Here is a 42,437-nt window from a genome sequence, read left to right as displayed (position 1 = left end):
ACGGGCGTGCCTTCCCGACCCGCGCGGCAACGCGGGCCTACTCGATACCAGTCAATCGATCACTCGGGAAGGTACGCCCTCCGCGTGTGCCCTCCCGAGCCGATCCACAGGTAATGAGCATTGCTCCCGATGCCGTCGCCGGGTGCGACTTCGTGCTGCATGTGGCCTCTCCCGTGCACGTGGAGCACGTCGACAACGAGGACGACGTCATCGTGCCCGCGCGGGAAGGCACCCTGCGCGTGCTGCGCGCGGCACGGGACGCCGGCGTCGAACGGGTCGTCCTCACCTCCGCGTTCCATGCGGTCGCCTACGGCTACCGACCCACCGACCACCGGTTCACCGAGGAGGACTGGAGCGTCCTCGACGGACCCGGCGCCACCGCGTACACCAGGAGCAAGACGCTCTCCGAGCGCGCCGCGTGGGACTTCGTCGACGCCGAGGGCGGTTCGACGGAACTCGTCACGATCCTTCCCGTCGCCGTCATGGGCCCCGTGCTGGGCAGGACGATCTCCGGATCGAACCACCTCGTCCGGCGCATCCTCGACGGGGCGATGCCCGGCTATCCCGATCTGTGGATCCCCATCGTCGACGTACGCGATGTGGCACGCGCGCACGTGCTGGCCATGACCACCCCTGAGGCCGCCGGTCAGCGCTTCCTCGTCACCGGTGGACCGGCGATGCCCATGAAGCAGATCGGCGCCGTCCTCAGGGCCGACCTCCACGACGCGGCCAGGCACGTGCCGGTCCGTTCCCTCCCCAGTGCGGTGGTGCGGCTCGTCTCCCTCTTCGACAAGGAGCTCCGCACGCTCGTCCCCGACCTCGGCTTCGCCCGGAGGACGACCAGCGCGAAAGCCCGCCGCGTATTGGGGTGGCAGCCCCGCAGCAGTCCCGAGGCCGCCATCCTCGCCACCGCCGAGAGCCTCATCAGGAAGGAACTCGTGAAAGCCTGACCCGGTGACCCGGAGCCGGGCGGGGGCGCGCATGCCGTCGAGGCCGACGCCGGGGCACGAGGTGGTCCCGGCCCGGTGCCGCGGCAGAGCCGTGCGAGCCCGCGGACCGGGGCGCGCACCCCTCTTCCGGGACACGGCCCGTGATGCCGCTTCCGCCCTCTACGGTGGAGTTCGGGATGCCGCCGGAGCGGCGGAGGAGGGGCGACGGGCGTGCGCAGGGTTCCACCGGAGATGTTCCGTTTCACGACGGGGGAGAGGGCCGAGCTGTACGGGGCGGTGCTGGACGCCTTCGGCGCGGCCGGCGAGCACCTGGAGACGGCGCTGGGCCTGGACGCGGTGCGCCGGCGGTTGCGCGGGGTGGGCTGGGCGGCGGCGGTCGACGACGCCGAACTGCACGATGTGCTCGCGAGGCTCGTGCAGTGGGAGCTTCTGGACGTCGTGCACAACCACGCCGAGAACTACCGCACCGCCGAGGAGTACGAGCGCCGCAACCTGCAGTACTCCCTCACCCGGCGGGGTGAGGCCGCACTCGCGGGCGTACGGCACGCGCTGGAGGTGCTCGCCTCGACGGGCGCGCTGCAGACGGCCGTGCTGGAGGCGATCGCCGACCGCCTGGACGAGCTGTGCCTGCTGTCCGACGAGCCCGCCGCGGCCGACCGCCGGATCTACACGACGCTCCGCGAACTGGAGGGGCACCTGGACGCGCTGGTGGAGAACACCAAGGCGTTCAACGGCGAACTGCAGCGCCTCCTGCGTGCCGAGGGCGCGGACCCGGAGGTGTTCCGCGAGGTCAAGGCCGCCACCGTCGCCTACCTCCAGGAGTTCCTGGTCAACCTCGACCGGCGCGGCCGGACGGTCGCCGCCGCCGTGGCCCGGGTGGAGGAGCGGGGGACCGCCGGCCTGCGCGAGCGAGCGCTGCGCGGGGCCGAGCTGCCCCCGGTCGCCGGTGAGGATCCCGCGGCGGCCTGGCTGGAGCGCAGGCGGGCGCGCTGGGCGGGACTGCGCGCGTGGTTCCTGCCGGACGACGGGGCACGGCCCCGCATCGAGCAGTTGCACGACATCGCCCGGCGCGCCATCGTCTCGCTCCTGCAGGTCCTGGAGCGGATCAACGAGTCCCGGCGCCGCTCCTCCAGCGCCGTTCAGGACTTCCGGGAACTGGCGCGCTGGTTCGCCGCGGCGCCCGCGGAGGAGGACCTGCACCGGCTGTGGTCGGCGGCCTTCGGCCTCGGCCCGGCGCGGCACGCCCATCTCGCCCATCCCGACCCGGAGCTGATCCCGCCGTCCCACTCCTGGTCCGACGCCCCGCCGGTGGCGGTGTCGGCGCTGCTGCGCACCAGTGGGCGCACGGAGCGCTTCACCCGCACGGCCAAGGTGCGGGACGTCACGGCCGTCAGGGCGGCGCGCGCCGAGCGGGCCCGCGTCGAGCGGGCGGAACTCGCGCGTGCCTGGCGCCTGCTGGAGACGGACGGACCCGTGCGCCTGTCCTCCTTCGGAGTGTTGGACCCCGCTGTCTTCGACCGGCTGCTCGATCTACTGGGCCGGGCCCTCACCGCCCGGCCGGACACCGCCGGCCTGCGCCGCGCGACGACGGGGGACGGCCGGGTGGAGATCGCGCTGTCCCCGCCGCCCGACGGGCGGACCGCCGTACTGCGCACCTCCGCGGGTGCGCTGGCCGGACCGGACTACGTGGTGCGCGTCACGGCGGCCGGCGGGGCGAGCGCCGCCCCGGCCCTCCGGGCCGCGCCGAGGGAGGTCGCGGGATGAGCACCCTCGCCAACCAACTGGCCGCCGCGGAGCGGGAAGAGGTGGCGCGGGCCGTCCGGCTCCTGCTGGCCCGCCCGCTGCTGACCGAGGCCGCCGACCCGGCCGGCTTCGAACTGGTGCGGCGCCGGCGCGAGCCCCTGGCCCGGTGGTTCGACTACACCTGCGGCTGGACCCTGGTCGTGGAGCCCCGCCGCGGCTACGCCCGGCTCGCCAAGGTCCGCGCCGATCCGGACGCCTCCCGCCCGGCCCGCAGGGCCCGTTCCGGCCGGGCCCCGTTCGACCGCCGGCGCTACGTGCTGCTGTGCGTGACCGCGGCCGAACTGCTGTCGCTGCCGATGACGACCATCGGCCTGCTCGCCGACCGCGTCGTCCGGGCCACCGCGGCCGACGGGGCGCTGACCGCCTTCGACCCCGTCCACCGGTCGGAGCGGACGGCGTTCGTCGACGTACTGAAGCTCCTGGAGTCGTACGACGTCCTGCGCGCGGTGGACGGGACGACCGAGGCGTACGTCGCCTCCGCGGAGGCCAAGGTCCTGTACCGCGTCGACGCCACTTTGCTGATGCGGCTGCCCGCCGCGCCCGTCGGTGCCTCCCGGCTCGCCGTGCCCCCGGACGAGGTGCCCGCGCGGTTCGGGGAACTCCTCGCCGGACTGACGCGGGAGCGCCGCTACGGCGGCGCGTCCGGCGACGGAACGGGCGACGAGTCGCGCGGCGACGGCGCCGCCACGGACGCCCAGCGCAATCTGAGGCTGCGCCACTCGGTGCTGCGGCGGCTCTTCGACGACCCCGTGCTGCACCGGGCCGACCTGGCCGAGGACGAGCTGGCGTACGTCACCTCGCTCACCGGACGGCAGATCATGCGGCGCTCGGTCGAGCAGGCCGGCTTCCTCCTGGAGGAACGCGCCGAGGGATTCCTGCTCGTGGACCCGGACGGGATCGCCACGGACGTCCGCTTCCCCGACGACACGTCCACCGCCCGGGTCGCGGCCCTGCTCCTCCTGGAGCCGTTGTGCGCCGCGCCCGCCGGACTGCTGCCCGAGCAACTCGCCGAGGCCGGGGCTGAGCTGCTGCGCCGATTCCCCCGCTGGGCCAGGGCCTACCAGTCCGACGACGGCGGGGCCCGGCTGTCCGACGACGCCGTGCGGGTCCTGCGGGACACCGGTCTCGCCCGCACGGCCGGGGGCCGTGTCGTGGCGCGCCCGGCCGCGCACCGCTACCGCCTGATGGAGACGACCGGCGCGGACACGAAGGATGCCCCCGCGCAGGAGGCGGTCGGAACGGACGCCTCGGAGGCCCCAGCGCGGGGAGCACGAGCCGCCGTGGTGGACGCCCCCGTGCGGGAGGGGAGAGCGGGCGTGTCGGTCGCTCCCGCGCAGCGGCCGCGACCGGACGCGGTGGACGTGCCGGTGCGGGAGGCGCCGGCGGACGTGAGGAACGACACCCCCGTGCAGGAGGCACGAGCCGCCGTGGTGGACGCCCCTGTGCGGGAGGGGAGAGCGGGCGTGTCGGTCGCCCCCGCGCAGCGGCCGCGACCGGACGCGGTGGACGTGCCGGTGCGGGAGGCGCCGGCGGACGTGAGGAACGACACCCCCGTGCAGGAGGCGAGAGCAGGCGTGGTGGACGCACCCGTACAGCAGCAGGTAGCGGACACGGCGGACGGCGTCCCCGTACCGCGGACCGGCGAGGGCGGGCAGGACGCCCTCGGGCACGAGCGGGCCGCGGGGCCCGGCGAGACCTCCGGGCGTGCCCCGGAGTTGGGAGAACAGCGGTGAGCGTGACGGAGCTTCCCCTCCCGCGGCGAACGGAGCCCACCGAACGGGCGGACGCACGGGCGGCAGCGGCGGACGCCGCACCGGGCCGCTGGCAGCCGCACCGCGCGGGCATCCTCAACGTCTGGCGCTACTACGACGAGACCTTCACCTTCCACCAGGGCCGCCTGCTGCTGCGCGGCCAGAACGGCTCGGGCAAGTCCAAGGCCCTCGAACTGCTGCTGCCCTTCCTCTTCGACGCGAGCCTGCGACCCAACCGGCTGTCCACCTTCGGTGGTTCGGAACGCACCATGCACTGGAACCTGCTGGGCGAGGGTGCCTCGGGCAAGACCCGCGTCGGCTACGTGTGGATGGAGTTCCGCCGCGTCGGCGACGACGGAACCGAGCGGTGGTTCGGCTGTGGGGCCCGCCTCCAGGCGAGCGTGCACACCAGCACGGTTCACGCCGACTACTTCACCACCGGCACCCGGATCGCCCACCCCGACGGCGTCCCCCTCGTCAACGAGGCGGGACAGCCGCTGACCCGGGCCGCGCTCGCCGAAGCCCTCGGCGAGCGCGGCGCCGTGCACGCCTCGGCCGCAGACCACCGTGCGGCCGTCCGGCGCGAACTCTTCGCCGGCATGGGGGAGCAGCGCTACGAGTCGCTGCTGTCCGCCCTGCTGCAGCTGCGCCAGCCCAAACTGTCCGAACGGCTCGACCCGTCCCTCCTCTCGACCCTGCTGTCGCGTGCGCTGCCCCCCTTGGGCGAGGGGGAGATCGCCGAACTCGCCGAGGGATTCGAGCGGTTGGACCGCCAGCGGGAACACCTCAAACGGCTCGACGACGAGGTCGCGGCCGCCGAGACCGTCGCGTCCCGGCAGCGCGGCTACGCGCGGCGGGTGCTGCGCGCCGCCTCCGCCGCGCTGATCTCGGCGACCACCGACATGGACAACCTCACCCGCGTCGCCCGCCACAGTGCCGAGGCACTCGAACAGGCCCTGGCCCAGCGAGAGTCGGCGCAGGCCCGGCGCGAGGAACAGCAGGGGCGCGCGCACGCCCTGGAGGAGACCGTCGAGGGCCTGCGCGAGAGCGACGCGTACCGGCAGGGAGCGGAACTCGACCGGCTGCGGCGCCGTACGGAGGACGCGGCTGCCGCCGCAGAGCGGCAGCGCGCCCTGGCCCGGACCGCTCGCGACGAGGCGGACCGGGACCGGGCACACGCCGAAGAGGCGGAGAAACGAGCCCGCACCCTCGGCGAGCACGCGCGCGAAGCCGCCGACGAAGCCCTGCGGTCGGCCCGGGCCGCGGGGATGGAGTCCCTCCAGCGCGAGATCGGCGCCGCTCTCGACACCGACCTCGCGGTGACGCTCCGCGACGGCACGGCACACGAGGCGAGCGACCGCCGTCCCGGCGCCTCCGGCATCCCCCGCACGGCGGACGAGGCCGGGACCCGGCAGGCCCGCCGGCTGCTGCGCGGCGCGGTCACCGCCCGGCGGCAGCAGGTCGGTCTCGTCACCGCGGCGATCGACGACCACGATCGCGCGGTTCGCGACCGCGGCGCCGCCGAGGACCTGCTGGACCAGGCCCGGACCCGGCTCGCGGAGGCGATCGCCCGCCGGGACGAGACGTCCGACGCCTGGGACGACGCGCTCGCCGCACACGCGGACCACCTGCTCGCCTGGGCCGAGGGCTGCACGGAACTCTGCATCCCCGACTCCGGGGAGCTCCTGGCCCGGGCCGCTGCCGAGAGCGAGGTGACGGCTCTGGTAGAGGCCGCGGCACGCCCACGGGAACAGGAGCTCGCCACGGCCGAGGCCACCGCCCGCGCCGCCCGCCGGAACCTGGTGGAAGAGCGGAGCCGGCTCGAACAGAGGATCCGCGGGCTCAGCGGCGAGAGCGACCTCCCTCCCACACCTCCGCCCACCCGGACCACCGTCCGCACGGCGACCGCGGGCGCGCCCCTGTGGCGGCTCGTCGCCTTCCGGGACGGTGTCCCGCTCCCCGTCCGGGCCGCGGTGGAGGCGGCACTGGAGGCGTCCGGCCTCCTGGACGCCTGGGTCAGCCCCTACGACGGGATCTCGCTGCCGGGTCACGACACGCGCGCCGAGGCGGAACTCGCCGTGGCCGCCTCGGGACCCAGCCTGCTGGAGGTGCTGACGCCGGAGAAGGACATCCCCGTCCCGCCCGACACCGTGACACGCATCCTCGCCGGGGTCGCCTACGGCACGACCCTGCCCTCCGGCCACCCCGCCGCCGTCTCCGCCGGCGGCGCCTGGCGCCTCGCGCTCGCCACCGGCACCTGGAGCAAACCGGAACCGGCCCACATCGGCGCCCCGGCCCGGCAGCGGGCCCGGCAGCGCCTGATCGGTGAACTGACCGACCGCATCGGTGAGACGAACGCGGCCCTCGCCGCGCTCGACGACCGGCTCCGCGGACTCCACGCCCGCCGCGCCCGGCTCGACGCCGACCGCGCCGACCGCCCCGACCATCGGTCGCCCTACCCCGACCGCGTCACCGGCACCGGCCCCCGGTCGCTCGACGCCCGACGGGTGGACCGGGACCGGGCCGAGGCGACGGTGGCCGCGCGGGACGACGCCGTACGCGACGCCGCCGGGCGTCTGGCACGGCGCGAGGCCGAGGTGACGGGCGCACTGCGCACGCTCAGCCGCCTGGCCGCGGAACACGGGCTGCCGACCGACCGTGACCGGCTGCGGGAACTCTCCGCCCACGTCGACCGGTTCCGCGACACCGCCGACACCTGGGTGGACACCCATCTCACGGCCGCCACCGCCGCCGACCGGGCCCGCCGCTCGGCCGCGCAGGCGGCGCGCTCGCGCCGGGCCGCCGACGGACACGCCGAGGCCGCAGTCGCCGCCGAGGCGGAGGCGGCGGGGCTGACGGCGCGTCTGGAGGCGGTGGAGGCCACCGTCGGCGAGGACTACCGGCAGATCGTCGCCCGCGTCGCCGCGGCCCGCGCCGAGCTGCGCGGCTGCCGTGAGGAGGCCACCCGGGCCGCCGATCTCCTGCTGAGCCTGGAAGGCCGCATCGGAGGACTGCGGGCCACGAGCGCCCAGGACGCCGACCGCCGGGAACTGGCCGTCGCGGTCCGCGACGGGGCGGCGCACCGCTTCCGGCACCTGTGCCGGGCGGGGCTCGCGCAGGACGCCGGCGTCGCACCGGGACCGGACACGGGGGACGGCACCAGGGCCACCTTGGAGGCCGCCCGTGCCACGGCCGCCCAGTGGCCCGGCATCCCGCACGCCCCCCGCAACCTGGGCGACGCCGCGACCCGCCTCTCCGAGGCCGTCCACGAGGCCCGCCGGCGCCTCGGCGCCCGCGCCGACCTGGACCTGGAACCCGACGACGACATCCAGCTGTTCACCGCGACGCTGGACGGCGTACGCGTGGGGGCCACCGGCCTGCTCACCACGCTCGCCCAGGAGCGCGACCGCAGCCGGGACGACATCACCGGCGCCGAGCGCCGCCTCTTCGACCAGATCCTCACCGGCGACATCCGCCGCCACCTCGCGGCCCGCATCCGGCAGGCCGGCGATCTCGTCGACCGGATGAACGGGCACCTGGAGCGGGTCCGTACCGCTTCCAACGTCGCCGTCCAGCTCGTCTGGGACGTGCGCCCGGATCTTCCGGACAGCACCCGCACCGCCCGTCAGCTGCTGTTGAAGGATCCCGGCCGGGTCACCGAGTCCGACCGGGACGCCCTGCACGCGTTCTTCCGCACCCGGATCGAGGAGGCGAAGGGCAGCGACACCGCCGCGAGTTGGGAGGAACAGCTCGGCGAGGTGCTCGACTACACCGCGTGGCACCGCTTCACCGTCCGCCTCGACCGGGCGAACGGCACCGGCTGGCAGCCGCTGACCAAGAAGCTGCACGGTGCGCTTTCCGGCGGGGAGAAGGCCATCGCCCTGCACCTGCCGCTGTTCGCCGCCGTCGCCGCCCACTACGAGGCGGTGCCGCTGGCCCCGCGGCCGATCCTGCTGGGCGAGGTCTTCGTCGGGGTCGACACCGTCAACCGGGGACAGGTCTTCGCCCTGCTCACGGCACTCGACCTGGACCTCCTGGTCACCTCCGACCATGAATGGTGCACCTACGGGGAGCTGCCCGGCATCGCCGTCCACCAACTCCTCACCGACGGGGACGACGAGGCGGTCACCAGTGCCCGCTTCGTCTGGACCGGCAGCGACCTGGAGGCGGGATGACCGGCGCCGGACGGGGCCCGGGGGAGGACAGCCTGCGCCGCCCCGGACTCCGGCCGCTGTGGCACACGGTCCACGACCGCCTCTCCTCCGGCCGCCCCGTCGCACGGGTGCGCCTCGGACCGCTCGACGACACCGAGCGCGAGGCCCTCGCCGACCTGCTCGGTCTGGACCGGCTGCCGGAGGCCCGGCCCACCGTCGTCATGGTCCGGCTGGAGGAAGCCGTGACGGAGCTGTCCGGCCGTACCGTGCGGGAAACCGTGACCGCGCTCGTCGGCCCGCTCGGGGACCGCGCGGCCGACCGGCGCCGCCGGGAGTCCGATCGCGCCGCACTGTGGAGCTGGCTCGACGGCCATGCCACCGTGCGGGCGCAGCCGGCGCTGTCCGACTGGGCCGCCTCCTGCCGGGCGGCCGGTCTGGCCGGCGGCTCGGTGGAACGCACGCGATCCCTCCTCGCCGACGTCCTCACGGTGCTCGCCGAGCTGCCCGCCCCGGCGGAACCACTGCCCGTCTTCGCCGCCCGGGTCCTCGACGGCCGTGCGCACGCCCTCGACGACGGCACCCCTGTGGCGGGCCACGTCCTGCGTGCCCTGGCAGCCCTGCACGACTCCGTTCCGCCGCGGTCGGCAGCGGACCGGCGGGCCCTGTGGGCGCGCGCGGGTGTCGCCGCCGACGACCTGTCCGCCACCGTTCTGGTCGGTGGACTGCGCCCGCTGGGCGACGGCCCCCTCGCGCGCGTGGCCCGGGTCTGCGCCGAGGCCGGACAGGCGGCCTGCCTGACCCTCGCCCAACTCCGTGCCCCGGGCGAGTTCGCGCTCGCCGCCGATCCCGTGCCCGTCGTGCACGCCGTGGAGAACCCCAGCGTCCTGGCTCTCGCGGTACGGCGGTTCGGCCCTGACTGCCCTCCGCTCGTGTGCACCTCGGGCTGGCCCAACAGCGCGGCGATCGGGCTCCTGCGCATGCTCGCGGAGCACGGCGCCGTCCTCCGCCACCACGGCGACTTCGACGGCGAGGGGATCCGCATCGCCGCGTACGTCATGGACAAGACGCCGGCGCGCCCCTGGCGCATGACGGCAGCCGACTACCGGGCGGCGGTCGCGCGCACTCCGCGCGGTCCCCGGCCCGGTCGCATCACCGAGGCACCGTGGGACGCCGAGTTGGCCGGGGCCATGGCGGAGCACGGTTCCGCCGTCGTCGAGGAACTGGTGGCCGATGTGCTTCTGGACGACCTCGCCGGCACTGTTGCGCGGCAGCGCGGCGCCGCCCACTCGTGAGCTTCGCGCCCTGGACCCGGCGCGGCACCGTCGCCCGCAGGGGCCGGGGCGGGGCGAGGTCCAGGTCCCCGACCAGGGGGCGGGCTGCCGAAGACGCCCGCGTCGTTGTGCGCGGCGTGCAGACCGCCGTGGCGTTCCGCCGTGGTGTGCACCGGGCGATCCATGTCCTCGGGCCGGGAGGCGTCGGCGACGACCGCACCGGCGGTGCCGCCGTCCTCGTCGACGAGGCGCACGGTCTTCTCGACGGAATCAGGCCGGGCGCCGGAAAGGGAAGCACTCGTTCTTGTGGGCCGCTAAGGCGGAAAGCCCTCCCGGTCGCGGCCCGCGAGTTACTCGCACATCACGCCACCTTCGGCGGAATACGGCACGCTCAGCGAGTCGACGGACTCCGCTTCCCTCTTCCGAGGCCGAAGACCTCCGCTCGGTCGAGAGCCGGCAGAGCACGTACATCGAGTTCATCAACGTGTCGGGTGTGCGACTTCGCGTGTTCTGGATCGACTACGACCAGAAGCCGGTCCTCTACGCGACGCTCGTCGACGGGGACTCCTATGTCCAGCAGACCTTCGTCACCCACCCCTGGGCGGCCGTCACGGACGCGGGGGAGATCCGGGCGGCCTACCTGCCGTCGAGTTCGCCGGCCCGGGCCGTGCTCCGCTGAGCAGGACCCGGACCGGCGCCGTCGGTACACTGGCCCGGGCGTGGACGCCCGGCGCGAGGGAGGAGCACCGCCCCCGGGCCGGGCGCCCGGCCCGGGGCCGCCGGTGTCAGGTGCGGCAGCCGGTGGTGAATCCGCGGTCGCGCAGCCCGGTGCAGAACGCGTCCTTGGCCTGGCCGTACCGCGACAGGCGGCCGTCGACGAACCAGGTGCTGTTCACGGGGAAGTCGAACGAGCCGTCGTTCTTGCCGTCCCAGCCGTAGCGGAAGTCGAGGTCGATGTAGGTGACGGTGCGGATGACGCCGGAGAGGTCGTACGTCCCGGACAGGTTCGGGACGGGGCCGGAGTAGTTCAGCAGCCCGAACAGCCGCTTGGTCCACTCGGCTCCCCGGTTCTGCTCCAGACCGCGGGTGGAGGAGCCGTCGGCGGTGAAGTTCATCATGCCGCTCTCGGACACGACCATGTGCTTCCCGTGGTCCTTGGCGAACTTCATCATCTTCAGGACGTTGCCGTCGTAGTCCCAGTTCTTCCACACGGCCGCGTCGTTGCCGTGCTGGTCCTTGCCGATGTAGGCGTTGCGGCACTGCAGTGTGCCGGTGTCGTAGTTGTCCGGCGGGGTGCCGTTGTACAGATAGCCGTTGTCGTGGATCGGCATGCACAGCTCGTGCGCGAAGACCGACACGCCGATCTCGTCGACGACGTCGTCACCGGGGTACATCGTCGCGTACTCGCCCCGGACCGGGTGGAAGACGAAGCGGACGTTGTCCTGGTGCGTCCTGCTGCGAAACATGTTCCGCAGGGTGCGGAAGGCGTTCTTGTACGAGGAGCAGCTGCTGTCGGTGCAGTGGTAGTAGCTGCTGACCTCGTAGTCGAGCCGCAGCAGGAACGTCGCGTCGGGGTGGGCGTTGACGAAGTCGACGAGCGTGGTGAAGCGGTCGGTGTAGGCGCCGTCGGCGAGTTCCTGGGTGACCTTGCGGGAGCGGGCCGCCTTGGTGCTCTCGTCGCCGCCGTCGAAGCCGGGCGGGTTGTCCTTCCAGCTGATGCCGACCTGGACGGTCTTGCCGCGGTCCGCGAGGAAGGTGGCGTAATCGCGGTGGCCCTTGTTCACCCACGGTCCTGCCGGTCCTGGTGCTGTTCACCCTGCTGGCCCGGCGGATCGTCTCCGGTGTCATGGCCGGCGCGGTCAAGGGCTGAGCCCGCAGCGCCGCACGCACCCCGAACCGCCCTGCGCCCCGCCCCACCGGGCGCGGGCCGACGCCCCGGAACAGGAGCCACATGACCGCCGCGCCGACCACCGGCACCGCCCGCCGACCCGCCGACGCCGAGCCGGACGTCATCCGCAACCCGGTGCTCCGCGGATTCCACCCGGACCTGTCCCTGCTGCGGGTCGGCGGTGACTACTACCTCGCCACCTCGACGTTCGAATGGCTGCCCGGCGTCACCGTGCACCACTCGACGGACCTCGTGAACTGGCGGTCCTACGGCGGCGTCCTGCGCGAGCCCCGGCTGATCGACCTCTCCGGCAACCCCGACTCCGGAGGCGTGTGGGCCCCCTGCCTGTCCTACGCCGACGGGCTGTTCCACCTCGTCTACTCCGACGTGAAGAGCTTCGCCGGAGCCTTCAAGGACGTCCGCAACTTCGTGACCGTCGCCGAGTCCGTCGACGGCCCGTGGTCCGACCCCGTGCCGCTGCCCGGCCACGGCTTCGACCCGTCCCTCTTCCACGACACCGGTCCGGACGGCGACGGGCGCAGCTGGCTGCTGTGGGTCGACTGGGACCACCGCCCCGGCACCAACCCGTTCGCGGGCATCCTCCTGCAGGAGTACGACCGGGTGCTGCGCAAGGTCGTGGGCCCCGTCCAACGGATCTTCACCGGCACCTCCCTCGGCTGCACCGAGGGCCCCCATCTGTACCGCCGCTGCGGCTGGTACTACCTCGTCACCGCCGAGGGCGGCACCTCCTGGGACCACGCCGTCACCGTCGCCCGGTCCCGCTCACTGCGCGGCCCCTACAGGCCGGACCCGGCGGGCCCGCTGCTGACCTCGGCCCACCGCCCCGAACTGGAGCTGCAGAAGGCCGGGCACGCCAGCCTTGTCGAGACCCCTGAGGGCGACTGGTACCTGGCGCACCTCACCGCGCGCCCGCTGACCTCGCGCGGAGCCTGCGTCCTGGGGCGCGAGACGGCCCTGCAGCAGGTCGACTGGACCGCCGACGGCTGGCCCCGTGTCGCGGGGACCGCGGGGAAGGGCACGCCGTCCCTGCTGGTGCCGGCGCCGCCGGCGGCCGCAGAGCAGCCGTCGTCCCGGGCTGCCGAGCTGCCCGAGGAGAACCCGGACGGGTTCGGCGCGGGCAGCGTCCTCGCTCCGCAGTGGATGACCCTGCGGCGGCACGAGGACCCCTCCTGGCTGTCGCTGACCCGTCGTACCGGCTGGCTGCGCCTGCGGGGCGGCGAGTCGCTGTCCTCACGGCACCGGCAGAGCGTCGTGGCCCGCCGCCAGCAGCACACTCGCTTCGACTTCCGCGTCACCGTCTCCGCCTGGCCCGGCTCACCGCGGCAGATGGCGGGCCTGGTCCACCTCTACAACACCGAGCTGTGGCACTACCTCCACCTGACCTGGGACGAGGACCTCGGCCGGGTACTGCGGGTCGCGGTCTGCGACCGCGGGAAGTACTCCGAGACCGCCGACCCGGTGGCCGTCGGACCGGGGCTGGTGGTTCTGCGTCTGGTGGTGCGGGACGACCAGGCCCGCTTCCAGTGGGCCCTGTGGGACCTCGGCCGCTGCGAGGAGTGGTTCCCCATCGGTCCTGTCCTGGACAGCGGGCGGCTCTCCGACGAGTACGCCACGGTGGGCGATCCCGCCACCGGGCACTACTCCAGCTGGGGATTCACCGGGGCGTTCGTCGGTGTGTGCGCGCAGGACCTGACCGGCTCCGGATGGCCGGCCGACTTCGCCGCACCGGTCTACCACGACGCCGAGGACGGCTCCGCCCCGGACGGTCCGGATCCCGTGCTGCCCCTTCCCATGGAGCCGCGGGCATGAGCGCCCGGACCCGCCACGGACGCCCCCCTGGCCGGGCGGGCGCCGAGGGCACGCCGGATATCCTGCGGAAGCGGGCGGCCCCCGGTGCGGTGAGGCGGCGACCCGCCCTCACCACCGGCGGTGCGGGCGCGGAGAAGGGGGAGCGCACATGACGGTGCGGACAGGGAACCGGGTGACGATCAGTGTCATCGCGGCCGAGGCCGGGGTGTCCGTGTCGACCGTGTCCAAGGTCCTCAACGGCCGGTCGGACGTGTCCGCGGAGACCCGCGACCGGATCCAGCGGCTGGTCGACCTGCACCGCTACCGGCGGCGCCAGGGCCGTCGCCGCCGCGGCGGGATCGTCGACCTGGTCCTCAACGAGCTGGACAGCCTCTGGTCCGTGGAGATCATCCGCGGTGCGGAGCAGGCGCTGCACGCGGCCGGGGTGAGCATGGTGCTGTCGGCCGTGCACGGCCGCAGCGCGGACACGGGGGAGTGGCTGGAGCAGATGGCGGCCCGGCGTTCGGACGGCGCCGTCCTGGTGGTGTCCGACCTGACTCCCCGGCAGCGGCTCAAGCTGGTGTCGCTGGGGGTGCCGTTCGTGCTGGTGGACCCGGTGGGTACGGCGGACGCCGGGGTGCCGACGATCGGGGCCACCAACTGGGCGGGCGCCACGGCGGCCACCGAGCATCTGATCCGGCTCGGCCACCGGCGGATCGCGCACCTGGCCGGTCCGCGCAATCTGCTGTGCAGCCGGGCCCGCGCGGACGGCTTCCGCGCGGCGATGGAGGAGGCCGACATCCCCGTCCCCGACGGGTGGCTGCGCTTCGGCGAGTTCAACGACGTCTCCGGCCGGGCCGAGACCCACGCACTGCTCGATGCCGCGGCCAAGGCCCATGTGCCGCCTCCCACCGCCCTGTTCGCGGCCAGCGACCTGCAGGCCTTCGGCGCGTACGCCGCACTGCGCGAGCGCGGCCTGGGCGTCCCGCGGGACGTCAGCGTCGTCGGTTTCGACGACCTCTCCGTCACCCGGTGGAGCGGCCCGCCGTTGACCACGGTCCGGCAGCCGCTGCACGAGATGGCCGCGATGGCGGCCCGGACCCTGCTGCGGCTGGTCGACGGGGAGGAGGTCGATCTGCCGCGGGTGGAGCTGTCGACCCAGCTGGTCGAACGCGCCAGCACCGCCCGCCCGGCCTGACCGCCGCACACCCCGCCGATCGCCCGGCTCGCCGACGGCACGGGCCTCCGCACCCGCTGCCGACCGCCGGGGGCACGGTCCCCGACGGACCTGCTCGCCGGGGGCACGGCCATAGATGGCCTGACTAGCCCATCGGTGGCCTGGCCTGGCCTGGCTCGGGCGCGGCCCGCCCTCCCCGGCCTCCGGTGCCGTCCGGCTCCGGCTCCGGTGCCCTCCCGCTCCGACGCCCTCCCGTTCCGGTGCCGTCGCGGCTGCCGGCTCCGGAGCGCCCGACGGCGCCCCGCCCTCTCGATCACCGGGCGAAGGTTCCACGCAAAGTCGTGAGGCCTCTTGCCCCGCATTGAATTGTTCAGTCAACTGATGAAAGCGCCTGCGGAGCTGTCGCCCCGCAGACAACCCCCGATCTCACGGCGCGACTTCGGCAGCCCCGCCCTGCGTACCGACCTCCCCGCACCGGGCCGGGCTGCCGGACCGGCCGTGCCCCGGGGGCACCGCTCACGTGCCGTACGGCACCCATCGTGAACGTTCGCCGGGACGAACGAGGTGCGCCTCATGCAACCTGATCCGAGACAGCCCACCGCCACGCCCGACCGCGCCGGCCCGCCGGGGCCCGGTCGCCGTGACGTCCTGCGGGCCGCGGGCGCGGCGGGTGTCGTGCTGGCGGCGGCCGGCTGGACACTGGCCCGCCGCTCTCCACCGGACACCGGGACGGACCGCGAACCGTCGGCAGCCGGCTCCACCGCGGCGACCGGCCCGTGGTTCAACGCCTTCCACGCCCCCATCGGCGCGTACGCGACCTTCACTCTGGGATTCCCGGGCGCCTCGGGCGGGTTCGGCCTGGAGTCCGGCGCACCCGCCAACCAGAGCGTGTTCGTCGGCAGTGACCCGCCGGGGGACGGAGGGCCCTGGGCGTTGCCCTTCTTCCACGACGGAGTCAGCGGTGGGGTCGCGCCCCTCGCCCGGGACGCCGTGCACCGGGACTTCGGGGTGGCCACGGACACCTTCACCGCCCAGGACCTCACCTTCGCCCTGTGCTCACCCGTGCGCCCGGTGCCGGACCCCGCCGACCCCGCGGCCGCCCGCGCCCCAGGCGACCTGTCCCTGCCTGCCGGCGACGGGCCCCTGCGCGCCCTGCCCGATGTCCTGCTGCCTGCGGTGTTCGCCGAACTCACCCTGGACAACCGGGCCGGGGCACGCCCGCGCAGGGTGTTCCTGGGGGTCACGGGGGAGAGCCCGCGCCTCATGGACGCCCCGCTCAACGGCGTCGTCTTCGGTTCGCAGCGCACGCACACCGCGCTGGTCGCCGACAGCACCGAGGCGACCGCGGTGACCGGCTCCTACATGGGGGCCATCCTCGACGGGCAGACCGGCGGCGGCAGCATCGGCGCCCTGGTCGCGACCGTTCCCGCCGGGCAGCGCCGCACGTACCGCATCGCGCTGTGCTTCCATCGCGCCGGCGACGTCACCACCGGCGTCGCGATGCGCTACCGGTACACCGACCGATATCCGCGGATCGAGGACGTCGCGACGGCGGCGACGACCGGCCTCGCCGACCGCATCGAGGCCTGCCGGGCCGACGACGAACTCGTCCGCTCGGCCGGCCGGACGCCCGAGCAGACCTTCCTGCTCGCCCACGCCATCCGCTCCTACTACGGGTGCACCGCCCTGCTCTCCGACCCCGACGGCCGCCCCTGGTGGAACGTGATGGAGGGCGAGTACAAGTACATCAACACCTTCGACCTGACCGTCGACCACCTCTTCTACGAGGTCGGGATGAACCCCTGGACGGTGCGCGACGGCCTGGACCGGGCAGCCGGCCGCTACCACTACGACAGCGGCACGGTCAGTTCCCGCCACCGGACCAGCAGACCGCCCGTCCCGGCGGTGTCAGCGTCACCCACGACATGGGCTACTGGCCCGACTACACCGAGCCCGGGCAGTCGCACTACGAGCACAGCGGCAAGACCGGCATCTTCTCCTACATGACCGGCGAGCAGCTGGCCAACTGGGTCCTGTGCGCCGGCGTCTACACCGAGCAGACCGACGACACCGCCTGGCTCGACGCGAAAGCCGGGTTCCTCGCCGACTGCCTCGTCAGCCTGGAGAATCGCGACCACCCGGACCCGGCGCGGCGGGACGGCGTGCAGAGCACCGACACCACCCGCTGCGGACCGGGCGGCACCGAGATCACCACCTACGACTCGATCGGCCCCGGACTGACCACCGCCGTCGGCAACTCCTACATCGCCGTCAAGTGCTGGGCCGCGTACGTCGTGCTGGAGCGGCTGTTCACCCGGCTCGGCCGCGACGACCTGGCCGACCGGGCCCGCCGCCAGGCCGGGGCCTGCGCCGCCACGGTCGCCGGGAGCGCCACGGCCGAGGGGTACCTGCCCGCCAATCTCCGCACCGGAGAGGACGTGAGGATCATTCCGGTGGTCGAGGGGCTGGTCTACCCCTACTTCGCCGGCCGCAAGGACGCCACCGGGGCCGACGGCCCCTACGCACCCCTGGTGCGCGCCCTGCGGCGCCACCTGCAGGCCGTGCTGGTCCCCGGGGTCTGCCTGACGGCCGACGGCGGCTGGAAGCTCAGCTCCGCCAGTGCCAACACCTGGCTCTCCAAGACCTGCCTCAACGAGTTCACCGCCCGCCGGATCCTCGGCCTCGACCTCGTCGACGCGACCGCACGCGCCGACACCGCGGCCGTGTCGTGGCTGACCCGCGACACCAGCGCCTACTGGGCCTGGAGCGACCAGATCGTGGACGGCAACGCCACGTACAGCAAGTACTACCCGCGGGGCGTGACGAGCTTCCTGTGGCTCCAGGAGCCCGCGGTCACCCTCCCACCCTCACCCACCGGAACCGCTACGCCCACCCCCACCGCTACGCCCACTCCGACCCCGACGGCCTCGCCCAGTCCCACGGCGACCACGGACCCCGACCCGAGTCCCACGCCCAGCCCCGGATCCGACTACGACCAGGGCGCCGAGCCCGCCGGTGCCGGCCGGGTACGCCTGTGGTTCGAACCGCACGGCTTCGCCCCGCGCTTCGTGGTGGCGCACTACACGGTCGACGGCCGGGCGCAGCAGAACTACTTCATGACCGCCGCCGGCGCCCGCTGGGAGCGGATCGTGGACGGTGTGTCCCCCGGGGGCCGCATCGACTACAGCCTCCAGTACGAGAAGAACGGGCCGCAGTACGACACCCCCTGGTCCACCTACGTCGCCGGTGCCGCCCCGGCGCGCGCCCGCCGTCTCTTCCGCATGCGCTGACCCGCCCCCACCGCCGCGCCCTTTGCCGCGCCCCGCGCCCGGTGCGCCGCCCCCTTCCCCCGGTCGCTCCCCGGCCGGGCCGTCCCGACGCCCACCCGTGCACCCCCCCACCGACCCGCCAAGGAGGCACGATGCGCGCCATGTCGAAGAACCCCGCACGCCGCAGAGCCCCGGCTCTGCTGCTCGCCGCCCTGCTCGCCCTGGGCGCCTCCGCCGGGGCCTCCGCCCGACCGCTGACCGGCGGAGCTGCGGAGGAACCGGCCGCCGGCCGCACCCTCACCCTGATCGGCCAGGACTACGCACAGGACTACGAGGACTACGTCGCTTCGACCGGGAGCGTCCCCGCCGGGATCTCGCTCTACGGCGACCTGTACTCGGGCGAGTTGAACAACGACAGCCGCGTCCTGCTGCAACGCGTCGCCGCGGAACATCCCCAGTCCTACGCCGAGATCGGGCTGAGCTGGAAGGACGCGATGACGCTGCACGGCTACGGGCTGTACGACGGAGGCGTGTCCGTCGAACGGGACATCGTGGCCCACAAGTACGACGCCCAGCTCGACCGGCTCGCCGCCACCCTCAGCAGCCATCCCTCGATGCACTTCCTGCTCCGCATCGACTACGAGGTGAGCCTCAACCTGCACGCCAACACCGACCCCTCCCGCTTCGACCCCCGCACCGCCGACCCGTCGGCCTACCACGACGCCTTCGACTATGTGGCGCACCGGCTGCGCGTCACCGACGCGGTCGGCAACGTGGAGTTCGTCTACCACCCCGTCCGCGGCACCGCCGACGCCACCGAGCTGTATCCCGGTGACACCTGGGTCGACTGGATCGGCTTCTCGGCCTTCAACAACGACGTGTGCCTGGACGCCAACGGCACGCCCAACTGCGCGGGCGAGCGTCTGGATCCGAACCTGCGGCGGTCGCTGGAGTTCGCCCGCGGCACCGGCAATAAGATCATGATCTCCGAGTCGTCGGTCCAGAACCCCTGGGACGACACACCGGCCCGCTTCAACGACTACCTCGACCGCCTGCTGGACATCGTGGACACCTACGACGTCCGCGCCCTCACCTACATCAACTACGACTGGGCGGCCCACGGCTGGACGGGCGGCTTCGCCGCGACCGACGCCCGCCTCCAGCGCGACCCCGGTGTCCTGGACCACTGGCGCCGACGGGTGCTCGACGACCCGCGCTACGTGCAGTACGGCGCACCGCAGCCGGGACCCGACCCCACGCCCACCCCGACCCCCACGCCGACCCCCACCTCGACCCCGACCCCCACGCCGACTCCCAGCGAGCCGGGTGACGGCACCTACCAGCAGGGTGCGGAGCAGGTGACGCCCACTCAGGTGCGCCTGTGGCTGCGGCCCCAAAGGTTCACGCCGCGCTTCGTGGTGGCGCACTTCCGCATCGACGGGGGCGAGCAGCAGAACTACTTCATGCAGCCCGGCTCCGATCCGGGGCGCTGGGAGTACACGATCGACGGCGTGCCCGCCGGCGCCACGATCACCTACAGCCTGCAGTACGAGAAGAACGGGCCCCAGTACGACACCCCTTGGTCCACCTTCGTCAACACCGCACCCTGACGGAGCGAGACCGGTCGGGCCGCGTCCGGCCCGGTGGCCGTTACGTCGCGGCAGGCGCGGGCCCTGACCCGACCGGTCGGCCTTGGACCCCCGGATCACCGGCAACTTGGAGGTGCGCAGAACGGGTTGGCGCCGCAGCGTCGAGTGAGCAGAGCAGCAACCACCTGTCGGCCGGGCCTGGAGCCGCTGTCATGATGTTGCTCGGCGTGGTGGCGACGGTCTTCCGCGGGCGGAGCCGCCGGAGCGATCCGGTGCCTCCGCCCGCTTCCCCGCGGCGCCGAACCTGTTCAAGTATCCGTACGAGACCGCAGGACCCGATTCCCGAAGGGGAGAGCAGAGAGCCATGACCACAACGGGGCACGGATCGACACGAATGCAGCTCAACCAGATCCCGGCCGACCCGGGGGGCACAGCGAATCCTCGTCGTGTTCCGAGCGGTCAGAAGGACTTGGCGTCGTCGCCTGCCGAGAAGCGGGCCGCGGCCAAGGCGATCGAGCAGCACATCGAGCCTGAAACGAGGGAGTCCGGCGACTACGCCGACGAGCAGACCGATGCGGTGGTCAAGGCGTTCGACGCCGAGGACGGCCATGGCTGGGTGACCTCCTCCGCGGTGAAGAAGGCCCACAAGAAGTGGGAGCAAGTAAATATCAGTGATCGAGTGACCTGAGACATCAAAATATACGAACTCTGCCAGAGGAATCAAATGCCCCACAGTGAGGGACGCCGCGCGTCGAGAGGAACCCTGGTGTTGGTGGCTCTCGTCGCCTGCGCTGTGATGACCGGCGGCATCGCAGCATGGTTCGCGACGCGGGACGACTCGCCAGACTTCTGCCACGATCTTTCGAAGAACGGCAAGATTCGACGGCTCCTGGACGCGGCCCATCAGGCGGAATCGACCTGTGCGGCCTTGGGTGGCGCGCTCAAGAAGGCGGCAGTTCGCGACGGTGCTGAGGACCACTCGATCAAGCAGGCGCAAGCAATGAAGGACGCGCTGCTCGCTGTCGAAGATCAGATGCGAAGAACAGGCACCACCTCACTGGACGAAGACTTTTCCGAACCGTTCGCCGAAGCGCTCGCCGACTATTCGACCGACATCTACGGAATCCTGGCGCCAGGAAGCTTCGATTACTCACGACATGACTCGCCCTCGGACCCGCCCTGGGCGGATGAAGACGGTGTGCACATGGCCATCTTCCAAAAACCCCTGATGCGTGTCATGCGAGGTATTTCTGCCACTCCGGCCGCGTATGTCGAGCTGCGCAGAGGTGTTACGCGGACTGCTGTGCATGAACTCGCAGCGACACCGAACAGTGCTGTGGAAGCTGCTGACCCTTCGGGGGCTGAGGGTCCCTCGGCGCCGAAGGCGAACGGGTGGGTGCTTGGATCGCTGGATGCCGTCGCTGATGAAGTCACCGCGAGGCTCACCCAGGAGGCGGCGGCGGACTGGGAGAACCGAGTCCGTGCGGGTCTGGCGCAAGGGCTGCCTGAAAATGTTCCACCGTACGGGGAAGATCCTGAACGGAATATTCTCGTCACGTGGCAAAAGACGGTTGCGTCGTCCAGTGATGACAGCCTGACCGCAGGCCTTCATATGCAGGGGCCCGTGCTGGTGAAGGCATGGGGTGAAGGGATCCGGCTCGGTGGGGAGAAGATCTCGTCCCTGTCGGAGGGTGCGCGATTCAGTGCCGAGAGTGCGCGAAGCACCATGTTGCACTCCCTCGACTGACGCCGCCCCCGGGTCGGGCGCTGGTCGCGTGCGCCGCCGTCGGTCCGTGCTGTCGGCCGGGGCGGCTTCAACCTCGCCAAAACACGAGCTTGTTGATGAAGCCTCAGATCCGGACAGCGGGTTCGGGGGCGCTCCGGATCGCTCGGGTGGTCCCGGCAATGCCGCCCACTTGCAGCCACCGCAGCCTGCCGACGGCCAGGTTGCGCAGATGGGCTGTTGCACGCGGCGCGCTCCCGGTAGGGACGTGGAGGGATCCTCCTCGGACTTGCGGCGCCCGCCGGTCTCGGCCTGCCCGTCTCAGCCCGTCGTCCCGCCGCCGTCCCGCCGCCCCTGCGGGCCCCGGTCCGTGGGAGGTTCGGCGATGAGTCGCCGTACGACGGCCCCGGCTGCCCCCCGGGCCGCGGCGTCGCCGGGCAGCCTGGAGACCCTGACCAGGGCGTCCACGTCCCGCTCGACGACCAGCCGGTGCTCCAGTTCCCGGGTCAGCGGGCGCACGAGCCAGGGCGCGAGGACCGCGTAGAGCCCGCCGAGGACGACGGTGTCCGGATCCAGGACGTTGACCAGTCCGGAGAGGGCGATGCCCAGCTTCTCGCCGGCCCCTTCGACAGCCTGGAGGGCGCGGGGCTCGCCCTGCTGCACGAGGGTACGTAGCGCGGTCACGGACCCCGGAGGGCCTCCGTGGCGTGTGCCGGGCACGTGCGCCAGGCCCGCGGCCCGCAGGATCGCCTCCTGGCCCGCGAACACCTCCAGGCAGCCCCGGGCCCCGCACCGGCACAGCGGACCCCGCCGTTGCACCGTCATATGGCCGAATTCGCCCGCGTATCCGTGGGCCCCGCGAAAGAGCCGGTGGCCGAAGACGAGCCCGGCGCCGACGCCGACCTCTCCCGACACGTGGATGAAGTCGCCCCACGCGGCGCCGCCGCCGAACCACAGCTCGCCCAGCGCCGCGAGGTCGGCCTCGTTGCCGACCCCGACGCGCAGGCCGGGCAGGTCCAGCACCTGGGGCAGCAGCGTGCCCAGGCCGACGTCCGACCATCCCAGGTTCGGCGCGCGCAGCAGCCGGCCGGTGTCCGACGCGACGATGCCCGGCACCGCCACTTCCAGGCCCATGACGTCGAGCCCGTCCGCACGGCCCAGTTCCAGGGCCCGCCGTACCAGGGGCGCGGAGTCGGCGAGGACCTGCCGCGGGCTCCGGCCGCGGTTGTCGGCGCGCAGCACGTCCTCGTGCCGGACCGTTCCGGTCAGGTCCATCAGGCAGACGGTGACATGGTCGACGTTGATCTCCAGGCCGATTCCCGACGGTCCCTCGGGATTGAGGGCCAGCGGCTGGCCGCGCCGCCCGACCCCCGGACTGGGTTCGGGGGCGAGTTCGACCAGCAGTCCCGCGCGCAGCAACTCGTCCGCGAGCGTCGACACCGTGGCCTTGGTCAGGCCGAGAGCCGAGGCGATCCGCGCGCGGGACGTGGGCCCCTGCTGACTGATGTGGTGCATGACGAGGGCCAGGTTGTGGCGCCGCATGGTGCTCTGATGGGCTGCGAAGCGTTCCCTGCCGTCGGGCGGCAGCCGGGTGAATCCGCTCATGACGGCCGCACGCGTGCACGGTCGCCGTGTGATGGACCGGGGTTCAGAGCGCGCCGTCGAGGTTGCCCCACGTCCCTGATCATAACGGCCCCTCGTCCAGGGGGAGTCGGGCTGCCCGAAACTTCCCGGGGTGACCTTTCGGTCAATCACCGGACCGGTCCTGATTTCTGCCCCGGCCCGTATTGCCGCAGATTCATAAGTTCAGTAAACGTACCAATGTGCCTCGTGGCGGAAACCGGCGGGGGCGGGGGCGGGCGTGGAGCGCAGGCGCCCGGCCGAGCCTCCCGGGAGACCGTCGCGAGGCGTGATGCGCATCGGATGTCAGAGAGCCGCTTGGGCATCCGCTGCCACCCGGCCCGTGCCCCGGAGCCGTGACCCCATCCGTGCCGCCCCCGGCGGCCCGGTGCCGGTCGCGGTCCGTTCCGCGCGGACCGGGCGGTCGCGGGCCCCGGATTGAGCGAGAGGCCCTGTCCCGTTCGGACACGGCTGTTCACCCCCCAACCGGCCGGCTTCCGCGGCGTTCTCGCACGCCGTGCGACCGCGGCCGGCACACACTCGCCCCCACCGGGCAGAAGGAGCCGACACGACCATGCGATCACCAGTGCCCCGCGTCGCCCAGCGCAGACGCGGACTCCTGCTGACCTCGATCCTCGCGCTGATACTCGGACTCTTCGTCGCCTCGCCCTCCTCCGGCAGCGCGGCGGAACCCGCGGCGGCGGCCATGCCGAGCGGTGACGGACTGAAGGGCGAGTGCTTCAACAACAAGACGCTCAGCGGCACACCGAGTGCCACCCGGGTCGACCCCGTCGTCGACTTCAACTGGGGCCAGAGCGGACCGCCCGGAGTGGGCGGGGACAACTTCTCCATCCGCTGGTCCGGCATGCTGATGCCGCCGTCGGACGGCGTGTACACGTTCTACACCACCACCACCGACGACGGCGTGCGCCTGTGGGTGGACGGCCAGCCGGTGATCAGCCGTTGGGCGGTGATGCCGGCCACCCGGATCAAGGGCCGCGTCGAGTTGAAGGGCGGCCAGAAGGTCCACGTCACCATGGAGTACTTCGAGTCGGCGGGGGAGGCGTCGGCGAAGCTGGAGTGGGCGCCGCCCGGCAAGGCCGCCGAACGTGTGCCGCAGCAGGCGCTGTTCTCCCAGGACGACGGCTCTCCCGTGCCGCCGCCGCGGGACCCCCCGCCGCCGCCTCCGGTCGACCACTACGTCAGCGGCCGCTTCATCCCGCCCGACGGCAAGGCCCTGATGGTCGTCGGCCAGGACCTCGGCGGCATCCAGGGGTACGTGGACGGCGGCCTGCCCGCCCCGGGTGGCACCACGACGTACTGCGACATCGCCGAGGCCAACCAGCCGTACATCCTCTACGGCTGCCGTGACGACGAACGCGTCGACTACGGTGCAGGGCCCGTCAACGCCTACGAGAACCTGAGCGACTACCCGAACTCCACCCTGGTGATGGGGCTGTACATCGTCGACAACTCCGGCCAGAACCTGGCCAAGATCGCCGACGGCCGCGACGACCAGTACGTCGATCACCTCGCCCACCTGTTCAAGGACGACGGCCGGCCGGTCTACCTGCGCATCGGGTACGAGTTCGACGGGCCGTGGAACCACTACGACCCGACCGGGTACGTGAAGGCGTTCCGGCACATCGTCGACCGCTTCCGGCTGCTCGGCGTGGACAACGTGGCCTACGTCTGGCAGGCGGCCACCTACATGACCACCAAACCCATCGAGCAGTGGTACCCAGGTGACGACTACGTGGACTGGACCGGTGTGTCCTACTTCCAGTACTTCCCGGCGCCGTACGACCAGATGCTGGAGTTCTCCCGGGCGCACGGGAAGCCCATGATGGTGGCCGAGTCCACGCCGCAGGGCTACGACCTGGACGCCCGCACCAACTACTGGAACGGTGCCGTCACCGACGAGGAGATCTGGTACGGCTGGTACGCGGGCTTCTTCGACTGGGTGCACGAGAACCGCGACGTGGTCCGGGCCGTCGCCTACATCAACACCGAGTGGAACGCTCAGGCCATGTGGGGCGGCCTCTGGGGCGACTCGCGGGTGGAGACCAACCCCTACATCAAGGGCAAGTGGCTCGACGAGCTCAACAACCCGGTGATGGGCTGGATGAACGCCTCGCCCGACCTGTTCGCCACGCTCAAGAAGAGCAACCCCCCGCAGCCGACCCCCACCCCGACGCCGACCGGTCCCACGCCCACGCCGACGTCCACCGAACCCACCCCCGGGGCCGGCACGTTCGACCAGGGCGCGGAGCAGGTGAACGCGACCACCGTGCGGCTGTGGTTCAAGCCCGACGGATTCACCCCGAAGTTCGTGGTGGCCCACTACAAGGTCGACGGAGGTGATCAGCAGAACTACTTCCTGACGTTCAACTCCGCCGAACAGCGCTGGGAGTACACCATCTCCGGCCTCATGGCCGGAGCGGAGGTCGACTACTACTTCCAGTACGAGAAGGACGGACCCCAGTACGACAGCCCCCACTACACCTACACCAACGCCGCACCGGTGAGCGGAGTGCTCGCCGCGGTGGCCCGGCGGTAGCCCACCGCACGGGCGCTCCCGGCACTCCCGTCGCTCCTCGCGCGTCGTGCGCGCGGGGAGCGACGACCGGTGTGCGGGAGCGCCGACTTGTGCAGGGCGCCGCGCCGTTCGCCGTTCACGTCAACGAAGGCGGAAAGTGAACGCCCCCGCGAGGCCTTCGCGTACCACGGCGACGAGGGCGCGATCCAGGCGACGACGAGGGGCAGTTGTGGTGGGTGCGGACGTGTCGCAGGCAGGGCGTGTGGTCGGTGGCTGGCGGCTGCTGGGCCTGGTGGGACGTGACGGGGGCGTCGGGCACTGGTTGGCGGAGGACGTCGGCACCCGGCAGCCGCTGTGGGTGACGGAGGTTCCCCTGGCCGGCCCGGCGGGGCCCGGCGTGCGGGTCGCCGCGGCCCGGTTGGAGCAGGAGGCGGCCGTTCTGCACGCGGCGGAGCCCGGGACGTTCGCCCGCACGCTGGGTGTCACGGCACAGGCGGAGGCGGTGTGGATCGTCGAGGTGCGCCCGACCGGCCGTCCACTGTCCGACCTCCTCGGCCGCTTCCCGATGGGCCCCGCGGACGCCGCGCACGTCGCGCTCAAGGTCCTCGACGCACTGTCGGGCATGCACCGGGCCGGTGTCCTGCGTGGGTTCCTCACGGCACGGCAGGTGTGGCTCCAGCACGACGGCGGGATCGTCCTGACCGGCACGGGCATCGGGACTCTGATGCGCGCGGGCTGCGTCGCCCCGCTGCCGGCCGCCCCCGAGTGGGGCGAGGGCGCCGGCGGCGAGCGCGCGGACCTGTGGACGGTGGGCCGGCTGCTCGCGGTCCTGGTCGGCGTGCGGGTCGAGCAGCGCGGGAACACGGTCTCCCTCACCGGCCGACCGGGCCCGACGGGCCACCGGAACATGGCGGACCCGGCCGGCCCGCTGACCCCTGCCGTCCGCGGGCTGCTGCGCCCCGACGTCGAGACCCGGCTGGCCGAGGTGATCGTGCGGCGGTCCCTGCTGAGAGTCCTGCGCGAGGACCGGTACGCCGCGGAGCCCCCACCCGCGCCGGCCCGGCATCCCGCGGCCCCGCCTCCCACGCACCGCCGGAGGCAGCGCCCGGCCGCCGTGGACGCGTGCGCCGCCGGGATGCTGTTCGCCGCCCTGCTGTGCGTGCTGGTCCGCGTCCTGATGCTGGTGATGCCGAGGATGTCGCCCGGCTCCGGCGACTCCGCACTGCCGTCCGCGCCGACCCCGCCCGCGGCGACCGCGCCGCACAGGGCGGGAACGGGATGAAATCCCCTTTCTGTGACCCTTTTCGGCCCGCCCGTACGGAACGGTGGCCGCATTTCCCGCTCCGTCGGCCCGTTTCGGCTTCTCCTGTTCTGCCTCTCTGGTGAACTACGTCATTTCTTTTGCAGATCAGGCCGCCCGCGGAGAGATTCGATGGACTGGACCATTTTCCCCGACGAGCGCCGGTGCGAGAGGCGTTGACCGGCGTACATGCAGGTCGGGCGATCGTCTCCGGGCCCTGAACGCGACGGGGAGCGGGAATTGACGAAACGTCTGAAAACGGCGTTGCCGAATTGTGAGGCGTACCTTCTTGTTTCCGCCTGGCCGCTGTTCCATCTTTTGGTGATCTTCGTGTGGAGCGATCTGGGCGGCGACGCTGCGGAAGGCGGGAACCATGACCTGTATGTGGTGCGGCAGGGAGGGGTTTCCCCGGGTCGGGGGGCCGCCCATTCCTTCTACCGCGCGTTCCACTCCTGGACCGGACTGACGCCGTCGCAGGTCAGCGCCGACCGCTGAGTGCGGGAGCGCTCACGCGGGAGCGCAGGCCGCGGGGCGTCTCACCCGTCCACTGGCGCAGCGCGCGGTGGAACGAGGTCAGCTCCTCGTACCCGATCAAGAACGCGATCTCGGTGTAGGACAGGGTGGAGCGCCGAAGGTAGGCCCGCGCCATCCGCTCCCGGGTCTGCGCGAGGACCTTCTGGAACGACGTGCCCTCCGTACCGAGGCGGCGCTGCAGCGTGCGCGGGCTCGTCGCCAGCCCGGCCGCCACGTCGGCCAGCGTGCCCCGCCCCGCCGGCAGGCTGGTCAGGAGTGCGGTGTGCGTGCGCTCGGCCCAGGACGCGGACTCCTCCTGGTCGCGCAGGCGCCGGCGCAGTTCCGGCTCGACGTGTTCCCACATACCGGCGTGCACACCGGTCACGAACGGCCGGTGCATGTCGTACGGCGAGAAGACCACCTCGGCGCGCTGACCCCGGGTGAGGTGGACGCCGTCGAGGAAGTCCGCCACGGCCGACTGGTCGGCCGGCGGGGAGGACACCGTGATCCGCGCCGGACCCACCCGGACCCCGGTCGCCAGCCGAGCGAAGGCCACCCAGAAGAGCAGCTCGAACCGCTCCAGCACGGCGGGCGGCGTGAAGGGGTCCCGCGGACGCAGCGCGACACTGAGGCCCCCGTCGGTGCGCACGTCCAGCGTCACCGGGTAGACGAGACGTTTGTAGACGGCGACGCGCGCCGCCGCCTGCGCGAGGTCGCGGCTGGCCAACCCGGCGAAGACGGGCACGTCGAAGTGTTCGGCCGACACCGCCGAGGCAGCCGCGACCGCCAGGTCGGGACCCGTGTACAGGGCGTCCGCCGCCTCCCACAGCGCGAAGAACTCCTCGGCCCCGATCCGCGCCTGCGGACGCTCCGGGAGATCCGCGGGCAGACCGGCGCGGCGCAGCACGGCCGCCGGATCCAGGCCGAGAGCGGCCAGGACCCGGTGCCAGCCGGCGGTGAGGGAGTAGGCCGACATAGGGCTACGCGCGGGCGGCGACCGTACCCTTCTCGACGAGTTGCTGGAACATGTCCTCCATCGACTCCTGCAGCGGCCGGTAGACCATGCCCAGCTCACGGCGGCTCTTGCCGTTGTCCGCGTGCCACTCGACGCCGACGTTGCGGCTGACGAAGGTGCGGGAGAGCCCGGCACTCGGTGCCGCCAGCCACACCAGCGGCTTGGGCAGCGCACGCCTGGGGATCGGGAAGCGGTCCCCGAAACGCGGGAGCAACGCCCGGCCCAGAGCGAGGACGTCGGTGTCGTGGCCGGAGAGGATGTGGCGGCCGCGGGCGTCGGGGAGGTACCCGGCGGCGATGTGCGCCCGGGCCAGGTCGCGGACGTCGACGACACCGAGCCCGGCGCGGGGGGCGCCCCGGCGCAGGGTGCCGTCGCCGAGCTGCCGGACGATCGAGAAGCTCTCGGAGGTGGGCTGTGCGTTGACCGAGGGCCCGATGACCAGGGACGGGTTGATGACGACCAGCCGCCAGCGGTCCTGCGCGTCGGCGATGTCCCACGCGGTGCGCTCGGCGAGCAGCTTGGAGTAGCTGTAGGGCTGGTAGTCCAGTGACGCGGTCGTGTTCCAGACGTCCTCGGTCAGCCTGCCGCCGGGGGCCTTCGCGCAGTCGCTGGCGTCGGTGTAGATCGCGGCGCAGGAGGACGTGAGCACGACGCGCTGCACGGAGGGGGTCGCGTTCGCGCTCTCCAGCACGCTGCGCGTGCCCAGGACGGCCGGGTCGATCAGCTCACGCTGAGGATCGTCCACCTGGGTGGTGAACGGGGACGCGGTGTGGAACACGATGCGGCATCCGGCCATCGCCTCGGTGTACGAGCCCTCCTCCAGCAGGTCCGCTGCGAAGAACCGGATCTCCCCCGGCGACTTCTCGGCGAAGTCGACGAGGTGCTGGATCTTCGCGGTGTTGCGGGGGTCGCGCACTGCGGCGTGCACCGTGACACCTGCGTCGAGCAGGCCCTTCACGAGCCACCCGGCGACGTATCCCGTCGCGCCGGTGACCAGGACGGGAGCGGACGTGTCCACGGGGATGCCGGTCAGGTCTGGTTCTTGGTGCATGTGGCGACCCTACGGCGGCCCGTCCGATTTCTCTTGTCGGATCACGCCACGCCCGAAAGCCGCGAATCCCACCTCCCGGGGGTGGCCCGGCACGGCCCGGCACGGCCGCGGCTCACTGCTCCAGCACCGCCTCCATCGTGAGCCGGGCGACCTTCGCCGCCGCACCGCCGCCGACGTCGTCGACATGGGCGGCGTCGTCCTCGACGACCACCGCGACGGCCACCGGCGAACTGCCGTCCCCCGGTTTCGCGTAGGAGATGAACCACGCGTACGGCTTCTCGCTGTTGCCGACGGCGTACTGGGCGGTACCGGTCTTGCCGCCGACGGTGACGCCGTCGATCCGGGCGTCGCGTCCCGCCCCGGAGGTCACGACCGTCTCCATCATCGACTGCAGGATGTGCGCGTTCCTCTCGGACAGAGGCCGGCTCAGTGCCTTCGGCCGGGCCTGCTCCAGGGTGTGCCGATCCGACGACTGCACCACGTCCACCAGGTAGGGCTTCATCAGCAGTCCGTCGTTCGCGACGGCGGCGGCGACCATGGCCATCTGCAGCGGGGTGGCCGCGGTGTCGTAGGCGCCGATCGAGCTCAGCACGGTCTGCGCCGTGTTCGCCGTGTCGGGGAAGACGGATGTCCGGGCGAGCAGCGGTGTCCGCTGCTCCGCGCCGAAGCCGAACTTCCTCGCCTCCGCGAGCATCGTGTCCGTGCCGAGGTCGGCGCCGATCTTGCCGAAGACGGTGTTGCAGGAGCGCTGCAGCGCCACACGCAGAGACGCGTTCCGGCAGGAGGCGCCGGTCTCGTCCTTCAGTTCGGTCGTGGTGTTCGGCAGGAGGTACGGCACCGGTGAGTTGGTCGCCCCGTCGGCGGTGTCGTACAGCCCGAACTCCAGGGCTGCCGCCGCGGTGACCACCTTGAACGTGGAGCCGGGCGGGTAGGTCGCGCGCAGCGCCCGGTTGAGCAGGGGTTGCGACGCACTGCCCGTGGCCTGACGCCAGGCGGCGGCGTCGGAGGACGTGTTCCCGCTGAACGACGAGGGATCGGACGAGGGAGTGCTGACCAGCGCGAGAATGCGCCCGCTGGACGGCTCGATGGCCACGGCGGCGCCCTGCCTGCCGTTCAGAGCCCGGTAGGCCGCCTTCTGCGCCTCCGGCACGACCGTGGTGACGACCCGGCCGGGCGTTCCGTGCAGGCGGCCGTCCGTGCCGTCGAGAACCTCCTTGTAGATCGCTTCGAGACCGCTGGTCCCGAACGACTGCGAGCGGTGGCCGGTCACCGGGTGGTACAGGGCTCCGTCGGAGTAGGTGCGTTGGTACGGGCCCGCCGAGGCGCCGGTGCGCTCGGTGCCGGTGACGGGCTTCCCGCCCACGACGATGTCGCCGAGCGGCCCGGCCGAGGCTCCGGAGGTGCCCTGGTCGCCCGTGCCGCCGCCCTGGGTGAGTCTGAGAGCGGCGAAGGTCGAGAGACCCACCACCAGGGCGGCCAGCACCGCCCACGTCACTCGCTGCCGCGCGCGCCGTACCTGCCGTTCCGGTCCACCGGGCTGCGGTGCCGCCACGGGCCACCGCGGTGCCGGCGAGCCTTGCGAACCCGGCGGATTCCGCGGCGACGGCGGAACCGGCCCGGCGGCCGGATCGGCGGGGCCGGCAGGGCCCGAGGCGTCCGGCGGTTCCATGGCCGCGGTGTTCCACGCGGTCACGGGGAAGGGCAGCCAGCCGCGGGAGTCACGTTCCAGCCGGCCCTCACCCGCCTGCTCCCGGCACACCTCGATCACCTGGGACGGTGTCGGCCGTTCGGCCGGTTCCTTGGCCAGGCAGCGGGCGGTCAGCTCGCGCAACTGCTCGGGGCAGTCCCGCAGATCGGGTGTCTCGGCCACGATCCGGTACAGCAGCGCGTGGCTCGGCCCTTCTCCGAACGCGTGCTTGCCGGTGGCCGCGAAGAACGTCACCAGCCCGAGGGCGAAGACGTCCAGGGCCGAGGTGGCCTCCCGCCCGGAGACCTGTTCCGGTGCCATGTAGGCGGGCGTGCCCAGCCGCTCGTCCGTTCCCGTGAGGGCCGTCGCGTCCATGGCCCGCGCGATGCCGAAGTCGATCACCCGCGGGCCGTCGAAGGCCAGGAGCACGTTGGAGGGCTTCAGGTCCCGGTGGATCAGACCGGCCGCATGAACGGACTGCAGTGCCTCGGCCACCCCTGCCGTCAGTTGCAGCACCGTCAGCGGGGGCAGCGGACCGTACGTGCTCACCGCCGTGCTGAGCGCGGGCCCGGGGGTGTAGGCGGTGGCCAGCCAGGGGTGCGGTCCTGCGGTCTGGCTGTCCAGCACCGGAACCGTGTACGCCCCCTGGACCCGGCGGGCTGCCTGGACCTCGCGGGTGAAACGGCGGCGGAACTCCGCGTCCTGGGCGAACTCCTGGCGGATCACTTTCAGCGCCACGGGCTGTCCGCCCGGCGTGTAGCAGAGATAGACCACGCCCATTCCGCCCGCGCCCAACCTGGCCCGTACCCGGTAGCCCGCGATCTCCGCGGGATCGCCCGGCCCCAGCGCCTGCACCACTGCTTCCCCCCTCGCAGTGCCCCCTCCGCGGCGCACGGCCCGCCGAGTGCCGCGAGGAACCCGCGAAGAAGGCTGATGCGCGGGCCGTTCCGGCCCGCCGTGTCACTCACCGTCGCCGAGCGACCACGGCACTCCGCTGAGCGAGCCCTTCCTACTCACGCCGCACGAAGGCGAGAGGGGCCTTTGCGGAAAGTTTGCCGAGGGGCGCGGTCCGCCCCGCCGTTCGGGCGCCCGGCCCGGCCGTCGGAGGCGGTGCGGGACGCCGTGCGGCGGGCCGCGAGGGTCAGGCGACCCGGGCGCGTGGACGGGGCACGACCACCGGGGAGGAGTCCGAGGGGGCCTGCAGGATGTCGGCGTCGATGCCGTAGAGGTCCTTCACCAGGGCCGCGTCGACGGTGTCCGCCGGGGCGCCCCGGGCGACCACGCGGCCGTCCTTCATGGCGACGACCGTGTCCGCGTACCGCGCGGCGGCGGCGAGGTCGTGCTGGACCATCACCACGGTGCGTCCGGCTGCGGCCACCTCGCGGACCAGTTCCAGGACCTCGACGACATGGCCGAGGTCCAGCGCGCTGGTGGGCTCGTCCAGGAGGACGACCGGGGTCTGCTGGGCGAGCACCATGGCCAGCCAGCAGCGTTGCCGCTGGCCGCCGGAGAGCCGGTCGAGGCGCTCACCGGCCAGGCCGGTGGTGCCGGTGGCGTCGAGGGCCTCCCGGACGGCCCGTTCGTCGGCGCGGGACCACTGGCGGAGCAGCCCCTGGTGGGGATGGCGGCCGTAGCGGACCAGGCCGGCGACGGTGATCGCCTCGGGGGCACGCGGTGCCTGCGGGAGCAGGGCGATCCGGTGGGCGGCGCGGCGCTGCGTCAGGGACCAGACGTCCTCGCCCGCCGCGCGGACGGTTCCGGACTCGGGCCGGTGCAGACGGGCGACGGTGCGCAACAGGGTGGACTTGCCGCAGCCGTTGGGGCCGACGACCGCGGCGACCTGTCCGGCGGGGACGTGCAGGTCGACGCCCCGGACGACGGGGCGGCCGGGGTAGCCGGCGTGCAGGGAGCGTACGTCCAGGCCCGGGCGGCCCGGCTGCGTCAGGTCGGTCATGGCGGGGTCAGGCCTTTCCGGTGGGGGGCCCGTCGGAGTCGGCGCGCAGCAGTACCCAGAGCAGGAACGGGCCGCCCAGGACGCTGGTGACGACACCGACGGGGAGTTCGACGGGGGCGACGACGCGGCCGAGGGCGTCGGCGGCGGTGACCAGTGCCGCACCCACCAGGGCCGAGCCCAGGACGGGCACCCGGGTGGGTCCGGCGAGCCGCTGGGCGAGGATCGGTGCGGCCAGCGCCACGAACCCGATGGGTCCGCCGACGCCCACCGCGACGCCGGCCAGGACGACCGCGAGCGCCAGCGCGGCGGCCCGTACCCGGCGCAGGTCGGCGCCGAGGGCGGCGGCCATGTCGTCGTCGAAGTGGAGGAGTCGGAGGCGGTGGCCGACGGCCAGGCCGAGCGGCAGCAGAGCGATCAGGACGATCAGCAGCGGCGTCCCGACGGACCAGTCCCGGCCGTTGAGGCTGCCGACGGCCCAGAGGAAGACGCCCCCGGCGGTGTTGTCGTTCTCCCGGGACATGATGAGGTCGCCCGCCGCGCCGATGAAGGTGGAGACGCCGATGCCGACGACCAGCACGCGGTAGCCGGCGGTGCCCGCGCCGCCCGCGCACAGCACGACGAGGACGGCGGCGCCGACGGCGCCGAGCGGTCCGAGCCACCAGGCGCCGACCATGCCCGTGGACGAGCCCGCCGCGGTGGCGACGACGACCGCGGTGGCGCCGTCGTCGACGCCGATCAGGTCGGGGGTCGCGAGGCGGTTCCCGGCGAGGGCCTGAGTGAGGCAGCCGGCCGTGCCGAGGCAGGCGCCGACCGTGACGCCGACGAAGATCCTGGGCAGCCGGAAGTCCCGCACGATCATCGTGGTTCCCCGGTCACCCGTCCCCAGCAGTCCGGAGACCGTGTCGGCGAGGCTCATGCCGCTCGAACTGGCCAGCGCGGCGAGGACGACGAGGACGGCGAGCGCCGGCAGCAGCAGCACGGCGGCGAGGGCGCCGCGCCGGGGGAAGAGCCAGGAGACCGCGCCGCGCCGCAGGACGGTGCTGTCCGGGGGCGTGATGTCGATCGCCGCGTGGTCGGGCGCGGTCCCCGATGCCGTCGCGGGACTTCCCGGCGCCCGACGCGGTGTCATGTCCGTCATGGGGCGGCTCCTGCGGTCGACAGGCGGGAGGAACGGGCGATCCACACCAGCAGAGGGCCGCCGACGAAGGCGAGGAGCACACTGACCGGGGTCTCCCAGGGGCGGATCACGATCCGGGCGAGGACGTCGGCGGCGAGCATGACGTCCGTGCCGACGACCGCGGACAGCAGGAGCTGGGCGGACATCCGGGGCCCCGTCAGGGCGCGGGCCGCGTACGGGGCGAGCAGACCGAGGAAGGCGATCGGCCCGGCCACGGCGACGGCGCAGCCGGCGAGCAGGGAGACGGCCGCCGCGGTCACCAGCCGGGTGCGGCCGGGACGGTGGCCCAGGGACCGGGCGCTGTCGTCGCCGAGTGCGAGGGCGGACAGCGGGCGTGCCGTCAGCAGCGCGAGCAGGAACCCGGCGCCGGCCGGTGGCAGCAGTGGGAGCAGGCCGTCGGTGGTGGCGCCGGCGAGGGAGCCGATGGTCCAGTAGCGGTAGGTGTCGAAGGTCGACCGGGTGCCGAGCAGCACCGAGGAGGTCAGGCCGTGGAAGGTGGCGCCGAGCGCCGAGCCGGCCAGCACCAGGCGCAGCGGCGAGCCCGCGGTGCGTCCGGCACCCGCCAGGAGCAGGACGGCCGCGCTGGCGGCCATGCCGCCGAGCAGTGCCCACGTCAGCAGGCCCTCGGGGGAGCCGACGCCGAAGAAGGTGAGTCCGACGACGACCGCGAAGGCGGCGCCGGAGTTGACGCCGAGGAGCCCGGTCTCCGCCAGCGGGTTGCGGGTGGCGGCCTGCAGGAGGCAGCCGGCCGTGCCGAGGCAGGCGCCGACCAGCACCCCGGCGAGGGTCCGCGGCAGGCGCAGGTCGACCACGGCCAGCCGCAGTTGGGCATCGGCCCGGGCGCCCGGGTCGCCGAGCAGGTAGGCCCAGGCGCGGGCGGGTGAGCTGGTGCCGGTGCCGATCAGCAGGGACAGCAGCGCCAGCACCGGCAGCAGGGCGAGGACGACTGCGACGACCCACGGGAGGGGCCGCCGCGTCGCCCGCCCGGGCGGGGCGGGCGGCGCCCCCGGCGCGCCGGGCTCCGCCGGGGTGTCAGGGGTGCCGGGTCCGTCCGGGGTGTCCGCGGTCTCGGTGGAGCAACCGGCCGCAAGGCCGCTCACCCGGCCGGACCCGCTCCCTTCCACCCCGCCCCCTTGCGCAGTCAACATATGGTTAGCCTAACCTAAGTTTTACTTCCCTCGGTGGGGCGCTCTGGTGGCGCACGCCTGCCGAAAGGCCGTCAAGGTCCCTGTGGCCGTGGATCGCAGAGGTGCTGCCGCAGTGAAGACCGCACTTCCCGTCCACCGGACCCACGCAGAGAATCAGGAAAGACACGCCATGGTGATGAACCGCCCGTCCCGCCCGCATCGCTCCGCCCGCCCCGCCCTGGCGGCCGTGACGCTGACCGCCGCCACCCTGTCCCTGGCCGCCTGCGGCTCCTCGGACGGCGCGTCCGGGAACGGGGAGCCCGCGGCGACAGGCACGGTGACGGTCACCGACGCCACCGGCACGGAGGTGAAGGTGCCCGAGCACCCCCGGCGGGTACTCGCACTGAGCGAGACGGACCTGGACTCGGCGCTCGCCCTCGGGGTGAAGCCGGTCGGTCTGACCGCGGGCCGGGGCCAGCAGGGCGCACCCGCCTACCTCGCCGAACAGGCGGGCGGCATACCGGTGGTGGGCGCGGTCACCGGCCCCGACATCGAGAAGGTGGTGCGAGCCCGGCCCGACGTCATCCTGGCCGGGCAGACGGCCGACGCGCAGGTTCTCCAGCAACTGCGCCGGATCGCTCCGACCGTCGTCACCATCGACGGCGGCAAGAACTGGAAGAGCGCCCTCCAGCTCACCGGCAAGGCGTTGGGCCGGACCAACGAGGCCGAGGACTTCCTGGCCGACTACGACCGGAAGGTCGCGGCCCTGAAGAAGGACCTCGGCAGCCGGGCCGGCGCGTCGGTGTCCGTCGCGCGGTACTCGGCCAAGGGCACCGCCGTGATGCAGCAGGGCGTGTTCATCTCCGACGTACTGAAGGACCTCGGCTTCCGGCGCCCGGGCATCCAGAACGACAAGGGCGAGGGCCACTCCACCCCGATCAGCGACGAGAACCTCTCCGAGATCGACGGCGACTGGCTGTTCATCGGCACCCTCGACTCCGGCGGCAAGGACGCCGGCCTGCTCGACACGCTGGCCGAGAAGCCCGCGTACCGGCAGCTGAAGGCCGTCGGGTCAGGGCAGGCCGTGCAGATCGACGGTTCGATGTGGACCAGCCTCGGTGGCGCGCAGGCGGCTCTGAAGGTACTCGGCGACATCCGCGAGGCGATGGTCAAGTGACCGACTCACCATGGGAGTTCGCCGGCCGGAACGCCCTCGTGACCGGGGCCGGCAGAGGGATCGGGGAGGCCGTCGTGCGGGCGCTGGCCGAGCGCGGCGCCCGGGTCCTGGCCACCGACCTCCACCACGACGGCGTCCGCGGCCTCGCCGCGGAGTATCCCGGGGACCCGGCACGGCACCGCGAGGGCCGCGGACCCGACCACGACGGCCGCCCCGGCGGACACCCGGGACGGGTCGTCGCCCGCGCCCTGGACGTTCGGGACCCGGCGGCCGTCGAGTCCGCCGTGGCCGAGGCCGAGGACGTCCTGGGCCCGCTCGACATCGTCGTCAACGTCGCCGGCGTCCTGCACCCCGCCCCCGTCACCGGTACGACCGACGCCGCCTGGGCCGACACCTTCGCCGTCAACACCACCGGGGTCTTCCACGTCTCGCGGGCCGCCGCGCGACGGATGGCCGCCCGCGGCGGCGGCAGCATCGTCACCGTCGCGTCCAACGCGGCGGGCGTCCCGCGCGCCGGACTGTCCGCCTACGCGGCGTCCAAGGCGGCGGCCGTGATGTTCACCAAGTGTCTCGGCCTGGAGGTCGCCGCGCACGGCGTGCGGTGCAACACCGTCTCACCCGGCTCGACCCTCACCGACATGCAGCGGGCGCTGTGGACCGGCGACGACGAGCAAGCGGCGGCGCGCCGGGTGATCGAGGGCGACCTCGCCGCCCACCGCACCGGCATACCGCTCGGCCGGATCGCCGACCCGGCGGACGTCGCCGACGCCGTGGTCTTCCTCGCCTCCGACCGGGCCCGCCACATCACCCTGCACGACCTCTACGTCGACGGCGGCGCCACCCTGCGGGCCTGACCCCTCGCACCCGCCCCGTTCCCCCCGACTCGCACCCCCCGACTTCCACCGCCCCGTGCACCCCGTGCCGGACGGACCTGGAGACCCCATGACCACCTCTGTGCACGAACCGCCCCCGCCGGCGCCCGCCGTCCTGCCCGGCACCGCAGGCGCCCTGCTGCACGCCTACCGCCCGGGCGAGCACCGGTTCCTCGCCACCCCCCGCCGCACCCTGCTCGGCGCCGGCACGGCCGCCGAGGTCCCACACGGCACGGCACCACTGGGGGAACGGGTCCGGTCCGTGCTCGCCGAGCAGACCGCACACCGTCACCGCACCGGCGGCGCCGAAGGCCCGGGCCCCGCCCCGCTGGTCATGGGCGCGGTCCCCTTCGACAGAGACGCCCCCGCCGCACTCGCCGTACCGAGGACCGTGCGCCGCGCCCCGGCCCTGCGCGAGGACCCGGCCGCCGCCCTCACCGCAGGCGAGGGCGCCCCCCACCGCTGGCAGGTGCGAGAGGTGCCGTCGGCGGCCGTGTACCGCGAGGCGGTCGCCGCAGCCGTGGACCGCATGCGGGCCGGGGAGCTCGACAAGGTCGTCCTCGCCCGCACCCTGGAACTCACCTCCGCCACGGCGCCCGACCTGGCGGCCATGCTGCGCCGCCTGGCCCGGCGCGACCCCGCCGGATACACCTTCGCGGTGCCCGCCGGTCCGGGCCGCACCCTGGTCGGCGCCAGCCCGGAACTGCTGGTGGCGCGCACCGGGGGGCGGCTCGTCGCCAACCCGCTGGCCGGTTCGGCGCCCCGCAGCGCCGACCTCGCCGACGACGTCCGCCGCGCCGCCGCGCTGCTGCAGTCGGAGAAGGACCTCCACGAGCACGCCGTCGTGGTGGACGCCGTCCGGCGGGCGCTGGAGCCGCTCTGCACCCGCCTGGAGGTCCCCGCGCGGCCGACGCTGGTCCGCACGGCCGCCATGTGGCACCTCTCGACCACCGTCACCGGCGAACTCGCCGACCCGGCCGCCACCGCGCTCGACCTGGCCTCCGCACTGCACCCGACCCCCGCCGTGTGCGGCACCCCGACCGCCGTGGCGCGGGAGGTCATCGCCGCCTCCGAGCCCTTCGACCGCGGCGCCTACACCGGAATGGTCGGCTGGCAGGACGCGCACGGCGACGGCGAGTGGGTCGTGACGATCCGCTGCGCCGAGGCCGAGGGCAACCGGCTGCGCCTGTTCGCCGGCGCAGGGGTCGTGGCCGCGTCCTCGCCGCAGGCGGAGACCGACGAGACCGCCGCCAAGTTCCGCACCTTCCTCGACGCCGTGGGAGCCGCACTGTGACCTTCGACAGCAGCCCGCCGGCCACCACCCCCGGTGCGGACGCCCCCACCTGGCCCGCCGAGTTCGCCGAGCGCTACCGCGCGGCCGGGTACTGGCGCGGCGAGACGTTCGGCGCGTTCCTGCGCGAGCGGGCCACGGCGCACCCGGACCGGATCGCCCTGATCGATCCGGCGCCCGACCGGCGCACCTGGACCTACCGGCAGCTCGACGAGCGCGTCGACCGGCTGGCGGCCGGCTTCCGGGCCCGCGGCATCACCAGGGGCGACCGCGTCGTCCTGCAACTGCCGAACATCGGCGAACTGGTCGAGGTGGCCTTCGCGCTGTTCCGGATCGGCGCACTGCCGGTGTACGCGCTCCCCGCACACCGCCGCTCCGAGATCGCCTACTTCTGCTCCTTCACCGAGGCCGTCGCCTACGTGATCCCGGACCGGCACGCGGGCTTCGACCACCGCGGGCTCGCGACCCTGGTGCGCGGCACCACGCCGACGCTGCGGCACGTGTTCGTGGTCGGGGACCCGGGCGAGCACACGCCCCTCGCCGACGTGCCGTGCGACCCGCCGGCCGCCGGCGCGGAACCGGAGCGGCCCCAGCCGCACGAACTCGCCTTCCTCCAGCTTTCCGGCGGCACCACCGGCGTGCCCAAGCTGATCCCGCGCACCCACGACGACTACCTCTACTCCCTGCGCGGCTCCAACGAGATCTGCGGCGTCGACGCGGACACCCGGTTCCTGGTGGTCCTGCCCGCCGCGCACAACTTCCCCGCCAGCTCGCCGGGCTGGCTGGGCACGCTGTACGCGGGCGGCACCGCGGTGATGTGCCCGTCGCCCGAGCCGGCGACCGCCTTCGCGCTGATCGAGCGGGAGAGGATCACCATGACCGGCCTGGTGCCGCCGCTCGCCCTGGTGTGGACCGACACCGCCGCGGGGGCGGAGGAGGACCTGTCCAGCCTGCGGCTGGTCCTGGTGGGCGGCGCCAAGTACAGCGAGGCGGCGGCCCGGCGCCTCCGGCCCGCCCTGGGCTGCGACCTGATGCAGGTCTTCGGCATGGCCGAGGGACTGGTCAACTACACCCGCCTGGACGACCCGTACGAGACGGTGGTCACCACCCAGGGCCTGCCGATCTCCCCCGACGACGAGATACGCATCGTCGACGACGGCGACGAGGACGTCCCCGAGGGCGCGTTCGGGCACCTGCTGACCCGGGGCCCCTACACCGTCCGCGGCTACTGGCGGGCCCCCGAGCACAACGCCCGCGCGTTCACCGAGGACGGCTTCTACCGCACCGGGGACATCGTGCGCCGCACCCCGACCGGGCACCTGGTGGTCGAGGGCCGGGCGAAGGACCAGATCAACCGCGGCGGCGAGAAGATCGCCCCGGAGGAGGTGGAGAACGCCGTCCTGCGCCACCCGTGCGTCCACGACGTCTGCGTGGTCGCGGTTCCCGACCCCTACCTGGGCGAACGCACTCTCGCCTACGTGATCCCGCGCCCCGGCGCGGGACCGCTCGAGCCGGTGACGATCAAGCGGTTCGTCCGCGAACAGGGCCTGGCCGCCTACAAGGTGCCGGACCGGGTCCGCTTCGTCGAAGCGTTCCCCCACACCGGCGTCGGCAAGATCAGCAAGAACGGCCTGCGGTCGGCCGCCACCGGCCCCGCCGCCGCACGCCCCGAGCAGCACTGAAAGGCCCCCACCACCATGGCACTTCCCGCCGTCACCGGCTATCCGCTGCCCATCGCCGGCGACTTGCCGGAGAACCGGGTCGTCTGGGACCCGGACCCGTCCCGCGCGGTGCTGCTCGTGCACGACCTGCAGAACCACTTCCTGGACGCCTTCCCCGCCGGTGAGCAGCCCCTGACCGGGATGCTCGGCAACACGGCCCGGCTGATCGGCGCGGCCCGCGCGGCGGGCGTTCCGGTCGTCTACTCGGTGCAGCGCGGCGGCCAGACCCCCGCCGAGCGAGGTCTGCAACTCGACTTCTGGGGACCGGGCGTCGCCGACGACCCGCGCGCGCTCGCGATCCCGGACGCGGTGGCCCCCGCCCCCGGGGACACCCTGCTCACCAAGTGGAAGTACAGCGCCTTCGCCCGCACGGAACTCGCCGGCCTGATGGCCGCCCGGGGACGCGACGAGCTGATCGTCACCGGCGTGTACGCGCACATCGGCGTGCTGACGACCGCGGTGGACGCCTGGATGCGCGACATCCGCGCCTTCGTGGCCGCCGACGCCGTCGCCGACTTCTCCCGCGAGGACCACGACATGGCGCTGCGCTGGGCCGCCGGCCGCTGCGCCAGGGTCACCACCACCGACGTACTCACCGACGCGCTGCAGGGCGCGCTCACCAAGGAGACCTGAGCCGCCATGGCACTCACCGTCGAGCAGATCCACCACGACGTCGCCGACTGCCTCGGCGAGGACCCCGCGGACGTACCCGTCGACGAGAACCTCGTCGACCACGGCCTGGACTCGGTCCGCATCATGTCCCTGCTGGAACGCTGGCGGCGCGACCACGGGGTCGCCGCCGACTTCGCCGATCTGGCCGAGCGGCCCGCCATCGAGGCGTGGGCGCCCCTCCTGGGGGCCGCCTCGTGACGCTCGTACCGACCGGCGGCGACACCGCTGCCACGTCCCCCGCCGCCTCCCGGCAGGAGACCGCCGACGCGGGGCTGCCGCTGACCGCGGCCCAGTCGGGAATGTGGTACCTGCAGGCCCTGGACCCCGGCAGTCCCGCGCTGAACACCGCGCAGTGCCTGGAGATCCACGGCCCACTGGACACCGTCGTGTTCACCCGTGCCGTGCGGCAGGTCACCGACGAGGCGGACGCGCTCCGGGTCCGCGTCGCCGACCTGGCCGACGGGCCCCGCCAGTTCCCCTGCCGGTGGCCCGACCTGCCCTTCGAGGTACGGGATCTGCGCGGCCGCCCGGACGCCGACCGGCAGGCAGGGGCGTGGATGGACGCGGACCTGGCCGTCCCCTTCGACCTCGCCGCCGGCCCGCCGTTCCGGTACGTCCTGTTCCGCACCGGCGAGCAGCGGTGGCTGTACTACCAGCGGATCCACCACCTGGTCATGGACGGCTACGGCTACATGCTGCTGATGCGCCGCACCGCCGAGGTGTACACCGCGCTGGCCGAAGGCCGTGAACCCGCCCCGCGCCCCTTCGGCACCCTGGACCTGCTGCTCGCCCAGGACGCCGAGTACCGGGCGGGTGCCACGCGCACCGCGGACGCCGCCCACTGGCGCGAGCTGCTCGCCGACCGGCCCGAGGCCCCCCTGCTCGCGGGCCGGACCGCGCTGCCCTCCCGGTCGTTCCACCGCAGTACCGCCCATCTGGACCGCGAGGCGGCGGCCCGGCTGCGCGAGCTGGCCGCCGAACTGCGCGCCACCTGGCCCGAGGTGCTCATCGCCGCGCAGGCGCTGTACACCTCCCGCGCCACCGCGCGCCGGGACGTGGTGCTCGGCCTGCCGATGATGGGCCGGATGGGCTCGGCCACCCTGCGGATCCCCGGCATGGTGATGAACGTGCTGCCCCTGCGGCTCGCGGTGGACCCGGAGGCCACCTTCGCCGAACTGGTCCGCCAGGTGGTCCTGGCCGTCCGCGCCGTCCGCCGCCACCAGCGGTACCGCTACGAGGACATCCGCCGCGACCTGGGCCTGCTCGGCGAGGGCCGGGCCCTTCTGGGACCGCTGGTCAACGTGATGCCCTTCGACTTCGGCGCCGACTTCGCGGGG

30 protein-coding genes and 1 pseudogene (1 of these 31 only partly in view) are annotated in these 42,437 nt (G+C 73.4%); 23 read left to right on the top strand and 8 right to left on the bottom strand.

Features of this window, described 5'->3' with window-relative positions:
• Positions 1 to 113 precede the first annotated feature (113 nt).
• From JS756_RS28915 to JS756_RS37085, 6 genes and pseudogenes are all read left to right on the top strand, one after another.
• Positions 114 to 950: an NAD-dependent epimerase/dehydratase family protein gene (locus JS756_RS28915; protein WP_205386187.1), complete on the top strand. Its 837-nt coding sequence runs from the start codon at positions 114 to 116 to the stop codon at positions 948 to 950.
• 210 nt (positions 951 to 1,160) lie between these two features.
• Entirely contained in the window at positions 1,161 to 2,714 is a 1,554-nt protein-coding gene (locus tag JS756_RS28910; RefSeq protein WP_205386186.1) for a TIGR02677 family protein, read from the top strand.
• Positions 2,711 to 3,994 (top strand): annotated as a pseudogene (locus tag JS756_RS28905) (TIGR02678 family protein); the annotation flags it as partial. The gene JS756_RS28910 and the pseudogene JS756_RS28905, both read left to right, overlap by 4 nt.
• A gap of 488 nt (positions 3,995 to 4,482) precedes the next feature.
• A complete protein-coding gene (locus tag JS756_RS28900; RefSeq protein ID WP_205386185.1) occupies positions 4,483 to 8,679 on the top strand; it encodes a TIGR02680 family protein in 4,197 nt (1,398 codons plus the stop codon).
• Entirely contained in the window at positions 8,676 to 9,950 is a 1,275-nt protein-coding gene (locus tag JS756_RS28895; RefSeq protein WP_205386184.1) for a TIGR02679 family protein, read from the top strand. The genes JS756_RS28900 and JS756_RS28895 overlap by 4 nt, the downstream gene beginning before the upstream one ends.
• Positions 9,889 to 10,608 carry a VHL beta domain-containing protein gene (locus tag JS756_RS37085; protein ID WP_240204522.1) on the top strand — a complete coding sequence of 240 codons (720 nt, stop codon included), beginning with the start codon at positions 9,889 to 9,891 and terminating at the stop codon, positions 10,606 to 10,608. Before JS756_RS28895 ends, JS756_RS37085 begins: the two co-directional genes overlap by 62 nt.
• A 106-nt stretch (positions 10,609 to 10,714) precedes the next feature.
• Here the strand turns inward: JS756_RS37085 and JS756_RS28885 are convergent, their stop codons facing one another.
• On the bottom strand, positions 10,715 to 11,713 hold the full coding sequence (locus JS756_RS28885) for a glycoside hydrolase family 26 protein (RefSeq protein WP_205386182.1): 999 nt from the start codon (positions 11,711 to 11,713) through the stop codon (positions 10,715 to 10,717).
• Positions 11,714 to 11,880: 167 nt separating this feature from the next.
• On the opposite strand from JS756_RS28885, the gene JS756_RS28880 reads away from it, so the two are divergent.
• The 7 genes from JS756_RS28880 to JS756_RS28850 all read left to right on the top strand — a co-directional run bounded on the left by JS756_RS28880 (position 11,881) and on the right by JS756_RS28850 (position 21,408).
• Positions 11,881 to 13,647, top strand: coding sequence for a glycoside hydrolase family 43 protein (locus JS756_RS28880; protein ID WP_205386181.1), 1,767 nt, complete (start codon positions 11,881 to 11,883; stop codon positions 13,645 to 13,647).
• Between the two features lie 148 nt (positions 13,648 to 13,795).
• Entirely contained in the window at positions 13,796 to 14,824 is a 1,029-nt protein-coding gene (locus JS756_RS28875; RefSeq protein ID WP_205386180.1) for a LacI family DNA-binding transcriptional regulator, read from the top strand.
• A 552-nt stretch (positions 14,825 to 15,376) separates the two neighbouring features.
• Positions 15,377 to 16,810, top strand: coding sequence for a glycoside hydrolase family 52 protein (locus JS756_RS37655; RefSeq protein WP_205386179.1), 1,434 nt, complete (start codon positions 15,377 to 15,379; stop codon positions 16,808 to 16,810).
• Positions 16,729 to 18,093 (top strand): glycoside hydrolase family 52 protein, encoded by a 1,365-nt coding sequence (locus JS756_RS37650; RefSeq protein ID WP_205386194.1) that lies wholly within the window; start codon positions 16,729 to 16,731, stop codon positions 18,091 to 18,093. Before JS756_RS37655 ends, JS756_RS37650 begins: the two co-directional genes overlap by 82 nt.
• Positions 18,094 to 18,224: 131 nt before the next feature.
• Positions 18,225 to 19,682 (top strand): glycosyl hydrolase, encoded by a 1,458-nt coding sequence (locus JS756_RS37645; protein WP_205386178.1) that lies wholly within the window; start codon positions 18,225 to 18,227, stop codon positions 19,680 to 19,682.
• Between the two features lie 448 nt (positions 19,683 to 20,130).
• Entirely contained in the window at positions 20,131 to 20,349 is a 219-nt protein-coding gene (locus JS756_RS28855) for a hypothetical protein (RefSeq protein WP_205386177.1), read from the top strand.
• An 84-nt stretch (positions 20,350 to 20,433) separates the two neighbouring features.
• Positions 20,434 to 21,408, top strand: a complete 975-nt coding sequence (locus tag JS756_RS28850) for a hypothetical protein (RefSeq protein ID WP_205386176.1) — start codon at positions 20,434 to 20,436, stop codon at positions 21,406 to 21,408.
• 297 nt (positions 21,409 to 21,705) lie between these two features.
• Here JS756_RS28850 and JS756_RS28845 read toward each other — a convergent pair whose 3' ends face one another.
• The gene (locus JS756_RS28845; protein ID WP_240204521.1) at positions 21,706 to 22,989 is read right to left on the bottom strand and encodes an ROK family transcriptional regulator; all 1,284 of its coding nucleotides are present in this window, start codon (positions 22,987 to 22,989) and stop codon (positions 21,706 to 21,708) included.
• 589 nt (positions 22,990 to 23,578) lie between these two features.
• On the opposite strand from JS756_RS28845, the gene JS756_RS28840 reads away from it, so the two are divergent.
• The 3 genes from JS756_RS28840 (at position 23,579) to JS756_RS28830 (ending at position 27,338) form a co-directional block, all read left to right on the top strand.
• On the top strand, positions 23,579 to 25,564 hold the full coding sequence (locus tag JS756_RS28840; RefSeq protein WP_205386175.1) for a PA14 domain-containing protein: 1,986 nt from the start codon (positions 23,579 to 23,581) through the stop codon (positions 25,562 to 25,564).
• Positions 25,565 to 25,787: 223 nt separating this feature from the next.
• Complete coding sequence (locus JS756_RS28835; protein WP_205386174.1) at positions 25,788 to 26,825, top strand: protein kinase family protein; 1,038 nt, start codon at positions 25,788 to 25,790, stop codon at positions 26,823 to 26,825.
• A 258-nt stretch (positions 26,826 to 27,083) separates the two neighbouring features.
• Positions 27,084 to 27,338 carry a hypothetical protein gene (locus tag JS756_RS28830; protein ID WP_205386173.1) on the top strand — a complete coding sequence of 85 codons (255 nt, stop codon included), beginning with the start codon at positions 27,084 to 27,086 and terminating at the stop codon, positions 27,336 to 27,338.
• Here JS756_RS28830 and JS756_RS28825 read toward each other — a convergent pair.
• The 6 genes from JS756_RS28825 to JS756_RS28800 form a co-directional block, all read right to left on the bottom strand.
• Complete coding sequence (locus JS756_RS28825; RefSeq protein WP_205386172.1) at positions 27,322 to 28,332, bottom strand: AraC family transcriptional regulator; 1,011 nt, start codon at positions 28,330 to 28,332, stop codon at positions 27,322 to 27,324. The two genes, JS756_RS28830 and JS756_RS28825, sit on opposite strands and share 17 nt — an antisense overlap.
• A 4-nt stretch (positions 28,333 to 28,336) precedes the next feature.
• Entirely contained in the window at positions 28,337 to 29,422 is a 1,086-nt protein-coding gene (locus tag JS756_RS28820) for an NAD-dependent epimerase/dehydratase family protein (protein ID WP_205386171.1), read from the bottom strand.
• 112 nt (positions 29,423 to 29,534) lie between these two features.
• Positions 29,535 to 31,967, bottom strand: coding sequence for a penicillin-binding transpeptidase domain-containing protein (locus JS756_RS37870; protein ID WP_205386170.1), 2,433 nt, complete (start codon positions 31,965 to 31,967; stop codon positions 29,535 to 29,537).
• Between the two features lie 283 nt (positions 31,968 to 32,250).
• Positions 32,251 to 33,063, bottom strand: a complete 813-nt coding sequence (locus JS756_RS28810) for an ABC transporter ATP-binding protein (protein ID WP_205386169.1) — start codon at positions 33,061 to 33,063, stop codon at positions 32,251 to 32,253.
• 7 nt (positions 33,064 to 33,070) lie between these two features.
• On the bottom strand, positions 33,071 to 34,201 hold the full coding sequence (locus JS756_RS28805) for a FecCD family ABC transporter permease (protein WP_438817352.1): 1,131 nt from the start codon (positions 34,199 to 34,201) through the stop codon (positions 33,071 to 33,073).
• Positions 34,198 to 35,175 (bottom strand): FecCD family ABC transporter permease, encoded by a 978-nt coding sequence (locus JS756_RS28800; RefSeq protein WP_205386191.1) that lies wholly within the window; start codon positions 35,173 to 35,175, stop codon positions 34,198 to 34,200. Before JS756_RS28800 ends, JS756_RS28805 begins: the two co-directional genes overlap by 4 nt.
• A 382-nt stretch (positions 35,176 to 35,557) precedes the next feature.
• Here JS756_RS28800 and JS756_RS28795 point away from each other — a divergent pair, with 382 nt between their 5' ends.
• The 7 genes from JS756_RS28795 to JS756_RS28765 all read left to right on the top strand — a co-directional run.
• Positions 35,558 to 36,544 carry an ABC transporter substrate-binding protein gene (locus JS756_RS28795; protein ID WP_205386168.1) on the top strand — a complete coding sequence of 329 codons (987 nt, stop codon included), beginning with the start codon at positions 35,558 to 35,560 and terminating at the stop codon, positions 36,542 to 36,544.
• Positions 36,541 to 37,398, top strand: coding sequence for an SDR family oxidoreductase (locus JS756_RS28790; protein WP_205386167.1), 858 nt, complete (start codon positions 36,541 to 36,543; stop codon positions 37,396 to 37,398). The genes JS756_RS28795 and JS756_RS28790 overlap by 4 nt, the downstream gene beginning before the upstream one ends.
• 88 nt (positions 37,399 to 37,486) lie before the next feature.
• Entirely contained in the window at positions 37,487 to 38,710 is a 1,224-nt protein-coding gene (locus JS756_RS28785) for an isochorismate synthase (RefSeq protein WP_205386166.1), read from the top strand.
• Positions 38,707 to 40,389: a (2,3-dihydroxybenzoyl)adenylate synthase gene (locus tag JS756_RS28780; RefSeq protein WP_205386165.1), complete on the top strand. Its 1,683-nt coding sequence runs from the start codon at positions 38,707 to 38,709 to the stop codon at positions 40,387 to 40,389. The genes JS756_RS28785 and JS756_RS28780 overlap by 4 nt, the downstream gene beginning before the upstream one ends.
• Positions 40,390 to 40,404: 15 nt before the next feature.
• The gene (locus JS756_RS28775) at positions 40,405 to 41,061 is read left to right on the top strand and encodes an isochorismatase family protein (RefSeq protein ID WP_205386164.1); all 657 of its coding nucleotides are present in this window, start codon (positions 40,405 to 40,407) and stop codon (positions 41,059 to 41,061) included.
• A 6-nt stretch (positions 41,062 to 41,067) separates the two neighbouring features.
• Positions 41,068 to 41,298 (top strand): phosphopantetheine-binding protein, encoded by a 231-nt coding sequence (locus JS756_RS28770; protein ID WP_205386163.1) that lies wholly within the window; start codon positions 41,068 to 41,070, stop codon positions 41,296 to 41,298.
• On the top strand, positions 41,295 to 42,437 hold the 5' portion of the coding sequence (locus tag JS756_RS28765; RefSeq protein WP_438817351.1) for a non-ribosomal peptide synthetase. 2,832 nt of this gene lie beyond the right edge of the window; only the first 1,143 of its 3,975 coding nucleotides appear in the window; the start codon lies at positions 41,295 to 41,297; the stop codon falls past the right edge of the window. The genes JS756_RS28770 and JS756_RS28765 overlap by 4 nt, the downstream gene beginning before the upstream one ends.

The organism is Streptomyces actuosus (assembly GCF_016921115.1).
GTDB lineage: Bacteria > Actinomycetota > Actinomycetes > Streptomycetales > Streptomycetaceae > Streptomyces > Streptomyces actuosus_A.
This window is presented reverse-complemented; position numbering and strand designations above follow the sequence as displayed.

Coding starts and splice junctions, on each gene's coding strand:
- JS756_RS37650 (WP_205386194.1), top strand. CDS start 16,729: ATGGGCTACTGGCCCGACTACACCGAGCCCGGGCAGTCGCACTACGAG.
- JS756_RS28785 (WP_205386166.1), top strand. CDS start 37,487: ATGACCACCTCTGTGCACGAACCGCCCCCGCCGGCGCCCGCCGTCCTG.
- JS756_RS28810 (WP_205386169.1), bottom strand. CDS start 33,063: ATGACCGACCTGACGCAGCCGGGCCGCCCGGGCCTGGACGTACGCTCC.
- JS756_RS28875 (WP_205386180.1), top strand. CDS start 13,796: ATGACGGTGCGGACAGGGAACCGGGTGACGATCAGTGTCATCGCGGCC.
- JS756_RS28840 (WP_205386175.1), top strand. CDS start 23,579: ATGCGATCACCAGTGCCCCGCGTCGCCCAGCGCAGACGCGGACTCCTG.
- JS756_RS28805 (WP_438817352.1), bottom strand. CDS start 34,201: ATGACGGACATGACACCGCGTCGGGCGCCGGGAAGTCCCGCGACGGCA.
- JS756_RS28820 (WP_205386171.1), bottom strand. CDS start 29,422: ATGCACCAAGAACCAGACCTGACCGGCATCCCCGTGGACACGTCCGCT.
- JS756_RS37655 (WP_205386179.1), top strand. CDS start 15,377: ATGCAACCTGATCCGAGACAGCCCACCGCCACGCCCGACCGCGCCGGC.
- JS756_RS28770 (WP_205386163.1), top strand. CDS start 41,068: ATGGCACTCACCGTCGAGCAGATCCACCACGACGTCGCCGACTGCCTC.
- JS756_RS28895 (WP_205386184.1), top strand. CDS start 8,676: ATGACCGGCGCCGGACGGGGCCCGGGGGAGGACAGCCTGCGCCGCCCC.
- JS756_RS28880 (WP_205386181.1), top strand. CDS start 11,881: ATGACCGCCGCGCCGACCACCGGCACCGCCCGCCGACCCGCCGACGCC.
- JS756_RS28825 (WP_205386172.1), bottom strand. CDS start 28,332: ATGTCGGCCTACTCCCTCACCGCCGGCTGGCACCGGGTCCTGGCCGCT.
- JS756_RS28795 (WP_205386168.1), top strand. CDS start 35,558: ATGGTGATGAACCGCCCGTCCCGCCCGCATCGCTCCGCCCGCCCCGCC.
- JS756_RS37085 (WP_240204522.1), top strand. CDS start 9,889: ATGTGCTTCTGGACGACCTCGCCGGCACTGTTGCGCGGCAGCGCGGCG.
- JS756_RS28915 (WP_205386187.1), top strand. CDS start 114: ATGAGCATTGCTCCCGATGCCGTCGCCGGGTGCGACTTCGTGCTGCAT.
- JS756_RS37645 (WP_205386178.1), top strand. CDS start 18,225: ATGCGCGCCATGTCGAAGAACCCCGCACGCCGCAGAGCCCCGGCTCTG.
- JS756_RS28845 (WP_240204521.1), bottom strand. CDS start 22,989: ATGAGCGGATTCACCCGGCTGCCGCCCGACGGCAGGGAACGCTTCGCA.
- JS756_RS28775 (WP_205386164.1), top strand. CDS start 40,405: ATGGCACTTCCCGCCGTCACCGGCTATCCGCTGCCCATCGCCGGCGAC.